Source organism: Streptomyces sp. NPDC043952, from assembly GCF_056435325.1.
Genome location: NZ_JBWKES010000018.1, coordinates 56,328 through 99,047 on the forward strand (window position 1 = coordinate 56,328; position 42,720 = coordinate 99,047).

A 42,720-nucleotide genomic window follows, 5' to 3' on the forward strand; every position below is an offset into this window, starting at 1 on the left:
GGGGCAGGGTGCCGCCGAGAGGCGCTGGGGGCCGCCGACGGGGAATGTTCCGAGGGACACCGAGGAGCGCTGCCGGGAGAGGTTCCAGGGCCGCACAGGGTCACTGCCGGGGGAAGTTCCGAAGACCGAACAGGGTCGCCACGGGGGAAGCTCCGGGCGCCACCGAGGATCGCCACCAGGGAAAGGTTCGGTGCCCACGAGGGGCGCCGCCGAGGAAGGTTCCGGTGCCCACGAGGGGCGCCGCCGGGGTAAGTTCCGGGGGCTGCGCAGGGGATGCCGCGCCCCCGTGCTCCGCCGGGTCCGCTCCGCCGGATTTCGCTGCCCGACTCCGATCCACTGGTTCGCGCCGCGAGCCTTCGCGCCGCTGGCTTTCACGCCCCGACCCCGCTCCGCCGGTTTCGCGTCCCCGACTCAGATGCGCCGGATCACGCCAGCCGCTTTCACCGCCGGTTGGCGTCACGGCTCCGATCTGCCGGTTTCGCACCGCAGGCTTTCGCGCCTCCGAGTCCCGTCCGCCGGTTCCGCGCCGCAGCCATTCGCGCCCCCGACTCCGACCCACCAGTTCCGCGCCGCAGGCTATCGCGCCGCCGGCCTCCACGTCCCCGACCCCGATCCACCGCGTCCGCGCCGCCGACCTCCACGTCCCCGGTTCCGATCCACCAGTTCCGCGCCGCCAGCCTTCGCGCCCCCGACTCCCGTCCATCGATTCCGCGCCGCAGCCTTTCGCGCCCACGACTCCGACCCACCGCTTCCGCGCCGCAGGTCTCCGCGTCGGTGACTTTCGTCGGCGGGGGCTGGCACCATCGGGGGATGGTGCAGGCTTGTCTGAACGGAAGGCGTACGGCCGGGCACGGGGCGGCCGTGCCGATGTCGCCGAAGGAGCTGGCGCGCTCCGCCGCGGGGGCCGTCGCGGCCGGGGCCACGGAGGTCCATGTCCACCCCAAGTGCCCGTGCGGGCACGACAGTCTCTCCCCGCGTGTCCTCACCCCGGTCCTGGAAGCGCTGCGCGCCGAGGTCGCGGTGCCGATCGGGGTGACCACCGGCGCCTGGGCCGAACCCGACCCCGCCGCCCGGCTCGCCCGCGTCCGCTCCTGGACCCTGCTGCCCGACGCCGCCTCGGTCAACTGGCATGAACCGGGCGCGGAGGAACTGGCCGCCCTGCTGCTGGAGCGGGGCGTGGCCGTCGAGGCGGGCGTCTGGTCGGGCACGGACGGCGCGGCCCGCTTCGCCGCCTCACCGCTCGGCCCGCGGGTGCTGCGCGTCCTGGCCGAGGTGACGGACCCGGACCCGGCCACGTCGGAAGCCTCGGCCGACGCCCTGCTGGCCGCCCTGGGCGATGCCCACGGCCGCCCCGTCCTGCTGCACGGCGAGGAGGGCGGCACCTGGCCGGTCCTCCGCCTGGCGGCCCGCCGGAATCTGGCCACCCGTATCGGCCTGGAGGACACCCTGCTCCTGCCGACCGGCGAACGGGCCTCCTCCAACGCACAGTTGGTGGCGGAGGGGCTGCGCCAGTACGGGTCGGCTCGGCGCAGCGCAGAGGCCGGCGGAACGGTAGCAAGCGGGAATCGGGTCGTACCAGGAGATTAACGACCGTAATACTGGCGGGAGTTGAAGCAGAAGACGACACGAACGGGGATCTCCATGTCCACGCTGCGGGTGACCGCCGAGGTGCTGACCGTACACGAGCACCCGAACGCCGACGCGCTGGAGCTGGCGCAGGTGGGGCTGTACCGGGCCGTGGTGGCCAAGGGGGCGTTCCGCAGCGGCGAGGTGGCGCTCTACATCCCCGAACAGGCCCTACTTCCCGACGAGTTGATCGAGGAGTTGGGGCTGACCGGGCGGCTCGCGGGGGCCGCGGCGAACCGGGTCAGGGCGGTACGGCTGCGGGGCGAGCTGTCGCAGGGCATCGTCTGCCGGCCGAAGGCACTGGACGGCGTGGATCTCGCCGCCGCGGCCGTCGAGGGCACGGACTTCGCGGAGCGGCTCGGCATCACCAAGTGGGTACCGCCCGTCCCGCCCACCATGAACGGCGAGGTGGAGCCGGCACCCGAGCTGCTGCCCTGGGTGGACATCGAGAACATCCAGCGCTACCCGGACATCTTCGCGCCCGGCGAGCCGGTGGTCCTCACGGAGAAGCTGCACGGCTCGGCCTGCCTGCTGACGTACGTCGCCGGCGAGGACCGGGTGTACGTCTCCTCCAAGGGCTTCGGCGCGAAGTCGCTGGCGCTCAAGGAGGACCCCCGGAACCTGTACTGGCGCGCCGCGCACGCGCACGGCGTCGCCGAGGCCGCCGCCCGGCTCGCCGGACGCCTCGGGGCGCGGCGCGTCGGCGTCTTCGGGGAGGTGTACGGCGCGGGCGTCCAGGACCTCACCTACGGCGCGGACGGCCGCCGGGAGACCCTGGGGTACGCGGTGTTCGACGTCTCGGCGGAGATCGAGGGCACCGTGCGCTGGCTGGACACCGATGTGCTGGACGGTGAGCTGCCGGTGGTGCCGCGGCTGTACAGCGGGCCGTACGACATCGACCGGGTGCTCTCGGTCGCGAGCGGCCGGGAGACGGTCTCCGGCCGGGAACTGCACCTGCGCGAGGGCGTGGTGATACGGCCGGCCACCGAGCGGTACAGCGCGGTGACCGGTGGGCGGGCGATCGCGAAGGCGGTGAGCCCGGCGTATCTGACCCGCAAGGGCGGCACGGAGTACGAGTGACCGGAAAGGGGCCGCGGGCCGCTGCCGGGACTCAGCGCCCCTCCGCCATCAGCCGCGACCCCGCCCGCCGCTCCCCGAACACATCGTCCGGGTTGGACAGCACACAGGTGTCCAGCGACAGGCATCCGCACCCGATGCAGTCGGTCAGGTGATCGCGCAGCCGGTTGAGCTGCGTGATCCGCTCGTCCAGTTCCGAGCGCCACGCCTGCGACAGCCGCGCCCAGTCCTCCCGCGTCGGCGTCCGCTCCTGCGGCAGTTCGGCCAGCGCGGAGCGGATCGTCGCGAGCGGGATGCCGACCCGCTGGGCCGCGCGGATGAACGCCACCCGGCGCAGCGTGTCCCGGCTGAAGCGGCGCTGGTTGCCACTGGTGCGGCGGCTGGAGATCAGGCCCTTGGCCTCGTAGAAGTGCAGCGCGGACACGGCGGCGCCGCTGCGCGCGGACAGCTGTCCGACGGTGAGCTCATGGATCTTCTCGGGAATCTGCGGCACTCCTCAGAGCCTAGTCAATCCGTTGACATCGACCGCGCACCCGACCATGCTAAGCAGTTGCTTAGGAACGCGATCGAGAGGCCGGGAACATGGCAGCACCGAGGATCTTCACCTCCCCCGCCGAGCTGAAGGCGGCCGTGGGCGAGCAGCTGGGCCCCACCGAGTGGCTGGAGGTCGACCAGAAGCGGATCGATCTGTTCGCCGAGGCCACCGGGGACCACCAGTGGATCCACGTGGACCCCGAGAAGGCCGCCGCGGGGCCGTTCGGCACGACCATCGCGCACGGCTACCTCACGCTCTCCCTGCTGCCGCTGTTCGGCCCGCAGCTGCTGCGGGTGGAGGGCGTGAAGATGGGCGTCAACTACGGCACGAACAAGGTCCGCTTCCCCGCGCCCGTCCCCGTCGGCTCCCGGCTGCGCGCCACCGCGAGGATCACCGGCGTGGAGGACGTCACCGGCGGGATCCAGGTCGCCGTCGCCTTCACCGTGGAGCGCGAGGGCGGCGACAAGCCGGTGTGCGTGGCGGAATCGGTGTCCCGGTACTACCTGTAGGCACCGGTCGCGGCCGGGGCTACTCCGCCCCGACCGCCCCGACCGCCTCCACCGTCCCGTCCGCCTCCACCGCCCCGACCATCCGCAGCACCAGCTCGGCGTACAGCTCGCCGACCGCCTCCGGCGTACGCGGCCCGTCGATGTTGAACCAGCGGGCCACGTCGATGCACAGCGACAGCACGGCGAGCGTGGTGCCCTGGACGTCCGGCACGTCGAACTCGCCCGCGGCGACGCCGTCCTCGATGATCCCGCGCACCTCGGCGTCGACCTGCCGGCGCAGCCCGAGGATCTCGGCGCGGGCCTCGGGACCGAGGGCGTCGAGCTCGTACTGCACGACCCGCGCGGTGGTGCGCCGCCCGGCGTGCCAGCGGACGAAGGAGCTGACCGCGTCGGCGAGCCGCTCCCTCGCGGGGCCCTCGCGCCGGGCCGCCGTGCGCAGGATGTCCAGGGCCTTGTCGTGCCCGATGCGGCTGATCCGGTGGAGCAGTTCTTCCTTGGTCTTGTAGTGGATGTAGAGCGCGGCCGGGCTCATCCCGGCGCGGCCCGCGATGTCCCGCGTCGTCGTCGCGTGGTAGCCGCGCTCGGCGAAGGCCTCCACGGCGGCGACCAGCAGCCGCCGGGCCGCGTCAGGGGTGACCTCTTCCCACGGCTCCGCCTCGCCGCCGGTCGTCTCCGCCGCCGTACTCATCCCTCTTACGCCCCTCTCGGTGACAGGGGCACCACCATACCGCCGACGATGAGCGAGCGCTTAGCGCAGCAGGCCGCAGGCGGTGCGCAGCGGTCAGAGCTCGTCGGCGAAGGGGTCGTACTCGGCGAGGAGCTTGTCCAGCCGGGCCTAATCGACCCGGCTGATGATCTGTCCGGCCTCCTGGCGGTCCCGGATCACCTTGGCGAGGGTGAAGGCGGAGGTGACGAGGTACAGGACGGCGATCGCGAGGAACGCGCGCACCCATGCGTCGGTGTCCAGCCGGAAGATGCCGATGGAGGTGGCCGCCATCGCGATGGCGAAGGACGCGACGGCCTGGCCGTAGAAGGCGGCCGTGCTCTGCTGCTTGACCGATGTGTCACTCATGGGCAAGAGCATCGGCGCGCGCGGCGCGCGCCACATCCGCTCGGCTACTCAGACCGTACTCAGACCGCCGGGAAAAACCTTGCCCGGCGGCCTCAGAACGCCGAAACCCCGGTCAGGGAACGGCCGATGAGGAGCTTCTGGATCTGGCTGGTGCCCTCGTACAGGGTCATCACCCGCGCGTCGCGCAGGAGTTTGCCGACCGGGTACTCGTCGATGTAGCCGTAGCCGCCGAAGACCTGGAGCGCGTTGTTGGCCGCGCGGACGGCGGCCTCGGAGGCGAACAGCTTGGCCTTGGAGGACTCGACGGCGAACGGCTCGCCCCGGTCGATCAGATCGGCGACCCGCCAGGTCAGCAGCCGGGCCGCGTCCACGTCGACGGCGATGTCGCTGATCAGCTCCTGCACCAGCTGGTGGCGGGCGATCGGCTTGCCGAACTGCTCGCGTTCCCCGGCGTATCCGACGGCCGCGTCCAGGGCGGCCTGCGCTATCCCGACGCAGCCCGCCGCCACGGACATCCGGCCCTTGGCCAGCGCGGACATGGCGACCGAGAAGCCCTTGCCCTCCTCGCCCAGCAGCGCGGAGGCCGGTACCCGCACGTCCTCGAGGACGAGTTCGGCGGTGGCCTGGCCGCGCAGACCGAGCTTGCCGTGGATCGGGCGACGGCTCAGGCCGGGCGTGTCGGCCGGCACCAGGAAGGCGCTCACGCCCTTGTGGCCGGGGGCGTCGGTGGAGCGGGCGAACAGCAGGACGACGTCCGCCCAGGTGCCATTGGTGATGAACATCTTGGTGCCGTTGAGGACGTACGCGTCGCCGTCGCGCACCGCGCGGGTGGTGAGGCTGCCCGCGTCGGAGCCGGTGCCGGGCTCGGTGAGGCCGAAGCAGCCGACGTACTCGCCCGCGGTCAGCCCCGGCAGCCAGCGCCGCTTCTGCTCCTCGTCGCCCCAGGCCGCGACGGACTTGGCCACGAGGCCGAGGGAGACGGACACGATGCCGCGCACCGAGGAGTCCCCGCGGCCCAGCTCCTCGGTGACCAGGCAGTACGACAGGTGGTCGCCGCCGGAGCCGCCGTACTCCTCCGGCATCGTCAGCCCGAGGAAGCCGACTTCCCCGAGCTTCTTCACGATGCCCCGGTCGACCTCCTCGGCCCGGTCCCAGGCGATCACGTGCGGGGCGATCTCGCGGGCCACGAAGTCCCGCGCGAGCCGCCGTACGGCCTCCTGCTCCTCGCTGAGCCCCAGGTTCACCACGAGATCACCTCTCCCATTTAAATTAGCACTGCTAGTTTACAGGCGCAGCCCTACTATGTGCGCCATGGCCCGACCACGCAAGCCCCTGCTCAGCACCGACCGGATCGTCCGGGCGGCCCGCGAACTCGTGGACCGGGAGGGGCTGGCGGCGGTCTCCACCCGGCGGCTCGCCGCGGAGCTGGGGGTGAGCGGGCCCTCGCTGTACAACCACTTCCGCACGAAGGACGAAATCCTGGAGGCGGTCGCGGACTCGGTGAGCGCGCTGGTCGACCTGTCGATGTTCGAGGACGGCCGGCCGTGGCGGACCGCGCTGCACGACTGGGCCGTCTCCTACCGGGCCGCGCTGCGCGCGCACCCCAACATCGTCCCCGTGCTCGCGCGCGGACCCGGTCGCCGGCCGGCCGCGCTGCGGGTGGCGGACGCGGCGTACGGCGCGATGGTCGACGCGGGGTGGCCGCCGGCGCAGGCCACGTCCATCGGGGCGCTGATGCGGTACTTCATCATGGGCTCGGCGCTCGGCTCCTTCGCCGGCGGCTTCGTGGACGACGCGAGCGCGTACGATCCGGCCGACTACCCGCACCTCGGGCAGGCCCATCTCCTCGCGGAGCAGCAGGAGAAGATCGACGAACGGGCCTTCGAAACGGGACTGACCGCGATCCTGGACGGCCTCGCGCAGCAGTACGAGCGGCTACGGCAGGCGGGCGAGGCCGGGTGACGGCGGTTCGGTACCGGCCGAAGCGGGTGAGTGGTGCGTTGCGGGGTGCGGGTCGGACGTGGCTGGTCGCGCGGTTCCCCGCGCCCCTTCGGGGCGCTCCCAGCCACGGTCCGGGGCCCCTCAGAACACCACCAGCGCCCGCCCGCCCTTCCCCTCCTTCATGTTCTCGAAGGCTTGCGGGATGTCCTCCAGGGTGATCCGTTCCGTGACCAGGGCGGACAGGTCCAGGCGGCCGGTGCGGACGTGCTCGGCGAGCAGGGGGACATCGCGGGAGGGGTCGCTGTTGCCGTAGACGCAGCCGGAGAGGGTGCGGCCCCAGTGGAAGAGTTCGAGGGCGTTGAAGGTGACCTGCTGGTCCTTGCCGCCGATGCCGACGACCGTCGTACGGCCGCCCCGCCGGGTGGACTCCCAGGCCGCGCGGATGCTGACCGCGCGGCCCGCGCACTCGACGGCGACGTCCACGCCCTGCTTGCCGGTGAGGGCGCGGATCTCGCGGGGCGTGGTCGCACCGGCGAGCAGGAAGTCCGTGGCACCGGCGGCGCGCGCGAGGGATTCCTTCGCGGGCGAGACGTCCACGGCGACGATCCGCGACGCGCCCGCGATCCGGGCCGACTGGAGCGCGGCGAGCCCGACCCCGCCCGCGCCGAACACGGCGACGCTCTCACCGGGCCGCACCCCCGCCGAGTGGTGGATCGCGCCGTACCCGGTGAGCACGGCGCAGCCGAGGAGCGCGGCGTCGGTCAGCGGGACACCGCCGGGCAGCGGCAGCACGCAGGACGCGGAGACGACGGTCTCCTCGGCGAACGCGGCGACGTTCAGACCGGGGTGCAGCGGGGTGCCGTCGGCGGCGTGGGCGTAGACGGAGGCCGCGCCGTTCAGCGCGTTGGCGCACAGCCAGACCTCGCCGAGCGAACAGGCGTGGCACGTCCCGCAGGCGGGCGCCCAGTTGAGGACGACGGGCGTGCCCGGCGAGACATGGGTGACGTCCGGTCCGACGGCGACGACCGTCCCCGCGCCCTCGTGACCGAGCACGGCGGGCACGGGCACGCTCATCGTGCCGTCGGACAGGGACAGGTCGGAGTGGCACACCCCGGCCGCCGCGAGCCGGACCCGGACCTGTCCGGGGCCGGGTTCGGGCAGCTCGATGCCGGTTATCTCCAAAGGCTCGCCGACGGCGGGCAGGACAGCGGCTCGTACGGCCATGGCAGGCGAACTCCCTCAGAACTGGAAGGACTTGGTCTGGAGGTACTCGTCGAGGCCGTGGCTGCCGAGTTCCCGGCCGACCCCGGACTGCTTGTAACCGCCGAACGGCGCGAGCGGGTTGAAGCGGCCGCCGTTGATGTCGACCTGCCCGGTGTCCATGCGCCGGGCGAAGGCCACCGCCTCGTCCTCGTCGCCGGCCCAGACCGCGCCGGCCAGGCCGTACACCGTGCCGTTGGCGATGCGCAGGGCGTCGTCCTCGTCGTCGTAGGCGAGGACCGAGAGCACCGGGCCGAAGATCTCCTCCTGGGCGATGGTCATCTCGGGCGTGACGTCGGCGAAGACGGTCGGGCTGACGAAGTAGCCTTTCTCGCGCGGCGCTTCGGGGCTGCCCGCGACCAGGCGGGCGCCCTCCGCGAGGCCCTTTTCGATGTAACCGCGCACCCGCGCCTGCTGCTTGGCGCTGACCAGCGGCCCGATGCGGTCGGCGTACTTGGCGGCGGCGGCCGCGGCCAGCTCGACGGCCTCCTCGTACCGGTCGCGGTGGACCAGCATCCTCGTCCAGGCGCTGCACGTCTGCCCGGAGTTGGCCATCACGTTGGCGACGCCGGCGTGGACCGCCTTGGCGAGGTCGGCGCTCGGCAGGATGACGTTGGCGGACTTGCCGCCCAGTTCCAGGGCGACCCGCTTCACGGCGCCGCCGGCCAGCGCGCCGATGCGGCGGCCGACGGCGGTGGAGCCGGTGAAGGAGACGAGGTCCACCTCCGGGTGCTCGGCCAGGGCCTGGCCCGCGACCGGTCCGAGGCCGGTGACGAGGTTGAACACGCCTGCCGGGAGCCCCGCCTCGTGCACCGCCTCGGCGAACAGCTGCGCGGTGAGCGGGGTGTCCTCGGCGGGCTTGAGGACGACCGTGCAGCCGGCGGCGAGCGCCGGGGCGACCTTGGCGACGATCTGGTGCAGCGGGTAGTTCCAGGGGGTGATCGCGCCGACCACGCCGACCGGCTCGTGCAGGACGGTGGAGTTGCCGACCTTCTCCTCGAAGGGGCGGCTCGCGGCGAGTTCGGCGTAGCTGCCGGCCACCGCGATGGGCAGGCCCGCGTGCACGGACTGCGCGAACGCGGGCGGCGAGCCGAGTTCGGCGGTGACCGTCTCGGCGATCTCGTCCTTGCGGGCCGCGAGCGCGTCCCGGAGCGCGGCCAGGCGGGCCGCGCGCTCGGCGGGCGGGGTGGCGGCCCAGCCGGGCAGGGCGGCGCGGGCCGCGCGGACGGCGGCGTCCACATCCTCGGGCCCGGCGGCCGGGACCCGGCCGATGACCTGCTCGTCGGCCGGGTTCAGGACCTCGATCACCTCGTCCGGGCGCGCGGCGGGGCGCCAGCCGCCGTCGATGTACAGACCGTCGTGTGCCTTCATGGTGCTTCCTCCCGGCGGGAACGCGTCATCCGCCCCTTAAACTAGCGGCGATAGTTTTCTGGCGCCAGACGTTCTCGCCGTGCGGACTCACCTGGTCGCGGTGAGATGGGCGAAGACCACCACGTTGCTGCTGTACCCGGTACGCCTGCTGTACAGCCCCCCGCAGGTCAGCAGGCGCAGCTCGGGGAGGCGGGAGCGGCCGTAGACCTCCTTGTCGGGGAAGCCGGACTTGTCGAAGACCTTGACCCGGTCGACGGTGTAGACGGCGGTACGGCCGTCCGCGCGCCGCGCCTCGATCGTCTTGCCGGGCTTGACCAGCGGGAGCGCGGCGAACACGGCGGGTCCGGAGGGGGTGTCGCGGTGGCCGACGGCGATCGCGGTGCCCGCCTCGCCGGGGGTGGCGCCGCCCTCGTACCAGCCGGCCGCCTTGGGCTGGCCGAACGGCGGTGTCTCCAGCTGCCGGTCCTTGTCGAGACCTACGCCGACGATCCGGGCGTCGAGGCCGAGGGAGGGGATGCGCAGGGAGGTGGGCCGGGACCGGGGCAGCGGGCGGGCGTAGCGGACGGCCGGGCCCGAGTCCGCCCCGGCGGCGACGGCCTGGGCGTGGTCCGGCGGGCCGTCGTCCCCGCACCGCCTGACGAGGGACACCAGGACGGCCGCGAGGACGGCCGTCCTGGCGAGGCGGTAGGCGCGGGTCCGGTACCAGGGCCTGCGTCTGCGCCTACGCGGCGCCATGGGGACGACGGCGGTTGCGCCGGACGTACACGACCCCGCCGACCGCGATCAGGCCCACCGCCGCGGCGGCGCCCACCGGGGAGTACGCGGCCGCGGTGTCCACGAGTCCGCCGCCGCCGGCGTGCACCCCGCCCTGCGGGCCGCCGTGGTCGCCGTTCTGGCCCCAGTTCGTGTCGTTGTGCTCCTGCGGCTGCTCGTTGTGCTCCTGCTGCTGGTGGTCGTCGATCTGGCCGGGCGCGCCCTGGGCGCCGTTCTCCCGGCAGTTGACGCGGAAGACCTTCTCCTTGAGGGCGCCGGCCGCGGTCCAGGTGATCCGGTACTGGCCGTCCGCGAGCCCCAGCGGGTCGGTGTGCCCGGCGCCCCCGGCGAGCTGGATGGTGCCGGTGACGGTGGCGGAGGTGGGCAGCGGGGGCTGGGGCGTGATGGTGTAGGCGATGACGGGCAGGATGTCGAAGTTGACGGCATCGAGGTAGAACCGGCAGACCGTGGGGTCGTCCTTCGAGACGCCGTAGGGCGTGCCGACCCGGTGGATTCTGATGTCGCCGTTCTCCCCTTGGGCCATGGCGGTCGGTGCCGCCACCCACGACGCGCCCGCCGCGGCGAGTGCGGTGAGGACGACGGTGGCGCCGGCGCGGGTACCGGCGGTGCGTGGGAATGTCCGGGTGGGCATGGGCGTTTCCTCCGAGTCAGACGATTTTCACACAAATCGATCTCGTGTGGACTCTGCCCAATGCGCACGACGCCGGACGGCATCGACGCCCGGCGCGCCGTCAGATATCCCCCTGGCGGCGCAATCCGACAATATGACTAACTAGCGCGATGTTCCCCCGCCTCCTCCCCGCCGCCCTCGGGGCGGACGAGGCCGACCCTCGGGGTCGGCGAGGCACCTCGCCGGTCAGTCCAGCAGCCGTCCCAGGTAGGCCCGCAGCAGTTCCCGCGTCTCGTGGATGATCGCCTCGTCGCCCTCCGGGTCGAGCCGGAAGGCCAGTTGGACCAGGGTGTCCGCGCTCTCCACGGCGACCAGGAAGGCCCGCCGCAGTTCGTCGTCGGGGGCCCGGCCGATATAGCCGGCGAGCAGTGCGGAAAGCCGGTCGGCGACCCGGCTGTTGGGCTCCGCCTGGCGGGCGCCGACCGGGATCTGGTTGCCGAAGTCGACCAGGGAGAAGCCGGGCGCGGTGCGCTTCATCACCAGGTACTCGTCCAGGACGGCGTCCATCGCGGCCCGCCAGTCCCCCGCCGCCGCCCGCTCCAGGCGCCTGGTGACCCGCTCGGTGTACCGCTCCAGATTGCGCTGCGCGAGGGCGTCGGCCATCTGCCGTTTGTTGCCGAAGAAGCGGTAGACCGAGCCGATGGGCACGCCGGCGCGCACCGCGACGGCACGGGTGCTCAGCGCGTCGTAGCCCACCTCGTCGAGGAGTTCGGCGCAGGCGTCGAGGATCCTGGTCAGCCGTTCGGCGCTGCGCCGCTGGACGGGGGCGCGGCGGAGCGGGGTCGCGTGGGGCACGGGATTCATGATGCCTTTCCGCCGGGGTCCGGTGAACCTGGTCCCAGGGTACGGAGAGCGCGGGCGAAGCCCTCAGCCGTCCGGCAGGCGGTCGGCGTCCGCGGGCGGGGCGCCCTGCGGCCGGGTGTCCGACACCGTTATGTCGGCGGTGCTCTGGACCGGCTTGCCGTGCACGGCCCACGCCGTGCCGTCGTCGGCGTACAGACGGGCGGTGACGTGGTGGGTGCCGTGCGGGACGAGCCGGCCGGGCAGCCGGTAGCGGGGGGTGTGCAGCCGGGCGATCCGGCGGCCGTCCACGAAGAGGCAGGCGAGCCCGCGCCCGGTCACCGCGGTCGGGCGCGCGCCGGGCGCGGAGACCCGGAAGTGACGGAAGGTCAGCCGCACGTCCCAGCCGTCGGCGGGGTCCGGGGTGATCTCGACGCCGACCTCGGGGGCGTCTTCGCCGCCGGTCTCGCGCAGATGGCGGCCGCTGCCGTCGGTGTCGTCCAGGACCTTGCCGACGGGCGAGGGCGAGACCGCGCCGACCGCGCCCCCACCCGTGTTTCCGCCCGTGCGCCCGTGCGCCGTGCCGCAGCCCGCCGCGCCGAGAGGCAGCAGAAGGCACACCGCGAGCGCGGCCAGGCGTCCGCGCGTTCCCTTCGTCCACGACATGCCGGGGAGCGTAGGACACGGGGCGGGTCCGGGGAATCCGCCCGGAGTCGGGTTCCGGACCTCCCCCGCAGGGAGGAGGGCCCGCCCTCTTGCGCCGGGCCCCGCCTATTCCTACGGTGTTCCATAGGAATCGGTGGACGCAGTCAACGAGCGCAAAGGAGCGTGGGGGCGACCATGAGCGGGGACGCGCGCAAGACGGCCGAGGGGCTGTCCTATCTGACCGGGTTCGGCAATGAGCACGCCTCGGAGGCCGTACCGGGCGCCCTGCCCGAGGGCCGCAACGCGCCGCAGCGCGCACCGCTCGGGCTGTACGCGGAGCAGCTCAGCGGCGCGGCGTTCACCGAGCCGCGGGCGCACAACCGGCGCTCGTGGCTGTACCGGATCCGTCCGTCGGCGGCGCACCCCCGGTTCACCCGCACCGCGAACGGCTCGATCCGTACGGCGCCCTTCGCCGAGACCGTGCCCGACCCCAACCGGCTGCGCTGGAACCCGCTGCCCGAGCCGGCCGCGGGCACCGACTTCCTCGCGGGCCTGTGGACCCTCGGCGGCAACGGCGACGCGACCCAACGCGCGGGCATGGCCGTGCACTTGTACCACGCCAACGCCTCGATGGAGCGCGTCTTCTCCGACGCCGACGGCGAGCTGCTGATCGTCCCGGAGCGCGGCGGGCTGCTGCTGCACACCGAGTTCGGGCGGCTGCACGTGGAGCCGGCGCACGTGGCGCTGATCCCGCGCGGGGTGCGGTTCCGGGTGGAGCTGCTGGACGACTCGGCCCGCGGCTACGTGTGCGAGAACTACGGGGCGCCGTTCCGCCTCCCGGACCTCGGCCCGATCGGCGCCAACGGGCTCGCCAACGCACGGGACTTCCGCGCGCCGGTCGCCGCGTACGAGGACACCGAGGGCCCGGTGGAGGTGGTGAACAAGTTCTGCGGCAACCTCTGGACGGCCACATACGACCACTCGCCGCTCGACGTGGTCGCCTGGCACGGCAACCATGTGCCGTACGTCTACGACCTGCGCCGCTTCAATGTGATCGGCTCGATCTCCTACGACCACCCCGACCCGTCCATCTTCACCGTCCTGACCTCACCCTCGGACACGCCGGGCCTGGCCGGCGTCGACTTCGTCGTCTTCGCGCCGCGCTGGCTGGTGGGCGAGGACACCTTCCGGCCGCCGTACTTCCACCGGAACGTGATGAGCGAGTACATGGGCCTGATCGAGGGCGCCTACGACGCGAAGGCGGAGGGCTTCGTGCCGGGCGGCGGCTCGCTGCACAACATGATGTCGGCACACGGCCCGGACCGGGAGACGTTCGACCGGGCGAGCACGGCCGAGCTGAAGCCGCAGAAGATCGATGACGGCCTCGCCTTCATGTTCGAGACCCGCTGGCCGGTGACGCTCACCCCGCACGCGGCCCGCGCCGACCACCTCCAGCAGGAGTACGACGGCGTGTGGCAGGGCCTGACGCGCAACTTCCGTATCTGACGCCTGTGTTGCGCCCGTCGTTCCCGACCCGGTACGGATAGCAGCGTGACCTCCTTCGCCCCTGACTCGATCGTCCTGAACCGCAAGCTGCCGCTCTGGTATCAGGTCTCGCAGTCGCTGCGCGCCTCGATACTGGGCCGCTCGCCCGCGGACCCGCTGCGCCTGCCCACCGAGGAGCGGCTGGCGGAGCACTACGGGGTGAGCGTGCTGACCATGCGGCAGGCGCTGAAGGAGCTGGAGGACGAGGGGCTGATCAGCCGGCACCGGCGGCGCGGCACGTTCATCGAGCCCGATGCCCGGCGCGGCGCCCCGGTGCGGCTGCTGGGCTCGGTGGACGCGATCGTGGCCCAGCAGTCCGGGATGCGCACCCGGTTGCTGGCCCACGGGCCCGCGCCGGTGCCGGGCGGGCTCGCGGAGTGTTTTCCGGGGCTCGCCGAGGTGGCGACGTACCACCGGCTGCGCTTCGACGAGCAGAGCGGGGAGCCGACCAACCACGCCGTCAACCACGTACGCCCCGAACTGGCCGAGCGGATCGACCTGGACGATCTGGTGCGCTGGCCGATGACGAAGGTGCTGCGGGACGTCGTCGGGGCGGACATCAGCCGGATCACGGACACGGTGGAGGCCCGGCTCGCCGACCCGGAGACCGCCCGCCTCCTTGAGGTCCCGCTGCTCAGCCCGATCCTGCACTACACCGGCATCACCTACGACACCGAGGGCCGGGTGCTGGACGTGGCGGTGATCCACTACCGGGGCGACCGTTTCTCCTTCACGGTGACCCTGGACGCCACCTGACCCGCCGGGAACCGCCGGCCCGTACGATGCCCAGCGTGCCGTACGACGACGACGCTCCGCTGCCGGCGGACCTCATGCCGTGGTCCGTCGCAACGCCGCGGCCGGGCCGCGCCTGGCCGGTGGCCCCCGACCCGGCCTGTCTGCGGGCCCGCTGGGACGCCCTGCTGAAGGCCGATCTGCCGGACCGCGAGGCCCTGTTCGAGCCGAGCAGGGCCCGCACCCTGCACTCGGCCGTGGGCCAGCTGCCGGGCCGGTCCGCCGGGACGGAGCGCCTGGCACGCGCCACGGGCCCGTGCGCGGAGCCGGTACGGGTGCTGGCGGCGCCCTTCGACGAGCAGTGGCTGATCCCGGACCACCGGCTGCTCGACGCGGCCCGCCCGGAGCTGTGGCGGGTGGCGGACGAGCACCAGGTCTTCCTGGTGGAGACCCCCGACGCGCACCACCCCCTGCTGGCCACCGCCCTCCTGCCCACGCTGCGCGCCGGACGCGTCCGCCCCCTCTACCGCCGCCCGGCCGCCGCGGACCCCAACCTGGCGCCCGGCCTCCTGGACCATCTGTCGGCCCGCCTGGGCGTGCGGGTCACCCCGCTCGACCTGGCCGCCTGGTTGCTGGCCGCGGTCCGCCCCGACCACACGGTCCCGCTGACCGACGACGCGGAACTCTGGTCGTCCGGCGTGCGGTTTGGCCACCGCCTGCTGTGGCTGCTGCGCCGCGACGGCGAGCGCCCCCGGCTCCCCGGCGGCCGCCGCCCCTACGTCCGCGCCCCACTGCCGCCCCGCCCCCGGACCCTTCGCTACGACCCCGAGGAGGAGACCCTCCATCTGGACGGAGGCCGCGTCTCCCCCGTCCCCGCCGCGGCCTGGGACTACGAGCTGAACGGGGTCCGGGTCCTGGAGTCCTGGTTCGCCGCGCGCACGGCCCCGGCGACCCCCGGCACCCTGGCAGCGATCCGCCCGGCGACCTGGCCCCAGCCGTGGACCTCGGAACTCCTGGAGCTGATCACGGTCCTGACCCTGCTGGCCGAAGTCCGCGCCCAGCGGGACGAGTTGCGGATCACCTCGTCGGTCACGGCGACGGACCTGCGCCACTCGGGCATCCTCCCGCCCCCGCGCGCCGCGCGCCTGCCCGCGTCGGTCCTGGACCGCCCGGAGGAGGGTCCGGAGGGCCAGTTCGCCCTGTGGTAGCGGGGCCGCCGGGCCGCGGCGAGTGACATACGCCGTACTGACAGACCCGCCCGAGCGGGAGATCATCCACCCCATGGAGCACCTCGCGGAACAGGCCATGGAACCCGCCGGTCGACAGCCGTCGGAACCCCAGCCGCTGCCCCTGGAGGGCGTCACCGTCGTGGCCGTCGAGCAGGCCGTGGCCGCGCCCTTCGCGACGCGGCAGCTCGCCGATCTGGGGGCTCGTGTCATCAAGGTGGAGCGGGTGGACGGCGGCGACTTCGCGCGGGGCTACGACCGGGCGGCGGGCGGCCTCGCCTCGCACTTCGTGTGGTGCAACCGCGGCAAGGAGTCCCTCGCCCTGGACTTGAAGGACCCGCGCGGCCGGGAGGTCGTACGGCGGCTGGTCGCGGACGCGGACGTGTTCGTGCAGAACCTGGCGCACGGGGCCGCGGCCCGGCTCGGACTGGACGCGGCCACCCTGTGCGCGGCGCACCCGCGGCTGATCGCCGTGGACATCTCGGGGTACGGCTCCTCGGGTCCGTACGCGGACAAGCGGGCCTACGACATGCTGGTGCAGTGCGAGACGGGCCTGGTGTCGGTCACCGGGACGCCGGAGCGGCCGGTGAAGGCGGGGATCCCGGCGGCGGACATCGCGGCGGCCATGTACGCCTTCTCGGGGGTGCTGGCGGCGCTGGTGCGCCGGGGCGTCACCGGGCGCGGCGGGCCGGTGGAGGTGTCCCTGCTGGACTCGCTGGCGGAGTGGATGGGCCATCCGCTGCACCACACGATGCACGGCGGCGAGCCCCCGGCGCGCACCGGGCTCGCGCATCCCGTCATCGCGCCCTACGACGTCTACGCGACGGCGGACGGCGGTGAGGTGTTGCTGTCGGTGCAGAACGACCGGGAGTGGCGGCGGCTGGCCGAACAGGTGCTGGAGCGGCCGGAGTTGGGGACCGATCCGCGGTTCGCGACGAACGCGGCGCGGGTCGCCCGCCGGGGGGAGACGGACGCGGCGGTGGCGGAGGCGCTCGGCGCGCTGGACGCCGACGCGGCGGTGGCGCGGCTGGAGGAGGCGGGCATCGCCTGTGCCCGGCTGCGGGATCCGCGCGGGCTGGCGGAGCATCCGCAGCTGGCGGCCCGCGACCGGTGGCGCCAGGTGGGTTCGCCGGTGGGGCCGTTGCGGGCACTGCTGCCGCCCCTCACGCTGCCGGGCGGGGGTGAGGCGAGGATGGGCGAGGTGCCCGCGCTCGGACAGCACACCAGGGCGCTGCTGCGTGCCATGGGGATGACGGACGAGGAGATCGCAGCGCTGCGCCGGGACGGTGTGGCGGCCTGAGCGCGGGCCCTGGACGGAGACGAGGGCCGCCGGTGCACCCGGTGCACCCGGTTCACCCGGTGAGCGCCGGTCGGGCGCTCACGGGCCGGGCGGTGGCCGGGTCGGGGCCGGGCCGACGGCCGGCCGGTGACCGGCTAGTGGCTGCCGAACAGCGAGCGACGCAGTCGGCGCAGGGGCGCGAAGAGGGAGACCCGGCGGACCCGAGCGCCCCGGTCGCTGTGTGTGCGCCGGTGGTCCCGCGCCGTCAGCTCCCGCATCAGCGAGGTCGCCTCGACGGTCTTCTGCTGCGGTATGGCGGGACCGCCCAGCACCGCGAGGTGCCGGTCGAGGCGCGAGCTGGTCGCGCTGCTCCCGCAGGTGATCGCAGGGACCCTGGCCCTGCTGCGCACTGTTATCTGTTCCATGTCACTCCCCACCCGTACGAGTCCACCCGGCCCCGGGCAGAGTAACCCTATCTCCCCACCGGGGCACTCGTGTATCGCGCCTTCAGGATTCACCTTTCCCGTAAGGGCGTTGACCATGCCACGCTGACTACTCTCCGAATCCGACCGGTTTCAGGGCGAGTTGGACAACAGGCAGGCCGACGGCTCGCGCCGAAGCGCCGCTGCGGGGGCCGCTGTCACGGGGCGTGACGGCCGCCGGGGCGCCGACCCCCGGTGATCAAGGGCGTGTCGCCCCCGCGGAGGCCCTGGGTGACGACGGGTCCGGATCGCGGTCCGGGGCGCGGCCCGGATGCGGTGGCCCCGCCGCCGCGTCCGCGTCCGCCCGCGGCGGCTCGACGGGGGTGGCGGACGCCACGAAGGGGCGGCCGGGAACGTGGTCCATCTCACGCGCCCGGCCGAGGTGCCGGCGCAGGCTCCACCGGCCGGAGCCCCCGCCGCGTGCCGGGCGATCCCGCCGGGTGCACACGGCGGGCTCACTCGGGAGGTACCAGGCGTTACGGCGACGCCGCGGGCCGGTCGGCGAGTTCACCCTGACGGGCGGGACCGGTGGTGCGCCGCTCGGTGCTCACCCGTTCGGGTCAGCCGGCGGCGCTGGTGAGCGCCGGCAGGTAGCCGCCGGACTGGCCGTCCGCGGTGGGGTGGTACGACTCGGTCAGGTCGAGCACGTTGAGGCTGTGGAGCCAGGAGTCGCTGGAGCAGATCTCGTGGCTGGAGAAGGCGCTGCGGACGTCGCCGAAGACGAAGCCGTGGGCGGCGGCGCGGGACTGGATGGTGTTGTCCAGGGTGTCGGCGGCACCGTTGATGGCCGACCGCTTGGTGTCGGACAGGCCGAGGCAGACCTGGCCGAGCAGGTAGAAGCGCGGGTAACCGAGCACGGCCACACGGGCGTTGGGCGCCTTGGAGTGGATCGCGTTGTAGACGGCGTCGAGCTTCCCGGGCAGCGTGTTGGTGACGTACGACTTCGCGTTGGCGATGGCGGACAGACAGGTGCTGTCGGAGTTCAGCACGCACGTCTCCATCACGCTGGAGAACCCGGCGTCGTTGCCGCCGATGCTGATGGACACCAGCGAGGTGGAGGAGTTGAGCGAGCCGAGCTGGTTGGCGAGCACGTCGTCGGTGGTGGCACCGGAGCAGGCGTTGAAGGCGAACGAGGCCGGCTTGTGCGCGGCGTTCCACAGGTACGCGGCGGCGTTGGTGCTGCGGTCGCAGTCGCCACTGGAGCTGATGTAGTCGTCGGCGCCGACGCCGGAGGCGTAGGAGTCGCCGAGTGCCACATAGCCACCGCTGTTGGACGCCGCCTGCGCCGACGCGGCCTGCGTGAAGCCGAGGCCGAGGGCGAGGAGGAGTGGAGCGACGATTCCGGCGAGTCGGGAACGTCTCATGGAGTATCTCCCAGGTGAGCAGGAAGGCTGCGGCAACTTAAGTAGCGCCTACGCGTGTTGACCGGAAGTGTTCATGCCAAGAATTTTTGACTCTCAATAAGACCGTCTTCAAACATTTACTGCTTATGTATTGCGCGTACATGTCAACTCTGTTGACCGCCCCTCAGATGCCTGCTCTCGTCGGTGTTCCGGGGGGACGGCCGCCCTTGACGCCCCCTCGGGACTGCGCCACATTAAAACCCGGCATCCGGCGCTTCGGGGGGCAAAGTCGCCAATGCGCACCTTATGGATCAACAGGGATCTGCCGCCGCTGCTCGCGGGAGCCGCGGCCGCCGTCCCGGTGGCCGGCGCACTGCTCGCCCTCACCGACTCCGGCTCCGCGCTGCGCGGACCGTGCGCGCTGCTCTACCTGTTGCTCGCGCCGGCCGCCGGAATCGCCCTGGCCCTGCGCGGCCTCGACCCCTTCGCCCGGACCCTGTGCGCACTCGCGGGCGCGGTGGTCGTCGACATGCTGGTGGCCCAGGTGATGCTCGCGGTGCACCAGTGGTCCGTCCGCGGCGGGGTGGCCGTCGTCGCCGTACTGAGTCTGCTCCTGCTGCTCCTCGCGCTGCCGAGGGATCGGATTCCCGGTAAAAGCACACAAGACTGAGCAAGGTGAGCCACTGTTACGCAACGGACCAATCATGGGAAAGGTGAGACACCTTCCGGGTCTTGCCTTTCGGGCTCAACCGTCAATACCGTCATACAGCTCAACCGCAGCGGTCCGCCGGTGCCGGGTCCTTGGGGAGGGCCGGGTGCCGTGGTGCCTTCGCTGCGCAGCGCGGTAGGGGGGTGCCGTGTTCGGTGACCGCGAGCGGTGACCGGGCCGGGCCGCGCGACCGGCCGTCATGCTCGCCCGGCGGCCCGGACAGCTTCGCCAGCTCGTCCGCGGGTACGGAGTACCGCTCGCCGCGCCCCGGAGGAGAACCCCCCTTTCGAACCGGATCCCGAGCCGGGCCGCCCGGCGGCGGGCGGCCCACCGGACGAGAGGGAACCAACCATGAGTCCAGCGCTGCGCCCGCCGAGTCCGGGCCGCGAACCGCTGCTCGTCACCCACTACCGGCCCATCTCCTCGCACCTGGCGATCACCCCGCCGGTGAGCGTGGTGATCCCCGCCATGAACGAGGCGAGGAACCTGCCCTACGTCTTCGAGAGCCTGCCCGACTGGATCCACGAGGTCGTGCTCGTGGACGGCAACTCCACCGACGGCACCGTCGAGGTGGCGCGCTCCCTGTGGCCGCGCCTCAAGGTCGTACCGCAGCGCGGTCGCGGCAAGGGGGACGCCCTGATCACCGGGTTCGAGGCGTGCACCGGCGACATCATCGTGATGGTCGACGCGGACGGCTCGGCGGACGGCGGCGAGATGGTCAGCTACGTCTCCGCGCTGGTCTCCGGCGCCGACTTCGCCAAGGGCTCCCGCTTCGCCAACGGCGGCGGCACCGACGACATGACCTTCGTGCGCAGACTCGGCAACTGGGCGCTGTGCACCGTCGTCAACCGCAAGTTCGGCGCCCGCTACACCGATCTGTGCTACGGCTACAACGCGTTCTGGCGGCACTGCCTCGACAAGATCGAGCTCGACTGCACCGGCTTCGAGGTCGAGACCCTGATGAACATCAGAGTGGTCAAGGCGGGCCTGAGAGTGCAGGAGATACCGAGCCACGAGTACCTGCGCATCCACGGGACCAGCAATCTGCGGGCGGTGCGCGACGGGCTGCGGGTGCTGCGGGTGATCCTGCGCGAGCGCTCCAACCGGCGGGCCCTGCGCCACCGGGTGCGCCACTCCCCGCTGCTCAAGGCCCGGCGGGGAGAGGCGAGTTGAGCGATCCCGGCATCTCCGTCGTGATCTGCGTGTACACCGAGGACCGCTGGGCGGACATCCGCGCGGCGGTCTCCTCGGTGCGCGCGCAGTCGTACCCCGCCCTGGAGATCCTGCTCGTCGTGGACCACAACCCGGCCCTCGGCGAACGGCTGGAGCGCGCGTACCAGGCGGCCAAAGGCGTGCGGGTGCTGGCCAACTCCGGTCCGCGCGGCCTGTCCTCGGGCCGCAACACCGGCATCGCCGCCGCACGCGGCGAGGTGATCGCCTTCCTGGACGACGACGCCGTGGCCGAACGGGACTGGCTGCGCCGCTTCGCCGAGGCGTACGCCGATCCGCGGGTGCTGGCGGTCGGCGGGCGCACCGAGCCGGTGTGGGCGTCCGGGCGGCGGCCCGACTGGTTCCCGGAGGAGTTCGACTGGGTGGTGGGCTGCACCTACCGGGGGCTGCCGCCGGGCCGGGTGCGGGTGCGCAACGTCCTGGGCGGCAACGCCTCGTTCCGGCGGGCGGCCTTCGAGGCGGCGGGCGGCTTCGCCACCGGCATCGGGCGCGACGGCGGCCACCGCCCGCTCGGCTGCGAGGAGACGGAGCTGTGCATCCGCCTGGCCCGCGCCCGCCCCGAGGGGGTGCTGCTCGTCGACGACCGCGCGGTGATCCACCACCGGGTGCCCCGGAGCCGGGAGGACTTCGCCTACTTCCGCACCCGCGCCTACGCCGAGGGCCTGTCCAAGGCCCTGGTGGCACACCGCGTCGGCGCGGCCGAGGGGCTTCAGTCCGAACGCCGGTACACCGCACGGGTGTTGCCCGCCGGTGTCGTCCGGGGCCTGCGCGACGCCCTGCTCGGCCGGCCGGGCGGCGCGGGCCGCGCGGGCGCCATCGTCGCCGGGGTGCTCACGGCCGCGGCGGGGTTCGCGGTGGGGAGCGTCCGGGCACGGCGGGGTCGTACGGCCGCACGGCGAAAGGCGAGCGGCGATCCGGGGGGCCCGCATGAGTGACCTTGCCGTGCCCATCCTGATGTACCACTCCGTCGCCGCCGCGCCCAGCGCCGCCACCCGGACCCTGTCGGTGGCCCCCGACGCCTTCGCCGAACAGATGGGACTCGTCGCGGAATCGGGCCGCACCCCCGTCACCACCGCCGAGCTGGCCGCGCACTGGCGCGACGGCCGGCCGCTGCCCGCGCGCCCGGTGCTGATCACCTTCGACGACGGCTACGAGGGCGTGCACCGGCACGCCCTGCCCGTGCTCGCCCGGCACGGCTTCCCGGCCACCCTGTTCGTCTCCACCGGCTGGCTCCGGGGCGCGTACGACACCGGGGGCGGCCTCGACACCATGCTCGACTGGGACCAGGTGCGCCGGCTCGCCGCCTGCGGTGTGGAGATCGGCGGGCACAGCCACACGCACCCGCAGCTCGACCAGCTGGACGACGCGGCGCTGGCCGGGGAGCTGCGCCGGTGCACGGAGATCCTCGCCGCCGAACTCGGGGCGCGGCCAAGGTCGTTCGCGTATCCGTACGGCTACTCCACCCGCCGGGTGCGCCGGGCGGTGCGCGCGGCCGGGTACGCGCAGGCGCTCGCCGTCGGCAACGCGCTCGCCCGCCGCGCCCAGGGGCCGTACGCGCTGCGCCGGGTCACGGTGCGCCGGGGCACGGACGCCGGGGAGTTCACCCGGCTGCTGCGGGGGCGGGACATCGGCCGGGCGTTCGTCCGGGACCAGGCGCTCACCCGCGGGTACGCGGTGGTGCGCGGGGTGCGGCGGATCGGCCCGGCGGTCCGGAAGGCCGGTCGGGCCCGTGCCTGACACGACCACCGCGCCCGGCCCCGAGGCGGCGAAGGCGCCCGGCGCCGCCCGCACGGCGGGCGGGGGGCCGCTGCTGCGCAACGCGTACGCGCTGATGCTCAACACCGGGATCTCCGCCGTCCTGGGCCTCGGCTTCTGGCTGGCCGCGGCGCACTACTACTCCGATGCCGCGGTCGGCCGGGGCTCGGCCGCCATCGCCGCGATGAAGCTGCTCGCCGGGCTCACCGCGGTGACCCTGACCGGGGCGCTGGCCCGGTTCATCCCGGTGTCCGGCAGGCGCACCGGGAGGTTCATCTTCCGTACGTACGCGGGCAGTTCCCTGCTCGTGGCGCCGGCCGCCGGGGTGTTCCTGGGCACCCTGGGCGTCTGGGGGCCGTCGTACCGCTTCCTGCACGGAGTGCTCCCCGGCCTCGGTTTCGTTGCGGCCGTGGTCGCCTGGAACCTGCTCACCCTCCAGGACGGTGTGCTGACCGGGCTGCGCAGCGCGCCCTGGGTGCCGGTGGGCAACACGGTGTTCTCGGCGGTGAAGCTGGTGCTGCTCGCCGTGTTCGCCGTCGCCTTGCCGGCCACCGGGGTCTACGTGTCCTGGGTGGCCGCGATCGCCACCTCCGTGGTGCCGCTGGGCTGGCTGGTGTTCCGCCGTCTGGTGCCCCGGCACGTCGAGGCGACCGCCGGGCGGGCGGGGCCGCCGACGGTCCGCGAGGTCGGGCGGTTCCTGGCCGGGGACTACACCGGCTCGCTGTTCTCGCTCGCCGTGGTCTACCTGGTGCCGGTGATCATCGCCGCGCGGGTCAGCTCCGCGGAGAACGCGTACTTCTACATCGCCACCACCATCGGCGGCACCTGCAATCTGCTCGCCGTCAACATGGGCGCGTCCCTGACCGTCGAGGGCTCGCACGACCCGGCACGGCTGGCCGCCGACGCCCGCGCGGCGCTCCGGCGCATGGCCCGGATCATGCTGCCGATCAGCGCGGTGCTGTTCCTCGGCGCGCCCCGGATCCTCGGCGTCTTCGGCGCGGGCTACGCGGACGCGGCGACCGGGCTGCTGCGCCTGTTCGCGGTCGGCACGCTGCTCCGGGTCGTCATGGAGACCTACTTCGCGGTGCTGCGCGCCCAGAGCCGCACCTCGCAACTAGCCTGGCTTCAAGGGCTGTTGTGTGTCCTGGTCCTCGGCCTGACCCTGCTGCTCCTGCCGCGGATGGGGCTCGCGGGAGAAGGGGTCGCCGAGGTCTCCAGCCTGACCGTGATCGTCACGATCGCCGCGCCGCGCCTGTGGCGGACGGTACGGGCGACCCCCGCGACGGGCACCGGGGGCGTGCCGGACGCGGTGGCACCGGACGGCGATCTGGCGGACCTGGGGATGGAGGAGCCGGTACGACGCCGGGCGCCGACGTGGGCGCGAGGACGGGGGCAGGCCGCTGAAAAGGCCGTACCCCTGACGCGTCCGGCGCCCCCCGCGAAGCCACAGCCCGCTCCCCCCGCCCCCCGCCCGCGCTCCCCCCTCGTCCTCGTCTCCCTCCTGGTCGCCGCCCTTCTTCTCTACTGGCTCCCCGCCCTCCCGATCGGTGAGGCCGAGCTGGACCGGATGGGCGGGCTGGGGCTGGTCTCGGTGCTGCCGTGGCCCACGTTCGCCGGCGCGGCGCTGCTGGTCGTGGTGTTCGCCGCTCTGCTGGGGCAACGCCGGGAGCACCGGGGCCTGTTGCTGGTGACGCTGCTCGCCACGGTCGTGTCGCTGCACGCGCTGCCGGCCGTGGTCGAGACCGAGCCGCGGTTCGCGACGGCCTGGCAGCACCTGGGCTTCATCGACTACATCGACCGCACCGGCTCCGCCGTCCCGGACCTGGACGCCCGCTGGAGCTGGCCGGGCTTCTTCGCGGTGGCCGCGTTCGCCGCTCGGGCCTGCGGGGTCACCGACTTCACGGAGGTCATCCGCTGGTGGCCGACCGCGATCCAACTCTCCTATCTGGCACCGGTGTTGCTGCTCACCCGCGCGATGCGGGCGGACTGGCGGGCGAAGTGGACCGGCGTCTGGCTGTTCGTGCTGTGCGGCTGGGTCGGACAGGACTACTTCTCCCCGCAGGGCTTCACCTTCCTGCTGTATCTGCTGTTCACGGCGATCCTGCTGGTGTGGTTCCGTCCGCCCCGCGCGCTGACGGACCGGCCGGGGCCGGGCGAGGCGGAGCCGCCGCCCACCGACCGTCGCCAACGCACCGTCCTGCTCCTGCTGTTGCTGGGCCTGTACGCCGCGACCGTGCCCGCGCACCAGCTGACCCCGTTCATGATGCTGGGCGTCCTCGCGGCCCTCGTCCTGCTGCGCCGCTGCGAACTGCGCGGGCTGCCCCTGCTGTGCGCGGTGCTCGTCGCCGTGTGGCTCGGCTTCATGGCGGAGCCGTACTGGTCCGGGCACTTCGACGACCTCTTCGGCGGCATCGGCGGCATCGGCGGCAATGTCTCGACCTCCGTCTCCGGCCGCATCCAGGGCGGCGATCCGACCCACAAGCTGGTCCTGTACACACGGGTGCTGCTGGCCGGTGCCGTGCTGGCGCTCGCCTGCTGGGGCTGGTGGCGCCGGCGCCTGAAGGGGTACCGCGAACGGTCGCTCACGGTGCTCACCCTCGTCCCGTTCCTGGGCTTCGGCATGCAGTCGTACGGCGGTGAGATGGCGCTGCGCGTCTTCATGTTCGCGGTGCCGGGCGCGGCCCTGCTCGGCGCGCTCGCGTTCTTCCCGCGCGCCGCGGACCGGCCGCGGCTCGCCCCGGTGGCCGCGCTGCTCGCCGGGCTGCTGCTGATGGGCGGCTTCCTGGTGGCCCGGTGGGGCAACGAGCCCTTCGAGCGCACCCGGCCCGGCGAGGTCGCGGCGATGGACTGGGTGTACGCCCACGACCGGCCGACCGTACGGCTGCTGTGGCTGAGCGACGACCCGGTGAACGACGTGACCCCGTCACTGCCCTGGGGCGCGAAGGACATGGAGCGGGTCGACTACGTCCCGACGCTCGCGCCGGCCGACCCGGCTCGGGTGTCCGGGCTGGTCCAGGCGCTCAAGGACGCGGGGCCGCGGTCGTATCTGATGGTCGACGAGAGCCAGGTGACGTATCTGCGCCTGGCCGCGGGCTACCCGGCGGCCTGGGGTTCCCGGCTCACCCGGAGCCTGGACGCGCGGCCGGAGCTGACGAGGGTCCTGGTCGACGGCGACGCCACGGTGTACGCCCTGCGCGCGCGGCCTGCGGGTCCCGTCCCCCGGCCGCACCCCGGACCGGCCGGACCGCGGGTGACGTGGACGCCCTGGTCGGTGGTCGGCGCGCTGGCCGCCGTGGTACTGATGCTGGTGCTGGCCGCGCGCGAGGTGCTGCGGGTGGCGGTGCGGCCGGGGGTGCGCCGACTGCGGCTTCTCCAGGGGAGTTTCTGGTTCGCCGTGCCCTTGCTCGCCGTGGTGCTCGCGGTGCTGGTGCAACGGTTCCTGACGCTGAAATGAGGTCACCTGACGCTGGAGTGAGGTCAGCGGCTCAGCCACCTCACCTCGTACGGCCGCAGCGTGAGGTCCCTGCCGTCCACCCGCGCGCCGGTGGTCCGGTCGCGGGTGTTGACGACGAGGACGGTGCGGTCGCTCGCCAGGACCCGCAGGCGGGGCGCGGCGGCCGGGTCGACGGAAACCGTGCGGTAGCGGGTGCCCGGCGGAAAGGCGGCGGCGAACCGGGACAGCAGGTCGTACATGGGCAGTGCCCGGCCCCCGTCGGCGCGGTCGGTCGGGGTCCACAGGCAGCCGGGGCAGCCGGGGCCGGTCCGCCGCTCCGGGTTCCAGTAGAAGCCCGAGCCGGCGCCGCCCCGGATTAGGGCGATCATGCCGGTGGCCTGGACGGCGACCCGGTGCGGCTCGGACCAGCCGGCGGCGCCGTCGCCGGGCTCCACGTAGTACTCGGCCCACCACAGGGGCAGGTCATGGGTCTGCCGCCGTACCCATGCGCCGACGGCGGTCAGCTTGTCCGTGGCGGTGAACTCGTCGGGCCGCGGGGTGCCGCCGTCGGGGTAGCTGGCGCCGTCGATCACGGTGAAGTCGGCGCCGGCCTTGTGCGCGTTCCAGTAGGAGAAGGCGTCGAGCACCCGCTGGTCCATCGCGCCCCAGTCGCCCCGCACCCGCGGGGAGGCGTTCGGATCGGCCGGGGTGACGCTGTCCATCGGCAGATAGGGTCCGCCGACCATGACGGAGTCGCCGGTCTTCTTCAGCGCGCGGTACACGAGGTTGTACAGGCGGGTGTACCCCTCGTAGTCCCAGCGGCCTGCGGACTCGTCCCAGAAGCCCTTGAACTCGTTCCAGACGACGAAGTACCGCACGTCCGGATAGCGCCGGGCCACGGTCGCGGCGAGGTCGGCGAAGTCCTGGTAGTGGGCGGGGGCCGGCGCGGTCTCCAGCGCGGACCGGCTCCAATCCGTGTGGGCGGCACCGGACTTGCCGCCCTTCATCCAGTCGGGGGCACAGCACAGGGTGATCACCGGGGTGCCGCCGGAGGCGCGGACGAAGGCGATCCGGCGGTCCAGGGCCCCGAAGTCGTAGTGCCCCGGCGCCGGTTCGGGGTTGTCGGCGCCCCAGCCCATGATCGCCTGGTCCTGCGCGAGGCCGCCGTCCGCCGTGAGGAGCCGCCGTACCCGCGCGGTGGCGGCGGGCGCTCCCTCGTCGGCGCTGAACTGGGTGTGGGTGAAGCCCCAGCCGACGTACGGCTTCCCGGTGCCGCGCGGTGCGGCCGAGATGCCCGGCAGGCCGCCGAGCAGGCTCACGAGCAGGGCGAGCGCCGCCGCGATCCCCCCGAGCAGGGCGCCGAGCCGCCATCGCCGGCCATCCCGTTCCCACCCATGACGTGCCATCGGGGACAACGGTAGCGGCGCGGTCCGGGGCGTGGGCAGACCTTGGGACACCAGGGACAAGAGGTGGAAATGCCGTGCGCGGAGGGCATCGGTGACGGATCATGGCGGCATGCCTGCGAACCCGCACGACGCTCTGCCGATCCGGCTCCACGTCGACGATTCCGACTCGCCGTCCGACGTCGTCGACGCGCTGTTCCTCGGCCGTTTCGCGACGGGCGAGCAGCCGTATTCGCACGCGGTGAACATCGACCGCGTGCGCTCCGGCGCGACCCTGCTGCCCGAGGGCGCGAAGGTGCTCCGGGTGGCGCGGGACGACGACCGCAGCGCCACCCTCGCCGAGGGCGACGGCTGGACCCTGCTGGTCTCCCGCTGGAGCCGGGGCGCGGACGTCACGGTGACCGCGACCAGTGCCGAACTGGCTCAGGAGATCCTCGGCAAGGCCACGGACGGCGCGGCCGACGAGCCCGAACCCCAGCCGGAGAACGTGACGATGGGGTTCTGGTACGTCTCCCCGCGCCGCGGTCCGCACCGCACCACCCGGCAGATCTCGGCCGGCACCTGGTCGGAGGTCCGGGCCAACTACACCGCACCGGTCGCCGGGGCGATGGACCGGCTGATGAAGACCACGCCGGAGGACATCGCGGGCCGGCTGCTCCTGCTGCACGGCCCGCCGGGCACCGGCAAGACCTCGGCGCTGCGCACCCTGGCCCGTTCCTGGCGCGACTGGTGCCAGGTGGACTGCGTCCTCGACCCGGAGCGGCTCTTTTCCGACGTCGGCTATCTGATGGACATCGCGATCGGCGAGGAGGACGGCGCGGGCAAGGGCCGCTGGCGGCTGCTGCTCCTGGAGGACTGCGACGAGCTGATCCGCGGCGAGGCCCGGCACACCGCGGGCCAGGCGCTGTCCCGGCTGCTGAACCTCACCGACGGCCTGCTCGGGCAGGGCCGCAATGTGCTGGTGGGCGTCACCACGAACGAGGACCTGGAGCGGCTGCACCCCGCCGTGGTCCGCCCCGGCCGCTGCCTGGCCCGCATCGAGGTGGGCCCGCTCACCCGCGACGAGGCGGTGCACTGGCTCGGCACCGAGGAGGGCGTCGGCCGCGAGGGCGCCACCCTGGCCGAGCTGTACGCGCTGCGCCGGGGCACCACGCCGACCTCGGTACCGGGGGCGCGCAACGGCGCGGACGCGGGGCTGTACCTGTAGTGCTTTCATGAAGACGTGACCTTGCTGGTCGGCACCTCCGGGTGGCAGTACAAGGACTGGCGGGACCTCGTCTATCCGGCCGGGGTCCCGGCGCGGCTGTGGCTGGAGGAGTACACCCGGCTGTTCGCCACGGTGGAGATCAACAACGCGTTCTACCGGCTGCCGTCGTACGACAACTTCGCCGCCTGGCGGTCGCGGGTGCCGCCGGATTTCGTGGTCGCGGTCAAGGCCAGCCGCTTCCTCACCCACATCAAGCGGCTGAGGGAACCCGCCGAACCGGTGCACCGGCTGCTGACCCACGCGGCGGGCCTCGGCGACCGGCTCGGCCCCGTCCTGCTCCAGCTCCCGCCCACGCTGCGCGCCGGCCCGGCCCTGCTGGACGCGTGCCTCGCCTGCTTCCCGGACGGTACGCGGGTCGCGGTGGAGCCCCGCCACGACTCCTGGTGGACGCCCGAGGTGCGTGAGGTCCTGGTCTCCCGTGGCGCGGCCCTGTGCTGGGCCGATGTGCTGTCCCGCCCGGTCACCCCGCTGTGGCGCACCGCCGACTGGGGCTACGTCCGCTTCCACCAGGGCCGCGCCCGGCCCTGGCCGCGCTACGGCCGCCGCGCCCTGGAAACCTGGGTGGACCGCATCGCCACGGCCTTCCCCGCCGGCGAGACCGTCCACGCCTACTTCAACAACGATCCGGGCGGCGCGGCGGTGACGGACGCGGCGACCTTCGCGAGGGCCGCGACAAGGGCGGGTCTGCCGGTGACACGCTTCCCGGACCTGGCCCACCAGCACTGACACGTACCACCCGCCGCCCGGCACCTCGCCGCGGATGGTTTGCGCCGCCCTGCCGCTGATGGCCGGCGCCCAGCCGTACCCCTCTCTCCGCCGCGACGGCGCTCGACCATGACGGCGCATCCCGGCGGTGCCGAACCCTCCGCAATCCGCACCTGCCCCTGCCCCTGCCCCTTACCCCCCGTAGGCCGCCCGCAGGGCATCCCGCACCGCGGACAGTGCCTCCTCCTCCCCCAGCCCCAGCCTCCGCACCCGCTCGGCATAAGCCTGCGCCGCCGCCGACGCCTCACGCTCCGCGGCCGAGCCGGCGGCAGCCACATACGTGCCGAGGCGCCCCCGCGTCTCGATCACCCCGTCGCCCTCCAGCGCCCGGTACGCCTTGGCCACCGTGTTCACCGCGAGCCCCAGGGACTCGGCCAGCCCCCGCACGGTCGGCAGCCGGTACCCCACGGGCAGCACCCCGGACCGCGCCTGCTCGGAAATCTGCGCCCGCACTTGCTCGTAGGGGGGCGCGCTGTCATCGATGCGGATCTTCAGGCTCACAGCCCGATTCTGTCGTACGCGCGGAAAAATGAGAGGCACCCGCCGGACGACCCCCCGTACGGTCCCTCCCCATGACATTGATCGTCCGCGCCGTACGCCCCGACGTACCGGCCGACACCGAGGGCTTCGCCCGAGTGCGCCGACTCGCCCTGCCGTACATCCTGTTCACGTCGGACTCGGTCGGGCACAACGCGCTGCACACGCATCCCGACGCCCACTACCGCCCGCTGCTCGCACAGGACGGGGACGGCGAGATCATCGGCACCGCCCAGGTCCTGCTGGCGTACGACAGCAGCGAGCCGGACCAGGGCATGCTGAACATCTACGTCCGGCCCGACCGAGCGGGCCGCGGCGCGGGCACGCTGCTGCTGCGCACGGCCGAGGAGTACCTCGCCTCGCTGGGCGCGACCAAGGTGTTCAGCTGGGTCCTGGACGAACCGGCCCACCGCGCCTTCGCCGAGCGGCACGGCTACCGGACCGGCAGGACCGCGCACTTCCTCCGCCTGGACCTGGCCGGCGGCGCCCTCCCGCCGCTGCCGCCCGTCCCGCCGGGCGTCGAGCTGCGCGCGGCCGCGGAGTTCGCGGACGATCCGCGCCCGCTGTTCGAACTGGACGCGGAGACCCTCCAGGACGAGCCGGGCGACCTCGACTTCGCACCCCGCGCCTACGACGACTGGCTGACGGGCACCTGGAACCACCCGCTGCTGAACCGCGAGCTGACCATGGCCGCGTGCGTCGACGGCCGTCCGGTCGCCTTCACCGTGGCCTACACCGACGGCGACGGCCGGTACTCCACCGCGATGACCGGCACCGCCCGCGCCCACCGCGGCCGCGGTCTGGCCAAGCTCGCCAAGCTGCACTCCCTGCACCGGGCCCGCGCCGCCGGCGTGACCGAGGCGTTCACGGGCAACGACGCCGGCAACGATCCGATGATCGCGATCAACAAGTGGCTCGGTTACGAGATCTGTGCGACGGAGGTCCGCCATGTCCGCGAACTCGGCTGAAGAGACGACCGGGTTGACCGTCAGGCTGGTCAAGGGCGGCCGCACGAAGATCCGTTACCCGGCGGAGCTGCTCGGCGACGACGGCAACCGGATCGCCGCCAGGGCGCCCTGGGCGGGCTCCGGCACCCGCGACTTCGGGTTCGTGCGCTTCGAGCCGGGCGATGTGTTCACCGAGTACTACTGGCGCGACCGGTGGTACGCGGTGAAGGAGGTCCGCGCCGCGGACGGCCGGGTCAAGGGCTGGTACTGCGACATCACCCGGCCCGCGGTCCGCACCGGCGCGGAACTGGTGGTGGAGGACCTCGACCTGGACCTGTGGCGCTCGGCCGACGGCAGGGACGTACGCCGGCTGGACGAGGACGAGTTCGCCGCGAGCGGGCTGGCCCGGACCGATCCGGCGGCCGCCGCGCACGCCGTGGCCGCCCTCGACGCGCTGGAGCGGCTCGCCCGCACGGGCGGTTTCGGCGAACTGCCGGCCTGAGCCCCCACCGGCGCCCGGAGCCCCCAGGCCCGCTCGGCAGCGCCCCACACAAGCTCAGACGCCCGCCACCACCGCGTACCGCTCGTCCGTCACCTCCTTCCCCCACAGCACCGCCTCCCCGGACAGCCGCTCCACGCGCGCGCCGGACGTCAGCGGCGCCAGCAGCGCGGTGAGCCGGTGCGCGGGTATGCCGACCGGATGCAGCTCGCCCCAGACGCCCTCGACCAGCACGAACCGGCCGCCGGGGCGCAGCAGGCCCCGCCAGTGCCGCAGCACGCGGGCCTGGTCGGGCAGCGTCCACAGCACATGGCGGACGAGGATCACATCGAAGCGCCGCTGCCCCACCGGCGGGTTCTCGGCCGGTCCGCACAGCACCTCGGCCGGGTGCCCGGCGAGCTTGGCGCGGGCCAGTGCGGTCATCGCCGGGGAGAGGTCGACGGCCGTCACCCGGTGTCCCTGCTCGGCCGCGAGGAGCGACAGGCTGCCGGTGCCGCAGCCGAGGTCGAGCACATCGGCGGGCCGCCGGGGCAGCCAGGAGCGGAGCCGGGCCGCCCAGGCGGCCCGCACCGCGGGATCGCGCAGGCCGTGGTCCGGTTCCTCGTCGAATCCGGCGGCCTGCGCATCCCAGTCCGGCGGCTGGGCAGTCGTATCCCTGTGCTCACGCTCATCGGTCATGACCAGAGAGTGACACACGCCACTGACAGACCCGGACGGATGAGGAACTCTCGCCCCACGCGTCTACCTCCGCCGGCGCGCGGAATCCCGGTAGGCACCGAAGGAGGCAGCCATGCGCCGTACATCCGTGCAGAAGCCGCTGAAGAGGACGGACGCCCGCCGGATCCGGGAAGAGGCGGAGGAGCGCCCGGCGGGGCGGCCCGAGGTGCGCAAGGACATCGCGCGCACCTGGTGGCCCGACGGCTGACCCCGCCCGGCGCCGGCCGGGTGCGGCCCTCAGCTGAGCGCGGAGGCGCAGGTGGTGGGGGTGGCGTGCGCGGGGTCGAGGGCGTTGGCGACCTCGTGGAAGGCGATGTGGTCGCCCAGGCCGATCGCCACGTGCTCGGAGAGGTCCACCGGGCACAGGTCCTGGAGCAGGACGTTGTGCACGTCGGGACCGCTGAGGTACTGGCTGCGCCAGGGGGTGGCCACCTCGTCGTACCGGGTCGCGATGACCGTGTAGTGCACTCCGGGCACGGTGTCGCCGCCCGCGTTGAGCTTGGTGAGGAAGGCGGAGCCGGGTATCTGGTCGGCGAGGCCGGGGGTGGTGGCCTTGACCAGGTCCGTGGCGCCGGGGAAGTACGGCAGCAGGTGGGTCAGGCCGCTGATGGTGGCGCCGTGGTTGTCGGGGGCGATGCCGACGAGCGCGTCGACCTTGGCCGCGCCGCCGAGGAATTTCAGGTAGTAGCGGGGCATCATGCCGCCCTGGGAGTGCCCGACCAGGTCGACCTTGGCGGCGCCGGTGGCGGAGCGCACCCGGTCCACGAAGGTGGCGAGCTGCGCGGCCGACTGGTCGATGGGGCCGAGCCCGAAGAAGACGGGGACGCCGGGGAGTTGGCCGTAGTCCAGGGAGAAGACGCAGTACCCGCGGGCCTCCAGGTAGGGGGCGAGGCCGAGCCAGTTGTCGACCGAGTTGCCGAGGGTCCCGTGGACCAGGACGACGGGGCGGGGGTGGGCGGCGGAGGGCTTGCAGGAGTAGTCGTTCCAGCCGGTGTGCGGGGCGGAATCGGCGTGCGCGGCCGTGGCGGGCAGGGCGACGGCGGCGGCGGACAGGAGCAGCGCGGTGAGGGGTCTGAGCAGTCGTTTCCAGGGCAGCATCGGGTGATCTCCTTGCGGCTCAAGGGGGTACAGCGGCCTGGCCCTGTGATCCGGATCACGAGGATGCTGTTCATCCGTCAAGTTACGGGCGGGTAGCGTCCGGGGGAAGTTACGCGCAAGTAAAACTTCCAGCCTCAACCACCCGACTGACGTACCGTCACCACACGGGCCGCACCGGTCCGTAGGGCGCGATCTTCGCCAACGCCCCCCGCAGCGCCCGCACTTCCGCCTCGCTCAGCAGCTCGCCCCACCCGCCGACCACCTCGGCCGCCGCCGCCTCCGCCGCCCGCGTGCAGGCCCGCCCGCGCTCGGTCAGCACGATCAACCGCGCCCGCGCGTCCCCCGGATGCGGCCGCCGCTCGGCGTACCCCTTGCGCACCACCTCGTCCACCAGCCACGAGGAGATCTTCCATCTGCTCGTCGGCGAGCTGCTCATCACGCTCGACGGCCGCACCGAGCGGGTGCGCGCGGGCGACACGGTGATCGTCAACGCCGGGGCCACGCTGGGCGTGGAGATCCCGGCCGAGCACACGGCGGTCTCCTGGGTCACCACCTCCGTCGGCCTCACGGCCGAGCCTGGCGGACGGCAGCCGGCTCACCCCGCCCTGGGCCAACTGATCCATTCGCCAGCGGAGTTACGCGGCAGGCGTGCCGTCGCCGCCGGCCGTACCGCGTCCGGCCCGAAGCGCCGGCGGGCCCGGTCGGCGGCGGCCTCGGCGGCGCGGGCGCGGGTGTCGGCGGGGTCCAGGGAGAGCTGGTGGCAGGCGTCGGCGGCCGGGCGCAGGTGGTCGGCGCGGAGCGTGAAGGCGCGCACCCGTGCCCGTTGCAGGCCGAGGGAGGCGAGCAGGCCCAGGGCCGCCGCGGCGAGGGCGGGCGAGTGGCCGGTGGCCTCCGGCAGGGTGCGCGCGCGGGTGCTGGAGCTGCGGTCGGCGTAGCGCACGGTGAGGGTGACCCGGCCCGCCACCCGCCGCTCGCCGCGCAGGAGTTGGCCGATCCGGTCGGCGAGCCCGAGGACGGACCGGTGCTGTTCCGCCGGGTCGAGGCAGTCCCGTTCCAGCACGAGGTCGGCGGTCAGCCGGTCCGCCGGCTCACTGGGCCTGACGGGCCGCGGGTCGTGGCCGCGGGCGCGTTCGGCCAGCAGCCGGGCGGTGGTCGCGCCGAGCAGGCGTTGCAGGGTCGCCGGGGAGAGGTCCGCGACTTGGCCGATGCTGTGCAGGCCGTACCTGCCGAGGGTGGTCGCCGTGGCGCGGCCGATCCCCGGCAGCGCGGTGACCGGCCGGGGGCGCAGCCATTCGGCGGCCCGTTCGGCGGGCACCCAGGTGGTCTCCCCCGGCGCGGACGCGTCGGCGGCCATCGCCGCGAGCATCCGGTTGCCCGCGAGCCCGGCGCTGCCGTCGATGCCGTAATGGGCCTTCAGCCGCATCATCGTCAGCTGGACCACGTCATAAGGGGACAGGTCGAAGTACCGCAGCGCCGAGGTCAGGTCCAGTTGCACGGCGTCGGGCGGCAGCTCCCGCACATGAGGCGTGACACCAGACACCAGTTCGATTACATGGCCGTACTGCTCCTCGTCCAGCGAGCCGTGCAGATACAGATGGGCGATGTGCCGCTGACGGTTGCTCATCCCGCGCTCCCCGGACTGGTGTAACCGAACTTCCTCAGATCGGCCGAACGGCTGCCGGCGGGCAGCAGATCGGCGTACGGGTGCAGGCGGGCGCCGGTGGTGCCGTTGACCAGGGTGCGCCGCGGCTGGGCGGGGGTCGGGTGCGGGCGGCGCTCGCCGAGCAGGGCGAGCGCCGCCTCGGGACCGTGGTCGCGGCGGGCGGCGGCGATCCGGTCGAGGTCCCAGGCCATGGTGCCGACGACGGTACGGCGGGTGCCGCGCACCTGCACCGTGCCGCGCACCAGCAGCAGCCCGCTGTGGAAGACGGTGTAGGCGCAGGCCGGGTGGGAGTCCTCGAAGAACGCCAGGTCGACCAGGCCGGAGCCGTCCTCCAGGGTGACGAAGATGATCCGCTTGCCGCTGGCGATCGGCGGGGTCTGGGTCGAGGCGCGGGCGCCCGCCACCAGCACCTGCTGCCCGGCCCGCAGCCCGGCCAGGTGTGCCGCGTCGGTCGCGCCGATCTCCCGCAGCAGCCGGTGGTGGTGCTCCATCAGGTGCTTGGAGACATCGATGCCGAGGGTGTTCAACTCCGCGCCGAGCGCCTCGCGTCCGGTCAGCTCCGGCAGCCCGCTCGGCTCGGACCCGCCCACCGCCCCGGCGATCAGGGGCAGTTGGCCGGCGCCCGCGGTCCGGTTGCGGCCGGCCCGGTGCAGTTCGGCGAGCTGGAGCAGCAGATCGCGCCGGGTGAGCCGGCCGTCGTGCAGGGAGCCCAACGCGCCGATCTCCGCGAGGCGTTCGGCGACCGGGCGGCTGGGCCGGGCCCGCTGCCAGAAGTCGGACAGCGAGCCGTACGGCTGCCCCGCCTCGATCCGCGCGCACTCCTGCTCGCCGATGCCGTGCACGGCGGACAGCGCGAGGCGCACGCCCCAGCGGTCCCCGTCGGTCTTCTCCACGGTGTGCCGCGCCGCGGACCGGTTGACGTCGACGGGCAGCACCGGCACCCCGCGCCGGCGCGCGTCGGCGACCAGGACCCGCTTGGGCCACATCCCCGGATCGTGTTCGAGCAGCCCGGCGAGCAGGAAGGCCGGGTGGTGCGCCTTGAGCCAGGCGCTCTGCAGGGCCGGTACGGCGAAGGCGACCGCGTGCGCCCGGCAGAAGCCGTACGCCCCGAAGGCCTCGATCGTCCGCCAGACCTCCTCCCGTACCGCCGCGTCGTAGCCGCGCGCGCGGGAGAGCCGGTGGAACCACTCCCTGATCTCGGGCAGCCGCTCCTTGTCGCCGAGGGCCCGCCGGGTGATTTCCGCGAAGGCCGGGTCGCAGCCGGTCAGCACCACCAGCGTCTCGATGATCTGCTCGTGCCAGATGGTCACGCCGTAGGTGTCGGCGAGCACCGGCTCCAGGTCCCGGTGGGCGTACGACGGCGTGCCGCCGTGCCGGGCGGCGATGTACCGCTCGGGCATGCCGCCCGCGACCGGTCCGGGGCGGAAGAGGCTGATGTCGGCGATGACGTCCTGCTGGTTGCGCGGCTGGAGCCGGGACAGCAGGTCCTGCTGGCCGGGCGACTCCAGCTGGAACAGGCCGAGGGTCTGGCTCTCCTGGATGAGCTTGAACGCGAACACGTCGTCCAGCGGCACCTGTCCGGGGTCGTCCAGGTCGATGCGGTCACCGGTGGTCCGTTCGATCTCCGCGACGGCGTGGGCCATCGCGGACTGCATCCGCACGCCCAGCACGTCGAGTTTGATGTTGCCGAGCGCCTCGATCTCCTCCTTCGCGGCCATGGCCATCGGGTAGTCGCCCTGCGGGGTGGGCTGCACCGGCAGCCGGTCCAGCAGGGTCGCGTCGCTGATGACCACGCCGCAGGGGTGCATGGCCATGCCGTGGACCAGCGAGTCGAGCCCCTCGGCCAGCTCCCACAGGGGCCCGAACCGGCCCGCCTCCGCGGCCAGTCGGCGCAGCTCGGGCAGTTCCGCGAGGGCCCCGGTGATGTCCGAGGCGCGCAGGTGCGGGAAGCTCTTGGCGATCCGGTCGACCTCCGCGGGCGCGATGCCGAGGGCGAGGCCGGTGTCGCGCAGCGCCCGGCGCGCCCGGTACGTCTCGGGCATCGCGGTGACCGCGACCCGCTCCTTGCCGAACCGCTCGAAGATCGCGTCGTAGCACTCCAGGCGGCGCGCGGACTCCACGTCGATGTCGATGTCGGGCAGCGAGACCCGGCGGTCGCTGAGGAACCGTTCGAACAGCAGGCGGTGCTCCAGCGGGTTGGCGGTGGCGATGCCCAGCGCGTGGCAGACCAGCGAGCCGGCGCCGGAGCCGCGGGCCGCGACCCGGATGCCCTTGGCCCGTATGTCGGCGACGACCTGGCCGACGGCGAGGAAGTACGAGTCGTAGCGCAGCCGGGAGATCACGGCGAGTTCCTCGTTGAGCCGGGCGCGCGCCACCGGATCGCGGTCGAGGCCCCGGCGGGCCAGGCCCTCCGCGCAGCGCCGGCGCAGCAGCCGGGCGGCGCCGTCCGCGCCGGAGCCGGCGCCGAAGAGGGCGGGCTCGGGGAAGTGCGGGATGCCGAGGCCGAGGTCGGCGCGGGGGTCGAGGACGCATTCGGCGGCCGTGGCCGCGGTGTCGGCGAGCAGCCGGCGGGCCCGCCGCTCGTCGGCTCCGGCGCACTCGGCGACCATGCGCGCGAGGACCGTCATCGCCCGCTCGTCCTTGAGCCAGCGCTGCCCGCTGTCCAGGCGGCGCCGGTCGATCGGGCGCAGCAGCCGGGCGGCGTCCAGGACGTCGGCGAGGCGGTGCTGTTCCGGGTCGGCGTAGCGGACGGCGTTGGTGAGGACGGCGGTGGTGCCGGTGCGGTCGGCCAGTGCCAGGGTGCGGGCGGCGAGGCGGAGGGAGCCCGGACCCGTGCCAAAACGTTTCTGCGCGACGGCCTCCAGCCGGACCTCCCGCCCGAAGACCTCCCGCCACGGCGCGAGCAGCCGCACCGCGACATCCTCCCGGCCCACCGACAGCGCCCGCACCGGCTCCGAGAGGGGGCCGAGCAGGACCAGCAGTCCCGGACCGCCGTGCTCCCGCAGCGCCGCCCAGGGCACCACGGGCGCCCGGCCGCCGAGGGCGTCCGCGTGGGCGGCCGAGGTGATCCGGCACAGCCGCGCCCAGCCCTCCCGGTTCCGCGCGAGCAGCACGACGCGCAGCGGCGGCTCGACCACATGGGCGCCGCCGCGCGCCGGGGTACGGCGGCGCAGGGCGGGCGGCGGCGGGGCGAGCGCCTCGACCGCGAGATCGACGCCGAAGACCGGCCGCACCCCCTCCCTCGCACAGGCCCGCGCGAATCGAACAGCGCCGGCGACCGTGTCCCGGTCGGTCAGCGCGAGCACCGCCATCCCCCGCTCGGCCGCGCGCCGCGCCAGTTGTTCCGGGTGGGCGGCGCCGTAGCGGGCGGAGTAACCGGACGCGACATGCAGCTGAGCGAAGCCCGCCATGCCGCACCTCCCTCACTCCACCCCTTTTCAGCCATACGCCCGATACGTCCATCGTACGCTCGTTCGATTACTGTAGCTCCATCGACGCTGGTCGGCGAGCCGATTCGAACGGGTGGGTGATTTCTTACGGGCTGTGAGCGGGCATGTTCGATGGCCGAAACCACGACGTCCCGCCCCGAGGGTTCGGGGCGGGACGCGGGATCGGGGCGGCGGTCAGCCGATGGTGGTGCCCGTGGCGGAGAGGGCCGCGGTGACCGGCTGGAAGAAGGTCTGGCCGCCGGAGGCGCAGTCGCCGCTGCCGCCGGAGGTCAGGCCGATCGCCTTGTCGCCGGAGAACAGCGAGCCGCCGCTGTCGCCGGGCTCGGCGCAGACGTCGGTCTGGATCAGCCCGCTGACCGTGCCCTCCTGGTAGTTCACGGTGGCGTTCAGACCGGTGACCGTGCCGTCGTGCACATGACTGGTGGACCCGCTGCGGGTGACCTTCATGCCCACCGTGGCCTCGGCGGCGCCGGTGATCTTCTGGGCCGAGCCGTCGTAGAGGTCGACCTCGCTCGGGTGGGCGGCGTCCGAGGTGTACTTGACCAGGCCGAAGTCGGTGCCCGGGAAGTGGGACTCGGCGTTCTGCCCGATCTCGTTGCCGTCGGCGTCCGACCAGGTGGAGATGTCCGCGGTGCAGTGCCCGGCGGTCAGGAAGTACGGCTGCCCGTCCTTGACCACGTTGAAGCCGAGCGAGCAGCGGCCGCCGGAGCCGTTGATGGCGTCGCCGCCGGCGATGAAGGGCTTGTACTCGCCCTGGAACCGCTTGAGTTCGGCCGTGTCGCCGAGCCCGCGGACCACCTTGCTCAGCCTGTCCCAGCGGGCGCCGGTGACGGACTTGTCGGCCGTGACGACGACCTTGTCCGACACCGGGTCGATGGACCAGGACGTGCCCGGAATGGTCGCGTCCTTCTTCAGCGTCGCACGGGCGCCGTCGAGCTGGGCGAGCGTGCGGGTGACGATTCTGGCCTTCGCGCCCCTGGCCTCGACGGTCTTCGCGGCGGTCGCGTCGAGCACGTTCACGACGAGGCTCCTGGCCTTGGCGTCGTAGTAGCTGCCCGCCGTGTCCGCACCGAGGTGCCTGGTCAGGTCGGAGGCCAGCGTCGCGGCCGCCGGAGCGGACAGCGGCCGGAGCTGGACAGCGGGCTTCGCGGGCTCACTGGCGTTCGCATTCTGCAAGGTGACACCCGCTGCGGCCAGCGCGGCGACACCCGCGCCGGCCATGACGAGCCGGCGCCTGGGTATGCGTCGGTGCTTCAACTCACGTCCTCCTGTGGGGGGACGGCCGCCGGATTGTGGGGACCCGACGACCGGAAGGCTGGTTGACGGGCGCCCACTCTTCCGAAACCCACAGGGCACACACAAGGCCGAGTTCCGGACGGGCCGGAGAAGGCTCCCCGCCCGCCCGTTCACAGCTGACCCATCCTCACCACCGAGGAAATTTCGGGGCGCAAACACGACGGGCGAGTGGCCCTCATCGGAACGTGACGACGGAACATGGCTCGTTTCGTTCGCCGCCGTCGCCCTTCCTTCACAAGCCGGGCATGAGGAAGCCCCCGCACGGGCGCATCCGTGCGGGGGTTCACAGCGACCGGCCGAAGCAGGGCCCGGTCAGGGGAGCGTGACGCCGTAGTAGCTCAGCGCCTCGGTCACCGGCTGGAAGAAGGTCGTACCGCCGGAGGTGCAGTCGCCGCTGCCGCCGGAGGTCAGGCCGTAGGCGACGGACCCGTTGTACAGCGGGCCGCCGCTGTCGCCGCCCTCGGCGCAGACCGTGGTCTGGATCAGGCCGGAGACGATGCCGTCACTGCCGTAGTTGACGGTGGCGTTGAGCGCGGTGACCTTGCCGCTGTGCGTACCGGTGGTCGAGCCGCGCCGGTAGACGGTCTGGCCCACGCTCGGGGTGGCCGCGCTGGAGATGGTCTGGCTGCCGACCGCGCTCGGGTGCGCGATCGAGGAGTTGGTGTACTTGACGAGCGCGAAGTCGTTGCCCGGGAAGCTGTAGCCCACGTTGGTGCCCAGCGTGGTGGTGTGCCCGGAGTTGCTGTACCAGGTGGAGGCGACCTGGCCGCAGTGCCCCGCGGTCAGGAAGTAGTACGTGCTGCCGCTGTGCACGTTGAAGCCGAGCGAGCAGCGGTACTGGCCGCCGTAGATGGCGTCGCCGCCGCTGATCAGCGGCTTGAACGTGCCGACCGTGCGCTTGATGGTGAGCGCGCCCGCCTCGGCGCCGGCCTGCTTCTTGATCTTGGCGATCCCGGCCTGGGAGACCCTGCTGTCGACGGTGACCACGACGTGGTTGTTCTTGGCGTCGACGGCCCAGGCGGTGCCGGGGACGTCCGCCTTCATCACCGAGTCGCTCGCGCGGGTGAGCTGCGCGGCGCTGAAGGGGTGGGCGTCGCTGGCGTTCGCCGTGGGGGCGGCGAACGCCGCTGCGGCCAGGAAGCCCGCGGCCACGGCGATCAGCCGGGTACGTCTCGCCGGGCCGCTCGGGACGGTGGTGCGCTTGTTCCTCACTTTTCGTTCCCTCCAAGGGGAGTCGGGGGCCCGCGTGGGGTCGGGGCCCGTGAGGCGCAGTCAGGGCCGTGACCGGGTTCCGGTTTCTTCATGTCCCTGACAAGCGCTGAGGGGGAGTATTCGGCCGACCGCCCGGTACGCACAAGGGTGCCTTTCGGCCGTCGGACTTTAGTCCTCCTTTGCCCAACGGCCGTGGCTTTAACTCCTGTTGGCGTCAGCTCAGCGTCCGCTCCCCCGCCTCGACCGCCGTGTCCAGCGTGTTCCCGGGCGGCGGGAGGGGGCACAGGAAGTGGTCGGCGAAGGCGCAGGGCGGGAGCTGCGCGCGGTTGAAGTCGACGGTCGTACGGCCCTCCGCGTCCGGCGCGTCCGGGTAGAGGAAGCGGAACCGGAAACTGGTGTCGCCGCTGGTGGTGTCGGCGAACACCGCCCACAGCGGGCCCTCGCCCTGCCGCGCCACGGCCAGCGTCCGCTCCCGCCCGGCCAGGGTGAAGGCGAGTTCACCGGCGAGGGCGAAGCCGCGGGTACGGCCGTCCGCGTTGCCGAGCCGCAGGACGCGCTGCGCGTCGTACGGCGTGAAGCGGCCCGGCACCGACCACTCGGGGTCGTACTCGCTGGCCACGATGCCCCGGAACTCCCGGCGGGCCGCGGCGCCGGGGTCGTAGACCCGCACCCCCCAGATGCCCTCACGCACCAGGACGACCAGCCGTTTCTCGCCGAGCGAGACGCGGGCGGCGGCCTCCGGGCCGGTGTCGGCGGTCAGCCGGATCTCCCCGGCGAAGGGGCGGCGGTCCACCCGGAGCCCGTCGGCCTCGGTGGCTGTCAGCACAATGCCTTCACCATCCGCCACCCAAATCCCTGGAATGTCCGGAAGTCGCCCCTCCGGCTGGTCCTCGATCCAGTAGGTGCCGGTCAGCGCGAGCGGTCCGTAGGGCGCGGTGACCGACTCCTCCCGCTTCTCCCGCCACTGCTTCCATGCGTCGAACGCGTCGATTGCCATGCCGTTCCATCCCTTTGTGTGCTTTGTCTTCCCCGGCCGCGGTGCATGGTGGGCGGGGCGGGCCAGGCCCAGGTGCTCGCGGAGGGTGCCGCCCGGATAGAAGGTCCGGAACAGGCCCCGGTGCTGGAGTAACGCCACCGTGCCGTTGACCAGCCGCTCCAGGTCGCGGCGGGGCTCGACGGGGACCAGGTGGAAGCCGTCGGCGGCGCCCTCCGCGTGCCAGGCGGCGAGCAGGTCCGCGAGATCGACCGGCCCGCCCCGGTACAGCGGGCCCCGCGCGGTGGGCCGGGGACCGCCCCCGCCGTGGCCGGGCTCGGCCGCGCACTCCCCGCCGCCGAGGTCCACCCGCAGGCTCACCAGCACCCGCAGGGCACCGGCCTCCCGCCCCGCCCTCGCCACCCGCTCCCGCAACTCCTCGCGTACGGTGACCGCTTGGGCCGGGCTCACGGCGCGGATCAGGGCGACATCGGCGTAATGGGCGGCGAGGGCACGGGCGCGCCGGGTGCTCGCGTCGATGAGGCGGAGGGGGGTGAGGTGGTACGACGGGTCGGGGACGGGGTGGTACGACGGGTCGGGGGTGGTGTCGGGGGCGGGGGTGGTGTCGGGGCCGGAGCCGACGCCGAAGCCAGGGCCGACGCCGAGACCGGGGTGGACGCTCTGACCGGGGTGGACGCCGAAGCCGGAGCCGACGCCGGGACCGGAATCGCTGCCGAGACCCGCGCCGGGGCCGACACCGGGACCGCAGCCGAGACCGAGACCGGGACTGAAGTCGGCGCCGACACCGAAGCCGGAGCCGACGCCGGGACCGGAATCGCTGCCGAGACCCGCGCCGGGGCCGACACCGGGACCGCAGCCGAGACCGAGACCGGGACTGAA

General features: G+C 73.4%; 39 protein-coding genes and 3 pseudogenes. 19 read left to right on the forward strand and 23 right to left on the reverse strand.

What is annotated here, in order from left to right; genetic code table 11:
- Positions 1 to 810: 810 nt before the first annotated feature.
- Entirely contained in the window at positions 811 to 1,587 is a 777-nt protein-coding gene (locus AC069R_RS21240) for a 3-keto-5-aminohexanoate cleavage protein (RefSeq protein WP_478768376.1), read from the forward strand.
- Between the two features lie 54 nt (positions 1,588 to 1,641).
- Entirely contained in the window at positions 1,642 to 2,706 is a 1,065-nt protein-coding gene (locus AC069R_RS21245) for an RNA ligase (ATP) (protein WP_478768377.1), read from the forward strand.
- 31 nt (positions 2,707 to 2,737) lie between these two features.
- Here the strand turns inward: AC069R_RS21245 and soxR are convergent, their stop codons facing one another.
- Positions 2,738 to 3,196, reverse strand: a complete 459-nt coding sequence (soxR, locus tag AC069R_RS21250; protein WP_478768378.1) for a redox-sensitive transcriptional activator SoxR — start codon at positions 3,194 to 3,196, stop codon at positions 2,738 to 2,740.
- Positions 3,197 to 3,285: 89 nt separating this feature from the next.
- On the opposite strand from soxR, the gene AC069R_RS21255 reads away from it, so the two are divergent.
- The gene (locus tag AC069R_RS21255) at positions 3,286 to 3,747 is read left to right on the forward strand and encodes a MaoC family dehydratase (protein ID WP_478768379.1); all 462 of its coding nucleotides are present in this window, start codon (positions 3,286 to 3,288) and stop codon (positions 3,745 to 3,747) included.
- Positions 3,748 to 3,766: 19 nt separating this feature from the next.
- On the opposite strand, the gene AC069R_RS21260 is transcribed toward AC069R_RS21255, so the two are convergent.
- The 3 genes from AC069R_RS21260 to AC069R_RS21270 all read right to left on the reverse strand — a co-directional run bounded on the left by AC069R_RS21260 (position 3,767) and on the right by AC069R_RS21270 (position 6,063).
- Positions 3,767 to 4,435, reverse strand: a complete 669-nt coding sequence (locus tag AC069R_RS21260; RefSeq protein WP_478768380.1) for a TetR/AcrR family transcriptional regulator — start codon at positions 4,433 to 4,435, stop codon at positions 3,767 to 3,769.
- A 147-nt stretch (positions 4,436 to 4,582) separates the two neighbouring features.
- Complete coding sequence (locus tag AC069R_RS21265) at positions 4,583 to 4,819, reverse strand: YiaA/YiaB family inner membrane protein (RefSeq protein WP_478768381.1); 237 nt, start codon at positions 4,817 to 4,819, stop codon at positions 4,583 to 4,585.
- A 92-nt stretch (positions 4,820 to 4,911) separates the two neighbouring features.
- The gene (locus tag AC069R_RS21270) at positions 4,912 to 6,063 is read right to left on the reverse strand and encodes an acyl-CoA dehydrogenase family protein (protein ID WP_478768461.1); all 1,152 of its coding nucleotides are present in this window, start codon (positions 6,061 to 6,063) and stop codon (positions 4,912 to 4,914) included.
- A 67-nt stretch (positions 6,064 to 6,130) separates the two neighbouring features.
- On the opposite strand from AC069R_RS21270, the gene AC069R_RS21275 reads away from it, so the two are divergent.
- On the forward strand, positions 6,131 to 6,781 hold the full coding sequence (locus AC069R_RS21275) for a TetR/AcrR family transcriptional regulator (protein ID WP_478768382.1): 651 nt from the start codon (positions 6,131 to 6,133) through the stop codon (positions 6,779 to 6,781).
- A gap of 120 nt (positions 6,782 to 6,901) precedes the next feature.
- Here AC069R_RS21275 and AC069R_RS21280 read toward each other — a convergent pair whose 3' ends face one another.
- The 6 genes from AC069R_RS21280 to AC069R_RS21305 form a co-directional block, all read right to left on the reverse strand.
- Positions 6,902 to 7,984 carry a Zn-dependent alcohol dehydrogenase gene (locus tag AC069R_RS21280; RefSeq protein ID WP_478768383.1) on the reverse strand — a complete coding sequence of 361 codons (1,083 nt, stop codon included), beginning with the start codon at positions 7,982 to 7,984 and terminating at the stop codon, positions 6,902 to 6,904.
- Positions 7,985 to 7,999: 15 nt separating this feature from the next.
- The gene (locus AC069R_RS21285) at positions 8,000 to 9,391 is read right to left on the reverse strand and encodes an aldehyde dehydrogenase family protein (protein ID WP_478768384.1); all 1,392 of its coding nucleotides are present in this window, start codon (positions 9,389 to 9,391) and stop codon (positions 8,000 to 8,002) included.
- Positions 9,392 to 9,478: 87 nt separating this feature from the next.
- On the reverse strand, positions 9,479 to 10,126 hold the full coding sequence (locus tag AC069R_RS21290) for a class F sortase (RefSeq protein WP_478768385.1): 648 nt from the start codon (positions 10,124 to 10,126) through the stop codon (positions 9,479 to 9,481).
- The gene (locus AC069R_RS21295; protein WP_478768386.1) at positions 10,113 to 10,796 is read right to left on the reverse strand and encodes a hypothetical protein; all 684 of its coding nucleotides are present in this window, start codon (positions 10,794 to 10,796) and stop codon (positions 10,113 to 10,115) included. Before AC069R_RS21295 ends, AC069R_RS21290 begins: the two co-directional genes overlap by 14 nt.
- A gap of 225 nt (positions 10,797 to 11,021) precedes the next feature.
- Entirely contained in the window at positions 11,022 to 11,639 is a 618-nt protein-coding gene (locus AC069R_RS21300; RefSeq protein ID WP_478768387.1) for a TetR/AcrR family transcriptional regulator, read from the reverse strand.
- A gap of 63 nt (positions 11,640 to 11,702) precedes the next feature.
- The gene (locus AC069R_RS21305) at positions 11,703 to 12,281 is read right to left on the reverse strand and encodes a hypothetical protein (protein WP_478768388.1); all 579 of its coding nucleotides are present in this window, start codon (positions 12,279 to 12,281) and stop codon (positions 11,703 to 11,705) included.
- 174 nt (positions 12,282 to 12,455) lie between these two features.
- Between AC069R_RS21305 and hmgA the strand changes: the two genes are divergently transcribed.
- The 4 genes from hmgA to AC069R_RS21325 all read left to right on the forward strand — a co-directional run bounded on the left by hmgA (position 12,456) and on the right by AC069R_RS21325 (position 17,063).
- Complete coding sequence (hmgA, locus tag AC069R_RS21310; protein WP_478768389.1) at positions 12,456 to 13,766, forward strand: homogentisate 1,2-dioxygenase; 1,311 nt, start codon at positions 12,456 to 12,458, stop codon at positions 13,764 to 13,766.
- Positions 13,767 to 13,811: 45 nt separating this feature from the next.
- Entirely contained in the window at positions 13,812 to 14,561 is a 750-nt protein-coding gene (locus AC069R_RS21315) for a GntR family transcriptional regulator (protein ID WP_478768390.1), read from the forward strand.
- 26 nt (positions 14,562 to 14,587) lie between these two features.
- Positions 14,588 to 15,745, forward strand: a complete 1,158-nt coding sequence (locus AC069R_RS21320; protein WP_478768391.1) for a type ISP restriction/modification enzyme — start codon at positions 14,588 to 14,590, stop codon at positions 15,743 to 15,745.
- Between the two features lie 73 nt (positions 15,746 to 15,818).
- Positions 15,819 to 17,063 carry a CaiB/BaiF CoA transferase family protein gene (locus tag AC069R_RS21325; RefSeq protein WP_478768392.1) on the forward strand — a complete coding sequence of 415 codons (1,245 nt, stop codon included), beginning with the start codon at positions 15,819 to 15,821 and terminating at the stop codon, positions 17,061 to 17,063.
- A gap of 134 nt (positions 17,064 to 17,197) precedes the next feature.
- Here the strand turns inward: AC069R_RS21325 and AC069R_RS21330 are convergent, their stop codons facing one another.
- Positions 17,198 to 17,467, reverse strand: a complete 270-nt coding sequence (locus tag AC069R_RS21330) for a hypothetical protein (protein WP_397986711.1) — start codon at positions 17,465 to 17,467, stop codon at positions 17,198 to 17,200.
- 617 nt (positions 17,468 to 18,084) lie between these two features.
- Positions 18,085 to 18,888, reverse strand: a complete 804-nt coding sequence (locus AC069R_RS21335; protein WP_478768393.1) for an SGNH/GDSL hydrolase family protein — start codon at positions 18,886 to 18,888, stop codon at positions 18,085 to 18,087.
- 274 nt (positions 18,889 to 19,162) lie between these two features.
- Between AC069R_RS21335 and AC069R_RS21340 the strand changes: the two genes are divergently transcribed.
- The 5 genes from AC069R_RS21340 (at position 19,163) to AC069R_RS21360 (ending at position 26,015) form a co-directional block, all read left to right on the forward strand.
- Positions 19,163 to 19,537, forward strand: a complete 375-nt coding sequence (locus AC069R_RS21340; RefSeq protein ID WP_478768394.1) for a hypothetical protein — start codon at positions 19,163 to 19,165, stop codon at positions 19,535 to 19,537.
- Between the two features lie 390 nt (positions 19,538 to 19,927).
- Complete coding sequence (locus AC069R_RS21345) at positions 19,928 to 20,749, forward strand: glycosyltransferase family 2 protein (RefSeq protein WP_478768395.1); 822 nt, start codon at positions 19,928 to 19,930, stop codon at positions 20,747 to 20,749.
- Positions 20,746 to 21,741: a glycosyltransferase family 2 protein gene (locus AC069R_RS21350; RefSeq protein WP_478768396.1), complete on the forward strand. Its 996-nt coding sequence runs from the start codon at positions 20,746 to 20,748 to the stop codon at positions 21,739 to 21,741. Before AC069R_RS21345 ends, AC069R_RS21350 begins: the two co-directional genes overlap by 4 nt.
- The gene (locus AC069R_RS21355; RefSeq protein WP_478768397.1) at positions 21,734 to 22,543 is read left to right on the forward strand and encodes a polysaccharide deacetylase family protein; all 810 of its coding nucleotides are present in this window, start codon (positions 21,734 to 21,736) and stop codon (positions 22,541 to 22,543) included. Before AC069R_RS21350 ends, AC069R_RS21355 begins: the two co-directional genes overlap by 8 nt.
- The gene (locus AC069R_RS21360; RefSeq protein ID WP_478768398.1) at positions 22,536 to 26,015 is read left to right on the forward strand and encodes a lipopolysaccharide biosynthesis protein; all 3,480 of its coding nucleotides are present in this window, start codon (positions 22,536 to 22,538) and stop codon (positions 26,013 to 26,015) included. The genes AC069R_RS21355 and AC069R_RS21360 overlap by 8 nt, the downstream gene beginning before the upstream one ends.
- A gap of 23 nt (positions 26,016 to 26,038) precedes the next feature.
- Here AC069R_RS21360 and AC069R_RS21365 read toward each other — a convergent pair whose 3' ends face one another.
- Entirely contained in the window at positions 26,039 to 27,400 is a 1,362-nt protein-coding gene (locus AC069R_RS21365) for a xylan 1,4-beta-xylosidase (protein WP_478768399.1), read from the reverse strand.
- A 109-nt stretch (positions 27,401 to 27,509) separates the two neighbouring features.
- Between AC069R_RS21365 and AC069R_RS21370 the strand changes: the two genes are divergently transcribed.
- Together AC069R_RS21370 and AC069R_RS21375 are read left to right on the forward strand one after the other, a co-directional pair.
- On the forward strand, positions 27,510 to 28,604 hold the full coding sequence (locus tag AC069R_RS21370) for a DUF5925 domain-containing protein (RefSeq protein WP_478768400.1): 1,095 nt from the start codon (positions 27,510 to 27,512) through the stop codon (positions 28,602 to 28,604).
- A 15-nt stretch (positions 28,605 to 28,619) separates the two neighbouring features.
- Positions 28,620 to 29,390, forward strand: a complete 771-nt coding sequence (locus AC069R_RS21375; RefSeq protein WP_478768401.1) for a DUF72 domain-containing protein — start codon at positions 28,620 to 28,622, stop codon at positions 29,388 to 29,390.
- A gap of 171 nt (positions 29,391 to 29,561) precedes the next feature.
- On the opposite strand, the gene AC069R_RS21380 is transcribed toward AC069R_RS21375, so the two are convergent.
- Complete coding sequence (locus tag AC069R_RS21380; RefSeq protein WP_471067591.1) at positions 29,562 to 29,930, reverse strand: GntR family transcriptional regulator; 369 nt, start codon at positions 29,928 to 29,930, stop codon at positions 29,562 to 29,564.
- 71 nt (positions 29,931 to 30,001) lie between these two features.
- On the opposite strand from AC069R_RS21380, the gene AC069R_RS21385 reads away from it, so the two are divergent.
- A complete protein-coding gene (locus tag AC069R_RS21385; protein WP_478768402.1) occupies positions 30,002 to 30,934 on the forward strand; it encodes an N-acetyltransferase family protein in 933 nt (310 codons plus the stop codon).
- Positions 30,915 to 31,415 carry a ribonuclease FAU-1 family protein gene (locus AC069R_RS21390; RefSeq protein ID WP_478768403.1) on the forward strand — a complete coding sequence of 167 codons (501 nt, stop codon included), beginning with the start codon at positions 30,915 to 30,917 and terminating at the stop codon, positions 31,413 to 31,415. Before AC069R_RS21385 ends, AC069R_RS21390 begins: the two co-directional genes overlap by 20 nt.
- A gap of 54 nt (positions 31,416 to 31,469) precedes the next feature.
- Here AC069R_RS21390 and AC069R_RS21395 read toward each other — a convergent pair whose 3' ends face one another.
- On the reverse strand, positions 31,470 to 32,090 hold the full coding sequence (locus tag AC069R_RS21395; protein WP_478768404.1) for a class I SAM-dependent methyltransferase: 621 nt from the start codon (positions 32,088 to 32,090) through the stop codon (positions 31,470 to 31,472).
- Positions 32,091 to 32,202: 112 nt separating this feature from the next.
- Between AC069R_RS21395 and AC069R_RS21400 the strand changes: the two genes are divergently transcribed.
- Positions 32,203 to 32,337, forward strand: a complete 135-nt coding sequence (locus AC069R_RS21400; RefSeq protein WP_478768405.1) for a hypothetical protein — start codon at positions 32,203 to 32,205, stop codon at positions 32,335 to 32,337.
- A 29-nt stretch (positions 32,338 to 32,366) separates the two neighbouring features.
- On the opposite strand, the gene AC069R_RS21405 is transcribed toward AC069R_RS21400, so the two are convergent.
- Both AC069R_RS21405 and AC069R_RS21410 read right to left on the reverse strand, forming a co-directional pair.
- Positions 32,367 to 33,227, reverse strand: a complete 861-nt coding sequence (locus AC069R_RS21405) for an esterase/lipase family protein (RefSeq protein WP_478768406.1) — start codon at positions 33,225 to 33,227, stop codon at positions 32,367 to 32,369.
- Positions 33,228 to 33,384: 157 nt separating this feature from the next.
- Positions 33,385 to 33,630, reverse strand: a pseudogene (locus AC069R_RS21410) (MarR family winged helix-turn-helix transcriptional regulator); the annotation flags it as partial.
- On the opposite strand from AC069R_RS21410, the pseudogene AC069R_RS21415 reads away from it, so the two are divergent.
- Positions 33,599 to 33,691, forward strand: a pseudogene (locus AC069R_RS21415) (cupin domain-containing protein); the annotation flags it as partial. The pseudogenes AC069R_RS21410 and AC069R_RS21415 sit on opposite strands and share 32 nt — an antisense overlap.
- A gap of 131 nt (positions 33,692 to 33,822) precedes the next feature.
- On the opposite strand, the gene AC069R_RS21420 reads toward AC069R_RS21415, so the two are convergent.
- From AC069R_RS21420 to AC069R_RS21445, 6 genes and pseudogenes are all read right to left on the reverse strand, one after another.
- Positions 33,823 to 34,851 carry a DNA polymerase Y family protein gene (locus tag AC069R_RS21420; RefSeq protein WP_478768407.1) on the reverse strand — a complete coding sequence of 343 codons (1,029 nt, stop codon included), beginning with the start codon at positions 34,849 to 34,851 and terminating at the stop codon, positions 33,823 to 33,825.
- On the reverse strand, positions 34,848 to 38,300 hold the full coding sequence (locus tag AC069R_RS21425) for a DNA polymerase III subunit alpha (RefSeq protein WP_478768408.1): 3,453 nt from the start codon (positions 38,298 to 38,300) through the stop codon (positions 34,848 to 34,850). Before AC069R_RS21425 ends, AC069R_RS21420 begins: the two co-directional genes overlap by 4 nt.
- A 213-nt stretch (positions 38,301 to 38,513) precedes the next feature.
- Positions 38,514 to 39,596: a S1 family peptidase gene (locus AC069R_RS21430; protein ID WP_478768409.1), complete on the reverse strand. Its 1,083-nt coding sequence runs from the start codon at positions 39,594 to 39,596 to the stop codon at positions 38,514 to 38,516.
- A gap of 351 nt (positions 39,597 to 39,947) precedes the next feature.
- Positions 39,948 to 40,847, reverse strand: a complete 900-nt coding sequence (locus tag AC069R_RS21435) for a S1 family peptidase (RefSeq protein WP_478768410.1) — start codon at positions 40,845 to 40,847, stop codon at positions 39,948 to 39,950.
- 214 nt (positions 40,848 to 41,061) lie between these two features.
- A complete protein-coding gene (locus AC069R_RS21440; protein ID WP_478768462.1) occupies positions 41,062 to 41,844 on the reverse strand; it encodes a DUF1684 domain-containing protein in 783 nt (260 codons plus the stop codon).
- 48 nt (positions 41,845 to 41,892) lie between these two features.
- Positions 41,893 to 42,381 (reverse strand): annotated as a pseudogene (locus AC069R_RS21445) (LLM class flavin-dependent oxidoreductase); the annotation flags it as partial.
- Between the last annotated feature and the right edge of the window lie 339 nt (positions 42,382 to 42,720).

Coding starts and splice junctions, on each gene's coding strand:
- AC069R_RS21240 (WP_478768376.1), top strand. CDS start 811: ATGGTGCAGGCTTGTCTGAACGGAAGGCGTACGGCCGGGCACGGGGCG.
- AC069R_RS21245 (WP_478768377.1), top strand. CDS start 1,642: ATGTCCACGCTGCGGGTGACCGCCGAGGTGCTGACCGTACACGAGCAC.
- AC069R_RS21255 (WP_478768379.1), top strand. CDS start 3,286: ATGGCAGCACCGAGGATCTTCACCTCCCCCGCCGAGCTGAAGGCGGCC.
- AC069R_RS21260 (WP_478768380.1), bottom strand. CDS start 4,435: ATGAGTACGGCGGCGGAGACGACCGGCGGCGAGGCGGAGCCGTGGGAA.
- AC069R_RS21265 (WP_478768381.1), bottom strand. CDS start 4,819: ATGAGTGACACATCGGTCAAGCAGCAGAGCACGGCCGCCTTCTACGGC.
- AC069R_RS21275 (WP_478768382.1), top strand. CDS start 6,131: ATGGCCCGACCACGCAAGCCCCTGCTCAGCACCGACCGGATCGTCCGG.
- AC069R_RS21280 (WP_478768383.1), bottom strand. CDS start 7,984: ATGGCCGTACGAGCCGCTGTCCTGCCCGCCGTCGGCGAGCCTTTGGAG.
- AC069R_RS21285 (WP_478768384.1), bottom strand. CDS start 9,391: ATGAAGGCACACGACGGTCTGTACATCGACGGCGGCTGGCGCCCCGCC.
- AC069R_RS21290 (WP_478768385.1), bottom strand. CDS start 10,126: ATGGCGCCGCGTAGGCGCAGACGCAGGCCCTGGTACCGGACCCGCGCC.
- AC069R_RS21295 (WP_478768386.1), bottom strand. CDS start 10,796: ATGCCCACCCGGACATTCCCACGCACCGCCGGTACCCGCGCCGGCGCC.
- AC069R_RS21300 (WP_478768387.1), bottom strand. CDS start 11,639: ATGAATCCCGTGCCCCACGCGACCCCGCTCCGCCGCGCCCCCGTCCAG.
- AC069R_RS21305 (WP_478768388.1), bottom strand. CDS start 12,281: ATGTCGTGGACGAAGGGAACGCGCGGACGCCTGGCCGCGCTCGCGGTG.
- hmgA (WP_478768389.1), top strand. CDS start 12,456: ATGAGCGGGGACGCGCGCAAGACGGCCGAGGGGCTGTCCTATCTGACC.
- AC069R_RS21320 (WP_478768391.1), top strand. CDS start 14,588: ATGCCCAGCGTGCCGTACGACGACGACGCTCCGCTGCCGGCGGACCTC.
- AC069R_RS21325 (WP_478768392.1), top strand. CDS start 15,819: ATGGAGCACCTCGCGGAACAGGCCATGGAACCCGCCGGTCGACAGCCG.
- AC069R_RS21330 (WP_397986711.1), bottom strand. CDS start 17,467: ATGGAACAGATAACAGTGCGCAGCAGGGCCAGGGTCCCTGCGATCACC.
- AC069R_RS21335 (WP_478768393.1), bottom strand. CDS start 18,888: ATGAGACGTTCCCGACTCGCCGGAATCGTCGCTCCACTCCTCCTCGCC.
- AC069R_RS21340 (WP_478768394.1), top strand. CDS start 19,163: ATGCGCACCTTATGGATCAACAGGGATCTGCCGCCGCTGCTCGCGGGA.
- AC069R_RS21345 (WP_478768395.1), top strand. CDS start 19,928: ATGAGTCCAGCGCTGCGCCCGCCGAGTCCGGGCCGCGAACCGCTGCTC.
- AC069R_RS21355 (WP_478768397.1), top strand. CDS start 21,734: ATGAGTGACCTTGCCGTGCCCATCCTGATGTACCACTCCGTCGCCGCC.
- AC069R_RS21365 (WP_478768399.1), bottom strand. CDS start 27,400: ATGGCACGTCATGGGTGGGAACGGGATGGCCGGCGATGGCGGCTCGGC.
- AC069R_RS21370 (WP_478768400.1), top strand. CDS start 27,510: ATGCCTGCGAACCCGCACGACGCTCTGCCGATCCGGCTCCACGTCGAC.
- AC069R_RS21385 (WP_478768402.1), top strand. CDS start 30,002: ATGACATTGATCGTCCGCGCCGTACGCCCCGACGTACCGGCCGACACC.
- AC069R_RS21390 (WP_478768403.1), top strand. CDS start 30,915: ATGTCCGCGAACTCGGCTGAAGAGACGACCGGGTTGACCGTCAGGCTG.
- AC069R_RS21395 (WP_478768404.1), bottom strand. CDS start 32,090: ATGACCGATGAGCGTGAGCACAGGGATACGACTGCCCAGCCGCCGGAC.
- AC069R_RS21400 (WP_478768405.1), top strand. CDS start 32,203: ATGCGCCGTACATCCGTGCAGAAGCCGCTGAAGAGGACGGACGCCCGC.
- AC069R_RS21405 (WP_478768406.1), bottom strand. CDS start 33,227: ATGCTGCCCTGGAAACGACTGCTCAGACCCCTCACCGCGCTGCTCCTG.
- AC069R_RS21420 (WP_478768407.1), bottom strand. CDS start 34,851: ATGAGCAACCGTCAGCGGCACATCGCCCATCTGTATCTGCACGGCTCG.
- AC069R_RS21425 (WP_478768408.1), bottom strand. CDS start 38,300: ATGGCGGGCTTCGCTCAGCTGCATGTCGCGTCCGGTTACTCCGCCCGC.
- AC069R_RS21440 (WP_478768462.1), bottom strand. CDS start 41,844: ATGGCAATCGACGCGTTCGACGCATGGAAGCAGTGGCGGGAGAAGCGG.